The organism is Streptoverticillium olivoreticuli subsp. olivoreticuli, from assembly GCF_003391135.1.
Classification (GTDB): domain Bacteria; phylum Actinomycetota; class Actinomycetes; order Streptomycetales; family Streptomycetaceae; genus Streptomyces; species Streptomyces blastmyceticus.
This window is the reverse complement of record NZ_CP031455.1, coordinates 115,344-173,014: the sequence shown is the minus strand read 5'-3', so window position 1 is coordinate 173,014 and position 57,671 is coordinate 115,344. Positions and strand designations below refer to the sequence as shown.

Sequence of the window (57,671 nt, the reverse complement as noted above, 5' to 3'; positions counted from 1 at the left end):
GATCCCGGGTCTGCTGGGCCGGCTCGGGCCGGGCATGCCGGTGCTTGCCGGCCGGGGGATCACCGGCTTCGGGTTGGGCCTCGCGGCCGCGAACACGGGTGCCGGCCTGTTGTGGCGGGTCCGCAGGAACGTCGTGCTTCCTGTCGTCCGGGATCTCGGTGGTGGTTCCTGCCTGTCCGAGATCGTCGCGTCCGGTGACCGCGGCCCCCGCCGCGGTCCTGCCACGGTCCGGGTGATCGAGTACGCCCTCGACGGCGGTGAGGGGACGGTCTACCGGCTCGTCACCACGCTCCGCGACCCCTGCCGGGCTCCTGCCGCAGAGCTCGCCGCCCTCTACCACCGGCGGTGGGAAATCGAGAACACCCTGGACGAGATCAAAACGCACCAGGGCGGGCATCGGCTTGTCCTGCGCTCGCGGTATCCCGACGGCGTCGAGCAGGAGGTCTACGGGTCGTCTTCTGCGGCTCCTGCATCGCGGCCGGTCCGCATGCCGTACTCGACCGCGCCGCCTCCGTCGACGCGCCCGTAATGCTGCGCGTCGGCGCCGAGGACCACGTCGTCCCCGCCGACCAGGTCCGGGCGACCGGGACAGCCCTGCGTGCGGCCGGTGTCGGCTTCGTCCAGCACGTCTGCGAGAACGCCGGACACGCCTTCGCCGGCGGCCACCGCTCCCGGGCATACCGCCCCGGCCCCGCCGAGACCGCCTGGCAACGCACCTGGGCCTTCCTCGACCGGCACATCCCCACACCGGCCTGAGCTTGCCTGTTTGCGATCTTGAGGGAGTGCTCGGTCGCTCACACGGGGTTGAGGAGCCGCACTCGTGTATGTGTCATGCCGCGGGCTTGTGCAGCCAGTCTGCTTCGGTGGTCCAGAACATGTGGCGCGCGCCGAGGTGGTCGTGGGCGAAGTCCGTGAACCGTTCGCGGGTGTACGGCTTGCCGGTCTGGGGGTCCTTGGCGTTGATGTCGGGTTCCTGGACGGCCATCGCGACGAGGGGAAGGGCATCCTTGTATTCGTGGAGGAACTTGTAGGAGTTCTCCATCTGGTACTTCCGGTCCGGCAGGGTGTCCGGTCCTCCGATGCCGATCTTCTTGTCCCTGGCGAGGTCGAACATCTCCTTCATGCGCTTGTGGTCGTCGTCGTCCGGCAGGAAGTTGATGTACTGGATGAACTGCGTCCTGGTGAAGACCTTCTTGCCGTAGCGCATGTTGTCGATCTCGGCATCGATGTAGGACTTCGGGGTGTACTTGGTCTGATCCGTCTTGGTGTCCACCTCGACCGCGGTCTCCGGAAGGTTCACCCCGGCGAGCTTGCCGTCGAACTTCCCCGCCATCGCCTTCAGCATGGCCTGGAAGTCCGCCCGCACATCCTTGTTCCACTGCGCGGCCATGGCCCCGCGGGTGGTGGGATTGTCAGGGTTCTCATCGGTCGTCGGCGCGACCCCGCCCTCGTCCTTCACGTACTGGGGGACATTGGCGTCCTTCATGGCTATGTCGAAGAACCGGTCCTGGACCTGGACGAACAGCTTCTTGTGACGTTCCTGGAGATACTTCAGGGCATCGTCCAGCCGCGACCACTTGTATTCCCCCTTCTTCCCCTCAAGGGCCTTCCAGGGCACCACCACCTGCACGCCGCCGATGTCCGGACGGTCAATCATGGCCTTGACCTTCGGGTTCTCGCCGGACGTGGCATCCTCGAAATCACCGAGCGACATGTACAGATTGTCCGTCACCTTGCCGTGGGACACGGCGGCGGCCCTGGCGGGTGCGGGAGCCGCGGCGGCGACCCCGGCGCCGGCCGTCAGGGCGACGGCCGTGAGGACAACAGATCCGACTGCACCACGTTGCGTCATCATGAACGAGACGCTAAGGGAACGTTCTTAGCGAAAGATAAGAGCATCCATTACTGCTCGATTCCTCTTTCGGTGTACACGTATCGGCGTCGTAGTTGGCGGGTTGGGGGCGGGGGCCTGCCCCATACCCATGGTCGTGCGCGTGTGTTGAGTTGGGTGGTTGCCAGGCGGGTGGCGTGGTCGATCTCTGCTGGTCCGGCGAATGACTGGCCTGCGAGAGCGGTCTTGCGGAAGATGCGCCACCAGCTTTCCTGGAGGTTGAACCAGTAGGTGCTGACGGGGATGAAGACGTGGTGGATACGGGGGTGGTCCTCCAGCCAGGTCCGGGTGGACAGGCTGTTGTGCGAGGAGAGATTGTCCGTGATCACGTAGGGGTTGCCGGTGGGGTTGCCGGTCTCGAGCCGCTTCCGGAACTGCTGGTAGAAGGTGCTGTTGCGGGAAGGGGCGGTCATGGTGACCTGCTGTCCGTCCCGCACTCTCAGGCCGCCGTAGACCCAGGTCTTCTCCTGCCCGCGGCTGTAGTCGAGTTCGGATTTGATGCGGTGGCCGTCCGGTGACCAGCCCGGTGCCGACGGGAAGGTGCGGGGGATCACCGGCCCGAGCTCGTCGGCGCAGATGACCGTCGCGCCGTCGGGCGGGCAGGCGTAGAGGCCGGTGATCCGCGTCCTTTTCCCTCAAAGTCCGGGTCCCTCGGCCTGGTCCAGGTCAGCCGCCCCTCCGACGCCCTCGCCGCCAAGCGCGTCACCGAATCCGCCTTCTCCTCCCTGTTCCTGGGACTGGCCGGTGTGGCCCTCCTGGTCGGCGGCATCGGTGTGGCCAACACTATGGTTATCTCGGTGCTGGAACGGCGTAGGGAGATTGGTCTGCGCCGTGCGCTGGGTGCTAGCAGAGGCCAGATCCGGGGTCAGTTCATGAGTGAATCTATCGCGTTGTCAGGGCTGGGAGGCATCATGGGCGCTGCTCTGGGCATGGCTGCTACCGCAGCCTTCGCGCTGTCCCAGGACTGGCCGGCGGTGATCCCTTTCACGTCCGTCGCGGCCGGTTTCGGTGGTGCGGTGCTTGTGGGGGTGGCCGCGGGTCTCTACCCGTCCGTACGAGCCTCCTGTCTCACCCCTGTAGAGGCCCTGGCCGGCGGATGAGCGCGCCTGCAGCGCAGTGCGCCCTTTCCGGATGCCGGATACACAGGCAACCTCCTCTCACCCCCGCCGGTGAGACGGCCCGCCACTCCTGTCCCGTCGCCGGCCAGCGCGGCTCCCCGCCGGGAGACGGGGCCGCACTCACGAGACAGCCCCCACAAGCAAGTCCTCATCAGCCATTCCTCCTGGTCCCCCTGTATCAGGGCGACAGGCCGCCACCCGAAAAGGGGTTCCCCACATGCGGTGTACTGCCCGGCTCTGGACAACCGCTGCCGCCGCGATGGCCACAGCAGCGCTGGGCACTGTCCCCGCCGGCGCCGCACCGCCGGACCCGAGCACAGATGCGAGGACGTACGAGGTCGGCTCGGCTGTCTACAACCTGGGCGACTCGGCCTTCACCGCACAGGGACACAATCCTCCGCCCGTTGAGCTCGCCGGCATCGTGCACTACCCCAAACGGCCCGGCGGCAGAGCCCTGCCACTGGTGATGATGCTGCACGGCTCCTGGTACAGCTGCGCAGACAAGGACGCCGAAACCGCGGCCGCCGCAGCCGAGCTCGCCGCGAAGCAGTCCGAAGCCAGGGGCGACACCGCAGAAACGGAGAACCAGCGCGCCAAGGCCACCGCCCACAGACAAGCCCTGGGACGCTGGCCCTGCGCACCGGACGTCCAGCCGATGCGCAGCTACCGCGGGTACGACTACCTCGGGAAGGAACTGGCCAGCCGCGGCTACACAGTCGTGTCGATCAGCGCCGACAGCGTCGATGCCCAGCAGCAGCTGGAAGGCCGTGCTCTGCGTACCAGTCTGCTGAACAAGCATCTGGCAATGTGGGAAGGCCTGGCAGCCTCCGGCAGGGGAGAGCTCGCCGGGAAATTCACCGACCCGCAAACCGGCGAAGCCAAGCCGGTGGACTTCACCAACCGCATCGACATGGCCAGCGTCGGCACTCTGGGACACTCACGCGGCGGCGCCGGCGTACTCGATCACGCCTCGGACAAAAAACGCCCGGCATGGCCATCCGGAGTGCAGGTCAAGGCGGTCTTCGCCATGGAACCAGCCGCCCTGGCCGTCCCCGAACCACTTCCCGTGACCGGCCTTCCCCTCGCGACCCTCCTCGGCACCTGCGACGGCCTCTACCAAGAAGGGAAAACCGCGGCGGCGCTCGGCGACAGCCGCAACCGCTACCCCACCCACCAGTTCTCCGTCCAGGGCGCGAACCACAACTTCTTCAACACACAATGGTCCCCCGACGGCGGCCAGCCCGCCTCGAGCGACGACGCCACCCATGAAGAAGGAGGCCGCTGCCGGACAACCAGCGGCGAAGGCTCAGCAGCCGTCCAGCAGCTCACCCCCACTCAGCAACGCGAGGTGGCCAAGACCTACGTGACCGCCTTCTTCGACCGCCACCTGCGCGGCCAGGACAAAGCCGAAGCCATCCTCAACGGCACGGCCCAGCCGGCCAAGGACATCACCGAAGTAAAGATAAAGACCACCTCGCACGGCAGCAGCCCCGCACCAGAAGACACCGACACCACCACCGGCAACAGGCACCGTGCACAGCCCGGCCCGGCAGCGCTATGGGCAGCCGGCGCAGGAGCTGCTGTACTCATCATCACCGCGATCACGCGCCTGCGCCGAAACACCTGAACCGGCCCACCCACGACGATCACCCCCCAGCACCACGCCCCGACGAAATCCAGGCCCAGCCCCCAACTGCTCACAGCCCCGACTGCCAGCCGCAGGCCTGCAGACCCGCACACATCCACGAACCACCGACCCCCACATGCCGAGACACGTCCGAAGACGACCCGCCCACACAACCGATACACGCGCAGCACCACAAACCACGACCGGATATGAAGAACCCCTCAGCTCCTGCTGGACGCCCCGGCCCCGGCCCGGTTCCCAGCCTGCAGTGCCACACCTCGCCTACGATCACCCATGTGTGCGCATACATCCTCGTAGCGGAAGACGACAAGAAGCAGGCCGGACTGATCCACCGCTACCTGGAACACGAGAAACACACCGTCACCGTCGTCCACGACGGGCGGGCCGCACTCGAAGAGGTCCGCCGCCAAGAGCCCGACCTGCTCATCCTGGACGTAATGATGCCCAAAACCGACGGACTGGACGTGGTACGCATCCTTCGGCGCGAGACAGACCTGCCCGTACTGCTGCTCACCGCGCGCTCCACGGAAGACGACCTGCTCCTCGGCCTGGACCTGGGCGCCGACGACTACATGACCAAGCCCTACAGCCCGCGCGAGCTGATGGCCCGGGTACGCACGCTGCTCCGCCGGACACGGCATGCCGGCCTTCCCGACGGCTCCTTCCACGTGGGCGGCCTCACGGTAGACCCCATCCGCTACGAGGTGCGCCAAGAAGACCGGCTGATCGACTGCACACCAGGCGAATTCCAGATCCTGGCCGCCATGGCCGCCGAACCCAACAGAGTCTTCACCCGCCCCCAACTGCTGGCGGCCATCCACGGCTCCGGCCGCTACATCACCGACCGGACCGTCGACGTCCACATCATGAACCTCCGGAAAAAGATCGAAGCCGACCCGCGACAGCCCGCCCACCTGCTCACCGTCTTCGGAGTCGGCTACAAACTCACCGACAGCCCGGCCAGCACGCAAGGCCCCCACCGTGCCGGGTAGCGTACCCCCGCACAAGACCCTCCTGGCCCGGCTGCTGACCACCTCCGTCATCGTGGCCGTCTGCTCCATCGCCGCGACCACATGGCTGGCAGTACAGACCACCTCCGGCGCGTTCAACCAAGAGCGAGGACAAGCCCTCGCCGAAGACACCCGCATCTACAACACCCTCCTCGGCATCGCCGCCCGCGCCCCGGGCTGGAAAAACGCCGGCCCCACAGTCAGCGACCTGGCCCGTCAGACCGGCCGCCGCATCACGCTCACCACCCAGGACGGCAAGCCGATCGCCTCCTCCAGCACAAGGGCGCTGCCGCCCTCAGCCAAGGCAGCCGCGGTCCTCGACCCGCTGTCCGTCGATACAGCGCTGTCTCCCAAAGCCGCCGCCAGCCGCATCGACCCGCGCGCAGCAGGCCCCTACACCCTCACCGCAGCCGAACACGCGGACCTGCGCAAACTAGCCGAGCGCAGCGCCGCATGCCTGCACCGCAACGCCGTCACCGCAGACGTCAAAGAGACCCCCAGCGGCCGCCCGTACGTCCAGGCGGCCAACGACTCCCAGAACCTCAGCGCCACCCAGTGCGCCATCCCCGAGCTCGGGAAGCCCACCCCCACCGAACGCAGGGCACTCGACCAGCTCGACACTCTGGTCAACGCCTGCCTGAAACGACACCAGATGGGACCGGTCAACCTCAGCCTCGACTACACCTGGACCACCCCCGCACCCCACACCGGCAGCTCCGACCCCACGACAGCCTCGTGTGTCGACTCCGGACGCCGGGAACAACTCACCCCCTACGTCTCAACTCCCGCACTCCTTTACCTCAGCAGCGCGGACGGCGCCCCGTCCGCTGGCTTCCGCCTGTCGCCAGCCGACACCGCCCGGGTCGCAGGAGCAGCAGCACTCGTCCTCACCGTCACCCTGGCCGTCACCGTCTTCGCCGCCACACGCCTGGTACGGCCACTGCGCGCGCTGACCAGCGCCGCCGAACGCATGAAAGCAGGCGACACCACCGCCAGAGTGAACGTCCCCGCGAACAGCGAGATCAGCCAACTAGCATCAGCATTCAACGACATGTCCGAAACCCGTGCCCGCCTCGAAGACCTGCGCAAAGCCATGGTCAGCGACATCGCACACGAACTGCGCACGCCTCTGAGCAACATCCGCGGCTGGCTGGAAGCAGCCCAGGACCACATCGTCCCCACCGACCCCGCACTCCTCTCCTCCCTCCTCGAAGAAGCCGTCCTCCTCCAGCACATCATCGACGACCTCCAGGACCTGGCTGCCGCCGACGCAGGCACCCTGCGACTGCGCCCCGAACCCGTATACCTGGCAGATCTCCTCAGCCAAGTGGCGGCGGCCCACCTCGCGAACGCCCGCAGAGCCAGGGTCACCCTCTCCGTATGCCGCGATGCGGATCCATTCCTGAACGTGGACCCGGTCCGGCTGCGACAGGCAGTAGGCAACCTCGTCTCCAACGCCGTACGCCACACCCCCCCGGGGGGAAGCGTGACCCTGCGCGCAGCCCAGGAGGAAGACGTCACGGTGATCGAGGTGACGGACACCGGCACCGGCATCGACGCCGACGATCTCCCACACGTTTTCGACCGCTTCTGGCGGGCGGAGAAGTCCCGCAACCGCGAGACCGGCGGCAGCGGGCTGGGCCTGACGATCGTCCGCAAGCTCACCGAAGCACACGGCGGCACGGCGACAGTGTCCAGCACCCTCAGCGGCGGGACGACATTCTCACTCCGTTTCCCCACCGACGACGTCACCCCCGGATCCTTCGAGCCATAAGAACGTGTCCTGTGTGCCGGGGGGCCTTGGCCCTGGCACGAAGGGGCCCTCCCGTCAGGCTGTCTGCTCCGAAGCCGTGATCCACCTCTGCGTGGCCGGCCTGATGGCCGGCTGCCTCACTCGCGAAACCGCACCAGCGCCTGCGGACAACAGCTGTGCGGACCCTGGAAAGCCGTGTGCCGTATACGGCGGGCAGACCGGCCCCCAGAACCGGCGGAGACACACTCAATCCATGATGATCACGAACGTGCCGCAGACCAGGATTTCGCGATCGCCGGCAGACGGGTACTCGACCAGGAATCCAGGGCACCGCTGGTTGGCTTGATCCGGTTCCAGTGCTGAAACCTTGATGCAAGGGCTGTTAAGACGGTGTCTTATGTGGTGGGTTGGTCGTTGGTTGGGTTATGGGGAGTGGGCGGTGGGGTTGGATTGTTCCTGCGGGTTTGTGGGAGCTGGTGCGGCCGTTGCTGCCGGCGGACAAGGTCCGTCCGCAGGGTGGCGGCACGGCGAACATCGACCATGAAGCTGTGTTCGCCGCGGTCGTGTACGTCTTGGTCAGCGGCTGTGCCTGGCGTGCTCTGCCGCCCTGTTCCGGGGCCTCGAGAGCGACGGTTCACCGCCGTTCCTGATCTGGTCGAGAGCGGGAGTGTGGGGCTGGCTGCACCAGACAGTCCTCGACCGGCTCGCCGCGAAGGGGCTGCTGGACTTGTCCCGTGTGGTGCTCGACTGCGCTTACGTGCGGGCCAAAAAGGGGGCGAACTTGCAGGTCCGTCGCCCGTGGACCGGGGCAGGCCGGGTTCCAGGATGCACATCCTGTCCGACCGCGGAGGGCTGCCCCTCGTCGTGGGCATCTCCGCCGGCAACACCCACGGCCTCCACGGACTGAAACCCATGGCTGGCGGACTCCGGTCACGGCACGACCCGGAACGGGGACGGCGCTACAAGCCCCGCAAACTCCACGCCGACAAGGCCTACGACACCTCCGAACTGCGTCGATGGCTCCGCGGGAAACGTATCGCCGTCCGCATTGCCCGCAAAGGCATCGACTCCAGCGAACAGCTCGGACGTCATCGCTGGGTGATCGAGCGCACCATGTCCTGGCTCACCGGATACCGCCGACTCTCACCCAGGTATGAACGCCAACCCCGCAACTACCTCGCCTTCCTCGGACACGCCGCCGCACTCCTCTGCTACAAGAGACTCCTCCAACTCACCACATAAGACATGCTGTAAGTACGCGATTTGGCCATTCAGCGGCGTACTCCGCGCCGCCGGCCTGACGGATGGCCCTGACCGGTGTGGTGCAGCGCCAAGTAATAGGTTCGATCGGCGATTCTGAAAAATCCGGCACCAGCCGAATCACGCCGTATCGGTGCCAGTCTCCGGCGACGGACTGGAGGCGGCCTCCTTAAGCCTGCCTGGTGCCACAGCGGACGCTCCTGGACGGACAGGAGACCTCTGCGTTCTTTCAGCTTCCGGACCGTCCAGCACAGAGCTGCGTTCTCCGTCTGCAGCGGTTTCTGAGGCACGGGACCGCCTCGGCAATCACCGACTGCCTGTCCCCGGGCATCATCTCCGCAGACGGGTGATCTGCTTGATCATCGTTCCGGGCCCGAGAGTGGCACACGTGACCGCGTTAGCTGTGAATTCAAGCGAGTAGCCCTTCACGGCCATGAGATATACCGTTCTCCCGGATCATCAAAATTGGAATATCCTGAGTAGCCGGAATTCGCGGTCGAGGCCTGTGGATAACCAGTCCTGCGATCATGCTCCCGAACAGGGCATCAGCCAAGCTGGCAACGCGGAGAAGCCGCCCCCTCTGCAACTAAAGTTGCATGCTCGTATACGCGGAAAGTCCAGGGTGATGGATACGATCGTGTGACGCGCCAGGGCGGATTCAGTCGGCATCATGGATGAGTAACACCACCACCCCTGATTTCACCGAAGGAATTCTTTAATGAAGCGCGCTAACTCACGCCGTGGACACCTTCTCACCGCCATCCTCGGAGGCACAGCCGTCGCCTCGCTTGCTATGACCGGAGTGGCGCAGGCCAACACCGCGAACAACAACGCCGGCGCCCACGCAGCAGCAGACCAGGTCCGTGACATCGAGGCCGATGGCTTCCGAGTGCTGATGCAGAAGCATGGCCTGACCGGCAAGTCGATTGTCAAGGACACCTTCACCGGCAGCATCGTGGCCAAGGACACCAAGACCGGCACGGAGACAGTCCTGGTCGACAGCACCAAGGGCGCCTACCAGGGATCGGACTTCCGCTACCTGGGCGAGCAGTCCACCACTGGCCTCCTGCTGTTCCAGGACGCGACGTCCAGCAAGGTCTTCAAGGTCGATGTCCGCAAGGGCTCCATCACCGAAATCACCAACAAGCGCGTGCCCGTGACGGTGAAGACTGCCGACGGCACCTACGCCACGTATGTGGTGGAAAAGGGCAAGGACGGCAGCACTACCGTCAAGGACAACAAGGGCAAGCCTGTCCACGACCTTAAGCAGCGTGAGACGAAGCCCGAGACTGAGGGCGGCGACCTGTCCTCGATCCTGGACGGCATCGAGCTGCCGGACTTCTCGGAAGAGGCTGAGATGGCCAAGTTCTGGGAGCAGCGTGCTGAGCATGTTGGCCAGGAGGCCATGGAGAAGCAGCGCGCTGAGTGGCTTGCTGAGAAGGCTGCCCAGGCGAAGGACGGGGAGAAGGGCGACCTGTCTTCGATCCTGGACGGCATTGACTTCCCGCGTATGACGGATGCGTCCAACGAGGAAGAGTTCGACAAGCAGCGTGAGGCCTACAACAAGCAGGCTGAGGCTGAGAAGGCTGCCCAGGCGAAGGACGGGGAGAAGGGCGACCTGTCTTCGATCCTGGACGGCATTGACTTCCCGCGTATGACGGATGCGTCCAACGAGGAAGAGTTCGACAAGCAGCGTGAGGCCTACAACAAGCAGGCTGAGGCTGAGAAGGCTGCCCAGGCGAAGGACGGGGAGAAGGGCGACCTGTCTTCGATCCTGGACGGCATTGACTTCCCGCGTATGACGGATGCGTCCAACGAGGAAGAGTTCGACAAGCAGCGTGAGGCCTACAACCAGGGCAAGTAGTCGGACGGCGCTGCTGACTTGCTGTTGAGGCGCGGCCGAGCGGCCTGAGACCGTGACCGGCCCCGGGATATCCCTGGCCGGGGCGGCCTCAGGCGGTCCGCCCCGGCCTTTCGCGTGAGCTGTTGTCCGGTTGGTGGCCGTACCGGCGACCAGCAATTGCCGGGACTCCGTGGGCGATCTGCTGGGGTGCTGACGGCGGGGGAGCGGATGCTGCTTCACCGGAAGGGTGCGCGGCGGCCTCGGGTCCCGGGGTGGGGCGCGAGGCCGCCGCGGCTGAGAAGCTTCCTGTGGGTCCCGGCCCGGACGGTGCACACAGCGCAGCGGCGTGTCCGCAAGGGGCTTTGAACGCTCGATGCTCACCAGACTCTGGGCGTGGCTGGCCGAAAGGCGATGTGAGCTGGCCGGTCGGTTGTGAATGGTGCCGGTCCGGCTGGTGGAGACCGGAGGTCACCAGCGTGCTGATCCCGCATGCAGCTGGCAGCGGTACGCACGCTCAGCTGCTGCGGGTCTCGCTGGAGAGACTGGTGCAGGCCGGCGGTAACTGACCGGGGGAGCCGATCGATCCGGAACTATGCGGACTGTGCAGAGTTTGCTGCTGCGGCCTGCGGAAGGTCTGCGTCCGGTGCATCCTGACCGTGATGGCCCAGTTTCTGGTACTGGCGCCGTACTGCTGCGGCCTGCGTGGTCTGCCAGTCCGCCGACGTGAAGCTCGCCACCCGGAGAGGGACTGCCTGCCGTGACTCTAATGGTGTCTGCGGTGTCCCCAGGATCACTGTCAAGCTCCGTAACAGCAGTGAGCGCATCAGTCGCAGGCGCGTCGCCTGTCTCAGGCGGTCCACCGGGCCTACCGGGCACCCTCTGTGGCGCAGGTACTGCATCACGATCACCGGTCCGGCTGCCGCGAAGGCCTCTGCACCTGATGGGACGGGACTCACCGCGGAGGCGGTGAACACGAAGCGCACCGGACGCTTTGTGATCTCCCGCTGGAAACCGGGAAGTTCTGTATCCGGCAGCCGTGACCGACATCGGTTCGCGCTGTCTGGTCGGCTGGGCTTTTGCCGATCACATCAGGCCGAGCTCGCCGTCGGCGCCCCGGCTGTGGCCGGGCGGGCTCTCGTCAGCCTCGACGACGCCATCATGCACACCGGCCACGGCGCTCAGTACACGAGGTGCGATCCAGCCGATGGGTGAGGTGGACAGCTCTGACGGCAATGCGCTCGTGGAGTCCGTCAACGTGGTTCCTGTGGAAGACGCTTCAGGGCCAGAAAGAGGCTGGTCTCGCGAGCGCGAGGCATGTCCTGGTGTGTTCCGCGTCGGCTGCTCCGCTGCAGTACGTCTGCTGCCACTCCTGCTTGCCCCGGGCATCACAGCCCGATCGCTTTGAGGCGGCACTCGGTACAGCATCAACTGTGCTGGCCTGAGCTGCATATCCCCGTGTCCAGGATTCAGGAGCCAGGTTCTGTTGCTGGTGAAGGCGGGTAGGCCGCGGTGGGCGTCCTCGCAGAGGCCGGGCAAGACTTGGTCCGGGCTGCAGCAGATGAGGGTGCGGTCCAGGACTGTGAACAGCAGTCCCTGTTGCTGGCAGCCTCCCAGGATCGCTGCGGGACCGGGAGCCTCGGATCTGGGAATCTGGGTGCCTCCGTGCAGGTAGCGGTGTCCGGTAGTTCGTGAGGTGCCGGTGTCCCAGGTGCACATGCGTGGGTACAGAAGTACCGCGGAACAGCACCGCTTTGGCGCAATGTGCCTGGAACTGCGAGAACGGTGGTGCGTGCCGGTCGCGCGGGGCAGGCTGGCGAGGATTCCGGGCCTGGGCTCGGGCGCTGAGCACGGTACGACTGAGCAGCACGTGAAGCCTCCTCGGGCGAGGGACTGCTCAAGTCTCCTCCTGCCAGGGGGTTCTTATGCTTTTAGGGGCTATGTAGGCCGGACTTCTCTTCCACGTAATCGGTTGCTGAGAAAACCTTGAATGAGCGGACCTCGAAGCTCGTCGGGAGAGTCTGCGGCCGGGTGGGTGCTGTCGCAGCCCACGGGGCACGTCGGCTTGGTCCTGGACGACGCGGCCGAGGAAGCCGTGAATTCGGCTGTCAAGGCCGCATATGTCCACCGGTATCCTCTCCGCTCCCGGCCTGCATCGGTTCCGCAGAGTTATCGGCTGGTGCAACGGCACTGGTCCCCTCCAGTCGCCCGCCTGCGGAAGAGCTGATGCAGTGTCAAGAGATTGCACATTAAGGCTAGTTGATGAACTTCCATGCTCAGGGGGGGGCTGGCGTTCGGGACTTTGGTCCCGGAGGGTGAGGACCTTGGTCCGGCACAGGGGTGCCGCGCATTTGCGATGATCTTTTTAGCGGCCTCTCGGGTGGCGAGAGCGGAGTGGAGTCAAAGCCGCGTGTATCAACTCTCTTATCAGGAAGGCGTCTTGTGAAGACGATAACGAAGAGCGTGCTGTCCGTTGCGGTGGGCGCTGTTGCGGTCACCGCCCTCGCCGCAGCTCCGGCGAGCGCTGCCGAGCAAAAGTCCCTGTGGGACCTTTCCGTTGCGATGCAGGGCGGGTCGGGTCACAGCGGTGACAATTTCACTGAAGTTGTCCTCATCAACGGCACGGACAAGACCATGCGTCTCGACTGGGAAGACCTGTACGACGGTTATTACTCCAAGAGCCTCAAGCCTCCGAAGGAGATAAAGCCGGGCCAGAGCGCCAACATCGGGACCAAGGGGACTTTCCTGAAGGGGACCGGCGCCAGGGTCCAGTACAAATTTGACGGCGGCGGGCTCGTCAATGTCGGCTGGGAGAACCCGTTCTCCGGCAAGAACAACTACACTGTGCAGTCGATGAGGCACGGTGTGTCGGGTATAGACAAGGGTGGGAACACCTGGGGGGTCCCCGCAAGCTCAGATTTTAAGTCGCATAAGGTCGACTCCAGCAAGTTCGGCGGCGGGAACCGAGCACTGGTGGGATTTGTTGTTGGCGACGGTGCAACCCTGGTCAAGGGGACCTACGACAAGGGCAGTAAGTGCGACGACTATGACAGGGCACTGTCGGGTGTGTCGCTGGGCAGCAACATCTCTGACGCCCGCGGCACATACCAGGACGGCGAGATCGGAATGATCTTTGGGGCGATCATCGGGAAGATCATAGCCAAGTGCTGATGGGTGCACCGCCGATCTCCGCAACCGGGCAGAGCCCGATCCGGAAGCCGTCCTTTTGGCAGTCTGCGGTCTGGGCGAGGCTACCGCGAGGCAGGGGCTTCCCTGCGTTGCCTGGTAGCTGATGATGAGTTTCCCCCTTTCCTTGCTGAGTTTTGGTCAGGCGCAGGAAGGAAAGGGGGGCCTGGGAAACTGGCACTCTGCTTAGGCGGGAGCTCGTATCGGGATCATGGTTTGGGGTTGGTCAGGCGTTTCCGGCAGATGAGGCCGCAGGCCAGGGAGACGGGGTGCCGTGGAGGTCGAGGTGTCGTTCCCAGCGGACGGCGCGGCGCTTGAACTGGTGCGGGAGCGGGAAGGTCTGCTCGGCGGGGTACCGGATTTTGCCCAGGTCCTCGGTGTCCGGGGCGTCTGTGGGGAGATGGCCGGCAGGATGCGGTGCTTGCCCAGTTCCCGGCGGCTGGGGCTGCTGTCATAGCCCCTTGCCGCAAGGGCACTGGGGCGTCTGCGCGTGCGTCCGTGCGTCCGGCCGCGGGCGGGATGCTGTCGGCGAGTGCGTGGGTCTGCCTGATGCCGTTGGCCGCGGTTACGTTTCCCGCGGACCCACAGGCGCAGTTCGATGTTGTCATAGGTCTTGTCGGCGCGGAGTTTGCGGGGCTTGCGGGTCCGTCGCCCGTGGACCGGGCAAAGCCGTGTTCCAAGATGCACATCCTGTCTGACGCGAGCGGACTGCCTTTACACGTCGGAGTCTCCGCGGCCAACGTCCACGACAGCCTCGGGCTGAAGCCGATGGTGACCCATTTCCATATAGGACACGAACTCCACAGCGACCGCTGCAAGCCTGAGCGACTCCATGCCGACAAAGCCTATGACCTCCCTGACCTGTGGCAATGGCTGCACAGCCAGCACGTTGACGTCCGTATCGCCCGCAAAGGCATCGACTCAAGTGAACGGCTGGGCCGTCGAACCCCGGCTTCGTCCAGACGGAACGTCTCGGCCCGTTCACAGTCGGCGCAGTCCCGGCAGCCGTGCGGGGAGCCGCCGTGCCTCTTTGCCATCCTGAGGATGCAGTCGTAGGCCGGCTCGATACCCGCCCTGTAACGGGTGCAGATGTATGGCTGTTCACTCTTGGCCTTGATGAACACTGTCTTCGGTTTGCAGCTGTTCCGTACCATCAGCTGCCGTGCCGCTTCCGGGTCCACCGGTCGTCCTGAGACTGCCTTTGCCCCGCGCTTCGCTGTGCTCATGCGGCGCACGGGTCCGCAAAGACTGTACGGGGGCAGTACAGACAACTGGGTGAGAGCGTCAACCCGGTACATCCGCCGGGGTCATGGCCGCACTCTGTACGTGCTAATCCCCGGGAACCTCAGCCTCTTGCACGCGACAGTGCTGCGTTGTCCACAGGCGGCACGTCTTGGCATGGCCAACCTGAAGACCATTCCACAAGCCTCAGCAGCCAACGTGCCGCAGCGGCCGGCTTGACAGTGCCGTCGGCACCACACCAGCAGGGCGGCGGCCAGTATGAAGGCAGCGGGTGCGCGTCATGGCGACGCCGGGTCCCGCCCGGCGGTCCCGTTGACAGGCCGTCAGCCGGATGGGCGAGTGACGTCATTCTGTGGGGTTACGGGGATGGTCCCAGAGGATGACATCTGATGCCCTGCAACACCCTTGGCCGGTGGGTGGATTCGGGTCATTTGGATGAGCTGGCAGCCGGATGGCTGAGTAAAAATGTGAGGGTACTTTCAGCGTATGTACAGGAGTTGCCGTGTTGCACCAGGTTCCGCCCGTCTGTTCTGCCCACGCCACGGATCTCACCAAGGTCTACGGACACGGCGAGACCCAGGTGGTCGCGCTGGACTCGGTCTCCGTGGAGTTCCGGCAGGCCGAGTTCACCGCGATCATGGGCCCCTCCGGCTCCGGCAAGTCCACGCTGATGCACTGCATGGCCGGCCTCGACACCGTCTCCCGCGGATCCGCCCGCATCGGTGACACCGAGCTGACCAACCTGGGCGACAAGAAGCTCACCCGCCTCCGGCGCGACAAGATCGGCTTCATCTTCCAGGCGTTCAACCTGCTGCCGACCCTGACCGCCCTGGAGAACATCACGCTCCCCATGGACATCGCCGGCCGCAGGCCCGACCAGAAGTGGCTGGACATGGTCGTCGACACCGTCGGCCTCTCCGGGCGCCTGAAGCACCGGCCGAACCAGCTCTCCGGCGGCCAGCAGCAGCGCGTGGCCGTGGCCCGCGCCCTGGCCGGCAAGCCCGAGATCATGTTCGCCGACGAGCCCACCGGAAACCTCGACTCCCGCTCCGGCGCCGAGGTCCTCGGCTTCCTGCGCAACTCCGTCCGCGAGCTGGGCCAGACCGTCGTCATGGTCACCCACGACCCCGTCGCCGCCTCCTACGCCGACCGTGTCGTCTTCCTCGCCGACGGCCGCATCGTCGACGAGCTGCACGGGCCCACCGCCGACGCCGTCCTCGACCGCATGAAGCGCTTCGACGCCAAGGGCCGTACCAGCTGACACCCCCGCCGCCGTACCCGGACTCCAGGACTGACACCTCCATCATGCTCCGTACCACCCTGCGTAACGTCCTTGCGCACAAAGCCCGCTTGCTGATGACGGCGCTTGCCATCATGCTCGGCGTCACCTTCGTCTCCGGCATCCTCGTTTTCAGCGACACCGTCGGCGCGGCCGTCAAGAATGCCTCGGCCAAGAACCTCAAGGACGTGGCCGTCTCCGTGCAGCCGTCCGTCCCTTCCGGCGAGGCGCCCTCACGCAGCGATGAGGGCAAGAACATCACCGCCCTCGACAGCAATCTGGCGGACCGCATCCGCTCGCTGCCAGGCGTTGAGTCTGTACGCTCCAACGTCAACGGCACTGCTACCGTCGTGGGCAAAGACAACCAGCCCATAGGCAACGACTGGCACATCGCGGCCAACTACCAGCCTGGCCGGGACGGCAAGGACAGCCGTTACCCGGTCAAGGAGGGCCGTGGCCCGGCTGCGTCCGACGAGATCGCACTGGAAGCCAAGACCGCCGCGACGGGCGGCCACAAGATCGGCGGCACCGTCCGCTTCGCCACCGACGGCCCGGTCATCACCAAGAAGCTCGTCGGCATCGTCGGCACCGAGGATCCCCGGGTGACAGCGGGCGGCAGCCTCGCCCTCTTCGACACCGCCACCGCGCAGGAACTGTTCCTCAGCCCCGGCCAGTTCGATGAATTCCTCGTGGCAGCCGAGCCCGGCAGCAACGACCAGGCCCTGACCTCCAAGGTCGGGGAGATCCTTCCGAAGGACCGCGCCAAGGCGACCAGTGGCACTCAGCTTGCCGCCGAGCAGTCCCAGATGATCGCCGAGGACAACAAAGCCCTGAGCAAGACTCTGCTGGTCTTCGCCGGTATCGCGCAGTTCGTCAGTGTCTTCATCATCGCCAACACCTTCACCATGCTCATCGCCCAGCGCCGCCGCGAGATCGCGCTGATGCGCACGCTCGGCGCCTCCCGCCGACAGGTCGTTCGCTCGGTACTGGCCGAGGCAGCCCTGCTCGGCCTCGCCTCTTCCGCCGTCGGCTTCCTCCTCGGCCTGGGCATCGCCCGGGGCGTGCTTGCCGTGCTCGGCGCGAACGGCCCGGGTTTCCCGGACGGCCCGCTGGTCATCAGCCCGACGGCGGTACTCTCCGCACTTACGGTCGGTGTGCTGGTAACCGTATTGTCCGCCTGGCTGCCCTCCCGCAAGGCTGCGAAGATCGCACCGATCGAGGCACTCAACAGTGCCGACCAGACGCCTGCGCCAAGCGGCCTGACGGTCCGCAACTCCATCGGCACAGCCATCACCATGCTCGGCGTGGCAATCATGCTGTACGTGTCCACGCTCCGGAACGAAAGCGGCGTATCCACTGCCATGCTGGGCTCGGCAGTGACAGTGACCGGCATGATCATCCTTGCCCCACTGCTCTCCCGGCCACTGGTGACCCTGGCCGGCAAGGTCACCACCCACCTCTTCGGCGTCAGCGGCAAGCTCGCCAAGGAGAACGCGCTGCGCAACCCGCGCCGTACCGCCGCGACCGCCTCCGCGCTGATGGTCGGCCTCACCCTGATCACGGCAGTGACGGTCGCCATGACCGGCTCGCAGCAGCTGATGGAACTCCGGAGCACCCAGGACCTGACCGCCGACTACCAGATCACCAGTTCCTCCTCCGGCGGCCTATCCTCGAAGACCGCCAGGAAAGCTGCCCAGGTGCCTGGGGTCCAGTCCGCCGTCCCCGTCCAGAGCACTGGCTTCGCCATCGGCCATGACCACGCCACCATGAAGGGCATCGACCCGGCAGCACTCCGCCATGTCACCGACCTGCTCCTCCTCGCCGGCTCACTCAACGACGTCGAGGCCGGCAGCTTCGCGATCTCCGATAAGACCGCGAAGCGCTTTGGCTGGAAAATGGGAGACACCGTACCGGTGGACTTCAACACCGGCTCCAAGGAGCGCCTCAAAGTCTCCGCTGTCTACAAGAACAACGACATCGTCTCCGACGCCTTCACCGTCCCCCAGGTCATCAGTGACCATACACGCGGGGAGGACAGGGCCAACAAAATCCTGGTGAAGGCCCAGGACGGCAAAGCCGCCGGGCTGAGCGACAAGATCCGCAGCCACCTGGACAACAACCCGCTACTGAAGATCCAGGACCACAACGAGCTGCGCAAGGAGGCCGCCGGACCGATCACCACGATCCTCTACCTGCTATACGGCCTGCTGGGCATGTCCGTGGCCATCGCGGCGATCGGCGTCGTCAATACCCTGGCCATGTCGGTCTTCGAGCGCACCCGCGAGATCGGGATGCTGCGTGCGATCGGCATGGAACGTACCGGCATCAAACAGATGATCCGCCTGGAATCCCTGGTCATCTCCTTGTTCGGCGCGATGACCGGTATCGGGCTGGGCCTCTTCCTCAGCTGGACGAGCGGACAAATGCTCCACGGCGCGTTCCCCGGCTACGAAATGTCCATCCCATGGCGCAGCGTTGGCCTGTTCCTGCTGCTCTCACTGGCTGTCGGCATCCTGGCAGCGGCCTGGCCAGCCCGCCGTGCGGCCCAGCTGAACACACTGCAGTCCATCGGGGACCAGTAGCGGGCGACGGCACAGGCGGAGCACCGTCCCACTCAGCTTTCCTGGAACGGCGACCGACCGGGATGACTCGAGACGGTGGTGAACCCGGTAGGGACCCCGGCCTGTCGAGCGAGATGTCTGACTTCTCAGCTCTTCAGCCTGGGGCCCCGATGGGCTCGTGGGGGCGACCGTCAGGCAGCGACTCGCGTATCTCGGACCCCCGCAGCATCAGCGTCCTCCTGAAGCCATGCTGATGCTCTAGCCTCGCCGTTTTGGTTAGGCTCCGGCCGGAGTGGTTAATTGTGATCGATTACTGTTCGGCCTGTTGCCTATCTGCGGGCACGCCGGGTACTGACGCGGTGGCCGGGTTCTCCTGGTCCTTCCCGGTTATGAGCGGGCAGGGGCAGCAGTGTCAGCTCTCCGGGCGGGGCAGCATGGCGAGTTGGCCGAAGGCCCTGACGAGTTCGTTTCCCCAGGGCCAGGCCGCGGGGATCTGCAGGTTCGGCGTTGTCCGCCGTGGGTGATGCGGGCGACGATATGTAGCAGCCGGTAGGGCAGTTTCTTCGGTTCGGCGGTGGCCAGTTCGCCGTCCAGCAGCAGGACGCGGGCCCGGGCGAGCAGGCCGGTCCCAACAAGGCCCAGCTCCAGCCAGGCTGCGTTGATCTGGAACCGGTGGGAGGGAAAGCGGCCGAATCCGGTGGTCTTGCCGCAGCGGATGCGCGCTCCTCGACGAGGAAGGCCTGATGGCGCATGCCCGCGTCCAGGCCGACAGGGACAGCTGGGCACCGGGGTGAGGGTGTTCGCGCCGGACGATGATCCGGGTGCCTTCGGAATGGCCGGGCAGGTCGCCCAGGCCGGTCAGCTCGGCGACCTGGGCGCCTTCGCGCAGGGCCCCGTCCTGTTCGAGGGCGGTGTGCCAGAGGCAGTCCGGGAGCTGGCGGATCGCGCGCCGGAGAGGCTCGGTGACGGAGCACCTGACGGAGAATGCGGAGAATATGGTGCGGATCCCGCGTGAGCGCAGAGCGCGGATATGGGCCGGGAAGGCTTTGGCGGATCCGGCGCTGTCGGCACGGATGAGGCTGTCGGGGCCGTGGCGGCGGGCGTCGGGGATCTGGGCGAGCGCGGCGTCCAGCACGGTGATGTGATCGCCGACGGTGTTGGCGGCGGCGTTGCCCGGTCGCAGCGGGCCGGCCAGGGTCTCGCCGGTGCTGTCGAGGAAGCACAGCAGCGGGTGGTAGCCGAACCCGTGCTTGCAGGTGAGTGCCGCCTGCTCTCAGGCGGTGGGGGCGCGAGACGATCACCAGCCAGATCCCTGCCTGCGCGGACACGCACCCAGGCGGGGACGGCGAGAACCCCCGCGAGCGGGCTCTCGCCGACGTCTGATAGCCGGGACCGACCCTGGCGCGGCCGCTGGAGCGACTGCAGGACCTGAGCGCTCAGCACCCGGCTGGCCGGGTGCTGAGCCTTTCCTGCAGACCGGCTGGCCCGCAACCGTGCCCGCCAAGTGCGGCACCGAAGCGGCCTCCAGTAACACCCCGGTGGCCGCCGCAGGCCTCCGACCCTGCTCAGCCCACGATGCCGGCATCACGAGCCAGGATCGTGGCCTGCACGCGGTTGGTGACCTCCAGCTTGGTGAGCACCCGGCTGAAGTGCGTCTTCACCGTCGACTCGCTCATGTGCAGGATCTGGGCAATCTCCAGGTTGGGAAGCCCCCGGGCTGCGGCGCCGAGAACTTCACGTTCCCTGGCCGTCAGAGTCTCCAGCCGGGCCCGTTCCTTAGCGGTGACGCCGTCCGGCCTCGTGCCTCTGAGATCCTCGAGGAGTCCCATGGTCACCTGCGGAGAGAGCATCGCGTTGCCCTCGGCCACCACCCGGACCGCCTGGATCAGCTCCTCCGGCCCCGCCCCCTTGATCAAAAACCCGACGGCCCCGTTGCGCAGCGCCGTGCGTACATAGTCCTCCTCACCGAACGTGGTCAGCACAATGACCTTCGGCGGGTCAGGGAGAGCGGAAATCTCGGCGGTCACCGCGAGACCGTCCATGCGCGGCATCCTGATGTCTGTCAGTACGACGTCGGGACGCATCGACCGGGCCAGCTCGACCCCCGCAACGCCATCCCGCCCCTCAGCGACGACCTGAATGTCCTCGGCAGCCTCCAGAATGCCGCGCAGCCCCTGAAGGATAATCGCGTCGTCGTCGACCAGAACTACCCTGATCATGCCTCTTCTTCCCCTCTGGGCGACTGGCTATGGGTTCTCGGCAGTGCGGAAAGCGTGGGGAGAGAAGCCTCCACACGAAAACCGCCGTCGGACGACGGACCATAATGAAACCTGCCGCCCAGCAGCTCGACCCGCTCGGCAAGACCGACCAGCCCCTGGCCACCACTGGGCACCCCGGAGACAGACTTTCCGGATGAAGGGCCATTGGAGACATGAACATCGAAACGGCCGGGCGCATAGCAGAGTCCCACACTGGTCGAAGAATCCGGTGCATATTTGAGTGCGTTCGTCAATGATTCCCGGACAATGCGATAGATGGTCTGCTCGAGCTGCGGCGGCAGAGGGCGTGGTGCCCCGCTGCAGGTCTCCTCGACCTGCAGGCCCACCTTCCGCGTCTCAGCAATGAGAGGCGGAATGGCGTCGATACCCGGAGGCGGGGCTAGCTGGGCCACCCCTGGCTGACCGCGCCGCAGCACTCTGAGGATGTCATGCAACTCCTCCAGGACCCTGGTGGCAGTGGTCCGGATGAGATCGGCCTGTCCGGCAATCCACTCCTGATCCCGTTTGCCGACGTTCATCTGCAACGAACCCGCATGCAGCACGATGTGAGTCACCCGGTGCGCAACCACATCATGCATTTCCCCGGTGATGCGGTTACGCTCTTCGCTGCGCCCGCGTTCCTCAGCCAGCATCTGCTCGCGCTCCATCCGGTTCGCCCGGTCGGAGAGCGCCTGTATCAATTCGTGCCGAGTTCTGATGTGCGCACCCACGACGACCGGCATGATGACGAAGACCGCCGCATAACTGAGGAACTGCAGGGTCAGGGTGTGCGTGCCGGCGGGTGAGAAGGCGTTCAGTGCCACTACTGACACTCCGACCACCCAGGTCCAGGGCGTGCGGGAGTACCGGCCGAGCGTGTACATGGCCAGGACCAGTGCCGGTACATCAACGACGAGGCAGTCGATCAACCCGACAATCGCAGCCACGGTGACGGGGAAACGGCGGCGTACCAGCAGGAGCGCACCAAGGGCGACGGATGTCAGCACAGCCGGGATGGTCGGGAACCGGAAAACCGCCCGATCGCCTACCCCGCTGAATACCTCACTGACTCCCACCAGGGCGGCCAGCGCAGCCAGCGCGATATCCGAGGCGGACGGCCGCGGACCGGAGAGCAAGGCGATCCTGCTCAGCCTCGCCAGCGACACACTCCGCCGAGCCGGATACAGCAACACTGCCAAAGGCCTGTTCGCCATGAACTACACCCCGCACAGCCTCCCGCTCGACCTTCCCGGCAGCGCTTGACCAGCAGCAACCGCTGGACTGCCCTTGAACCACCCTGCTCACCGGACCGCCCCTGCCGTGTACCAGCCTGCGCAGCCCAGAATGAAACCTCACCTTGAGAAGCTCGAAGAGCTGGCTTGGGCATGCTGCTGCAGTTCCTTCGGAGCCGGTCTCCGGCCCCGGGCTCCGACATCGCGTACGGTCTCCCTGCCGAGCAGCACAACGCCAGATCCCTTCACGCCCCGGCAGAGCAAGCCTTGCCGACACGATGCTCATGCCGGACTCCTGGCCAGTCTTCTGCCCGAGCGTATTGGAATGGAGCAAGACGGCAAGCATGGCCTCACACACAGGACATGACCCAACCGCCGGGCACGCACAGTGCACCCACACGTACACGATTCATGTTTCCACGCTTCAGGTGCCGCGCCAGTCGGCACTGCCACTTGGACGGCGCCCAGGACCGTGCAGGCCGCGGTCAGCAACACTGACACCAGAGAATGACGCTGCGGGCATGTCTGGAAGAGCCAACATCCGTACACGCCCCCTACACCCGGCTTTCCTCCGTTACAGGTCGTCGGGCAGAAGCCGGAATGCCTGGTGGCCGGTCAAGGGGCGCACCATGCGAAAGTGCCGGTCCGTGGTGAACATGAGGTCGGTTCCGTACACAGCAGCCAGGGCCACGTTCATGGCGTCGGCCAGACCGATACCTCCGCCTCCGTCAGCGTCCGCGTATCCCTGTGCCACGGCGATCGCTGCGCTCAGGTGAGGCCCGACCGGCGGTACTTCGAACCGCCGGGTGGCGGTGTTCGTCTCGATGAACCGTGCGGCCGCGATCGCCGTGTATGAGCCCTTTCTTGCTCGTGATGAGGCAGCCCAGCTCGGCCAGGACCAGCGGGGAGATGACAAGATGGCTGATCGCGGCCAAGGCTCTCCTGTGGGCCTCGTGTCCGGTGATCTTCTGGTCCAGCAGCCGGTACAGGGCGTTGGTGTCGGCGATGACGACCCGGCTCACAAACCCATTCCCCGGAGTGTGTCCTCGATCTCGTCGTTGGTGAGATCGGGAAGATCAAGCCGGGGCAGGTCGATGTCACCCATGGGGTCGGTCGGGTAGGGCGGGACCTCGTGCGCCTCAATGGGGACGAAGCGGGCGACAGGACGCCCATTCTTGATGACCGGTGATCGTGCCACCGCGTTCAGCGGCGGCGAGGACCTGGGAAGGAGCCATGACCCAAGGCCGGGTAGTTAACGTTTCCGCAGGTCATGCAAGGGGAGTTGGTGTCCATGCTGTGGCGGCGTAGAGGCCGGGGCCGAGTTTGTGGATGAGGCCGCTGTCGGCCCATCTGGAGAGCTGCCGGTACATGGTCTCCATGGTGATGTCGCCGAAATGGGAGGCGATGTCGCGGGGGCGCCAGAGGCGGGTGGGGTCTTCTTCGAGCAGTGTCAGGATCCGGTGACGGCGGCGCTCGGCGGGGACGGCATTTCGGTCGTCGCGGGAGACTGCGGGGAGCTGGGGGTGCGGTTCGGAGGGCCGGATGACGCTGATGGTGAGGTGAGTGATGGTGCGGCTGGTGTCGGGCCTGCCGTCGTCGTGCCGCGTGCTGTAACGGGACATCGGCGACTTGACCTTGCGCGTGCTGACCCGCTGCCGCCGGGGTGGGAGGAGGCGGGCCAGGATCCGGTGCCCGATCAGTCCGGTGCGAGTGGCGGCGGAGTAGTCGGTGGTGACGATGCCAGCAGCCTGGACGACCTGGTCACGAGCGGTCTGAACGGCGACGGTGAAGCAGCAGCGATCCGGGTCGGTGCCGGGCAGGGACTCCGCGGCCTCGACCATCACGGTTCGCAGGGCCTGGTAGAGCGTGAGGAGGGCCCACATCTCCTGCTCGACGCCGACCGGGTCGCCCGAGCGCAGGACGCGCCCGCTCGTGATCGTGTGGCGGAGCGCGTAGTACGCAGATTCGTGCTCCCATCGCTGGTGATAAAGGCCCGCCAGCGTGGACGCCGGGTAGCGGCGGGCGTCGGTCAGGGTCGTGACCAGCCGGTAGGACCCGGTGAAAACGGTGCCGTCCGCGCAGGTCACCGTGATGTTCACGTCGATGACACGCACCTTCTCGGCACCGATCATCGACAGGTACGAGCCGTCGGCAAGAGGCGTCAGGACCGGAGTACGGCGGTTGGCGCGGAGCCGGCCCAGCACCTGGGCACCGGTCGAGGTCACGGCGGCGAGGAAGCTGTTGCCGTCGAAGCCCTTGTCCCACAGGACCAGCATGTCGGGCCGCAGCAGATGCAGCAGCCGGGAGGCATAACCGGTCTCGCCGCCGGCAGGCGGTCCGAACACCGCGCCGAGCAAGGCCCGCGTCCCTGTCTCGACCAGCGTCATCAACTCCACCGTCGGATAGCCGTGATGAGACGTCCGACCCAGCCAGACCCGGTTCCGCTCGGAGTCTGCGACCTTCTGTGAACTACAGCCGTCGAACGACACCGTCCGGTACGGGCCGAACCGCACCCCGGGTGTCGCTGGTCGGGCCAGCGGTCCCGCCAGCACCTCGAACAACGCCCTCACCGGCGCGGTTCCCAGCCTGCGGCGCAGATCGCGCAGGGCCTTCGGTGTCGGAGCGACAACCGGCATCCCGGCCAGCCCGGCGGTCAGCTTGTCCCAGACCAGTCGGTAGCCGACCTCGGGAAAGAGGCACATCGCGAGCAGGAAGTAGACCCCGACCCGGGAAGGGAGGTCACGCAGCCGCCGCTGCACTGTCCGTGTCTCCGACAGGACCGCGTCGACCAACTCGAACGGCACGACGGCCGTCAGTTCGCCCAGGTGACCGGGCGCGAACCTCCCCGCGGCCACAGTGACCGTACGGGTGATGGCCATCACCGGAGCAGGCAGGACATGATGAGACGGCAACGGAGCTCCTCGGGAACAAGCTGTCTTGGTCGACTGCCTGTACCAACGAGCTCCGTTGTTCTGCGTCGGAAACACTTCAACGGGCTTGCATGACCTGCGGAAACGTTAACTACCCGGCCTTGAGCCATGACCCCGGATCTTGGACACCTGAGGCATATAGATCTTGAGAGTCTGAGAACGGACATGCCGTGGTCATGAAGCACTATCCGGCCGAGTCCAAGCAGGACGCGGTCGCCCTTTTCCAATCCCGTCCCGGGGCGACGATCAAGCAGGTCGCCGCCGATTTGGGGATCAATCCGGAGACGCTGCGGAACTGGACCCGGGAGGCTGGCGCGGGTCGGCCCGGAGGCCGGGGCGAGACGGCCCCGACGCCGCAGTCCCCGCTGGAGGCCGAGCTCGCCGCCGCACGCAAGCGGATCCGGGAGCCAGCGGATCGTCGTGGCTAATGCTTGGGGTATAGGTGGCGCAGTTTGGTGCGTGCATCGTGGGTGGTGAACTGCCAATTCACCTGGCGTTGGTCGGTGTTGGTGGCGTTCTGCCAGGCTGTGAGTTCGGTGTTGAGTGTGTTGAGGTCGTCGATGCGGCGGTCGAGGCATTGCCGGGTGAGTGCGGAGAGTTCGATCTCGGCGATGTTGAGCCATGAGCCGTGTTTGGGTGTGTGGTGGATCTCGAGGCGTTGGGCCAGGGTGAAGGCTTCCTGCGGTTCGAATGCCTCATACAGTGAGGCGATGTTGTGGGTGTTGAGGTTGTCCATCACCAGCACCACGGTCTGTGCGTCGGGGTAGTCCACGTTCAGCAGCTGCCTGACCTGGCCGGCCCAGTCCATGCGGGTCCGTCGGGAGAGTGCCTGGGTGCGGCGCCACCCGCGCAGGGGTTCGGTCCAGACGAAGATGGAGCAGGTGCCGCAGCGGATGTATTCATTGTCCTGGCAGGTGTCGTTCCCGGGGCGGGCGGGGAGTGGTTCGCGGACGTGGCCGAGGAGTTGGCAGGGCTTCTCGTCCATGCACACCACCGGTCGTGCCGGGTCGTAGGAGCGGGCGTAGACGGCAGGGACGTCTTCCATCCGTGCTGCGAACTGTGCGTTCGCCCGTGGCGGGATGGTCCAGCACTTTTTCAGGTGAGGGCGCAGTTCCGTTTTTTAGGATCCGCCCGATGGTGGAGTGGTCCAGGTCGGGGATGTCCTCGACCATCGCGACGTGCTTCTCCAGCAGTCGCAGTGACCATCGCGTATAGCCTTGGGGCGGCTGTGAGCACGCCATCGCGATCAGCCGGGCTTCGACCTCGCCGGTCACCGGCGAGGGCACCGGCGGCAGGTCGCGCTTCTTCCGCGCGATCGTGGCGTGAACATCCCCGCCGGCCTCGGCGAAACGCCTGGCGACCAGCCGCAGTGTCTCACCGGAAACACCGAGCCGGGCCGCGATCGCCCCCTTGGAGTCCACCTCACCCACCGAGGTGTCCAGCGCGAGCAGCACCCGCGCACGCATGATCATCGAAGCCGCGCGGACACCCGTCCTGGTCAGCCGGATCAATTCCTCACGATCTTGCGTAGCCAACCTGACTGGCCGCTTCTTCTGCGAACCCATGACAACAGTCCTGTATGGCAAGTGGGTTGGAACTCGCCAGACGCCAGTCTGTCAGACACGGCACAACTACCGGTAAGCAGCGACGATCCACTAGCAGTGCCCGCGTCCCGCACTCGACCAGCGCGACCAGATGGGCCTGGTGTCAGCGTATGCACGTTCGCCTTACGGGACCCAGTCCATCCACCCCCAGACCACGGCACACCGGCCCCCGAAATCCCGAAGCGTTCCCCGCTCCCTGGGCGGACCAGATTCAACGGCGGGAGGAAAGCAGTCACCAACAGCACGCTGGCGAAGAACCAGTAGAGCAGTGACGCGAGCAAGCAGAAGAACAAGGAACTGGGCAGCTCCGTGCGCGGCACGAGGCCGTCAGCAGCACAGGAGAACACAGGGCACCTCCGCAGGCGCAGCAGCTCGGCTACTCGCCGACCAGAGGTCTGCCCCGTATGTCACACCCCAGCCAACACACCGTCACCGCCACACCGCAGGCTGTACACCTGAGAGGCTTATGACAACGAGGGCACGGAAGGCCTGGTAGCAAATTCAACGTATACGTCCATACCACACTTGAGTGGTCCAGATTCTCTCGAGCCTCACTCTCCCACCAGGCCTGGGGGAGTGCCAGACCCGACTCTTCCCGGCATAGATACCCACGTGATAGACGGCCCGGCCGGAGTGAAAAAAGACTAGATCGCCCGCCTGGCGTGCGGCGGCGGGAATATGGAGAGCGCGGCCATACTGGCCGGCCGCCGTACGGGGGAGCCGCTTGCCCACCCTCCTGAACGCATAGCGCACCAGCCCCGAGCAGTCGAAATGATACGGACCATCAGCCCCGTACCTGTACAGAGCCCCCTTCTTCGAGGCAGCAACATGCAAGGCCCTGAGACCCATGGGCGTGGCGTGGGCTTCGGGCGGAGCAGCCCCGAACACGATGCCGACCACAAGCACCAGCACCAAGGTTCGAAAGGCCACGCCCCAGCAGGAGCGCTTGGAATTTCGGGGGCGCGATACCGTATGCCGCGGCGACTCAGTCAGCCGACTCATTCTCCCACTTTGCGGGAGGCTCTGAGGCACTTTCTGACGTGCCGGTGCCCGTTGGCCCTTCCCACAGCGGCGCACTTCACCACCCGCCAACGAGGCGCTGCGCCCATGGCGTTGGCAGCGGCCTCTCCCCGTAGATGGTGCCGCCCACCTGCAGACCGCCGCAGCTTCCCGACGGAGCGTGCCGTCGACTCTCCGGAGAACGTTCATGGACTTGGCTCCTTCTCTCAGGTTTGCCGATCCGATCTTCTCTAGGTTTGGGCGTGTAGCTGCTGGACGGGTAATACCAGGCGGAGGTGCCGATGCTGCTTGCTGTGCGCAGCCGAACAATGCGCAGGGCCGCGTAGCAGGCAACCAAGCTCGGGCTGCGCCGGTACCCCGGCTCTTCGCCAGGCTGTGGCGCTCGGGATGCCCGGTGCCTGTGGCTGCCTGATGTGTCCAGTCCTGGTATTGGCCACCGTCATGACGGGGGCTGGAGGTATGCGGCCCGTGCGCTCACGTGGGGAGGCGGGCTTGCGGGGATGTCCGGCGTGGTGTCAGTGGAGGGCGGACCGCTGTTGCCAGGCAGCCCACGACTGGTTCCAGTCCCCGTACCCGTTGCCAGGTGTCACGGTCTGTTTGCCACCGGACACCTCAAATACGTCTCCCGTTTGTGCTTGGTCGTAGAACCAGGCGGCATCGACGGACCTCATCCCGAGACAGCCGTGACTGGTGTTGGCTGTTCCGATGGTGGACTCGGCCCACTCGGCCTGATGGGCATAGGTGCCTGAAAACGTCAGCCGCATCGCATACTGCACAGTCAGGTCGTAGGCGTCGTCCATGCCGACGCTCTGGGAGTTCATACGTACCGTGCCTTCCTTCGAGATCAGCGTGAGTATGCCGCTCCAGGTAGCGTGCTCGGCAGTCCCACCGGTCACCGGGAGTATCCTGACCGGCCTGCCGTCACGGATGAGCGTCAGGGTGTGGGCGGCGAGATCTACCCGGGCGATCTGGCTCCGTCCGATGACGAAGTGGGTGGAGGACGGGCGGGGTGAGCAGTCATCCTCGGCAGGCGGGGCATTGTGAAGGTCAGTGGTCAGGATGACCTCGGTCCCGGGTCTCCAGTAGTTCTTGGGCCGCCAGTCGATACGGTCCCGTCCGGTGACTTCTTCAACCCATCCCCAAGACCCCTCAGTTCTCGGGTGGGTGATCACTTTGAGCCGTCGCTCAATGTCGGCTTTGTTCTTGACTGGGCGGTCGAAGACGAGGGAGATGGGCTGACCGACGCCGACGGCGGAGCCGGGTGCGGGCACGAGATCAAAAGAGGCGATGTCCTCATCGAAGCCCCTGATGCTGTCCGGGTCAAACGTGGTGAAGGTAATGCGCTGGTTGATTTCCTTGCCGGCATCGGTTCCCACTCTGGCGGTCACCTGGTAGGAGGTGTTCGTCGCGAGTCTCTGTCCCGGGATGAACCATCCGTCTCCTGCCCGCCCCGGCACACGCTGGCCTTCGGGACCTGTAAGAGCGATCGATTTGAGAGATCCATGCTCGACCTGCACGGTAATCGGCTCATCTGGAGCCACTCCTCGAGCTCCGTTCGCTGGGTGGAAAACGATACGCGGACTGGGGTGCGCACTCCTGGAACCCGAAAGCTGCCCCTGCGCCCCGGTACTGCACGCGACCAGCAGAGTGGCACAAACCGCGATCAGCATTGTGGAACAGGCGCCTCCGCGCAGAGCAGGAGGAAGAGTACGAGGGGAGATCATGAGGTGTTCCTGACCTGTGACTTGGAGAGTTGGGGGGAAACTCCAGACGATTTTCTACGGAGGGGCCAGCCCCGAGGAGCCGGTCCCTGTAATGATTGCAAGCATGCGGCCGCGAACTGAGCCCGTACTGCCCTGTGCTCGCGAAGTGAGTGAGAAGCAGCTGGGTCGAGAAGAAGCCGGGCCTGCGCACCCGGGCGACATCTGTCCGGCGGCAGATGTCTGCTGAGACTCCGTTCGGCTTCCCCGCATTCCCCAGCCCTGCCTCTGGAAGGATCTTGAGTCTGAGTATCAAACACACTCGGACGACAGAAGTTCATCCCCGCAACGGGAAAACTGCCTGGCCTTGTGTATCTGGATTCCCGCAGGCTGACAGTAGCTCCACAGGGAACATCCGGCGAGGGCGCGGTGTGCTGCATAAGGGAAGTCAGTATCCGGAAATATTCGATGATCACTGAATTCCCCTTGCTCTGCAGACGGGCTCAGATGAATCCACCCTGCATGCCCATCAGCGTTCTGGCAACTGGACCGCGATACGTGTGCCATCGAATGGAGGTATCACCCGGTCCCGTCTGGAGGTGTGAGATGGAGCGGTCCCGGAGGCGCTGGACCTCGCGATGCGAGGTCATGCAGAATCCGCAGCCTCCCAGTTGCTGGTGTGATGAGTGAAATCACGGACCCAACGGCGAAGGGTTCTGTCACGCCGGCACGCCCCTCAGAGCAAGGACGGAAAGAAGTCGCCGTCTGGTGCACCCGAACTCGGCGGCTCGCGTCTTTGGCCGGTCTGTGTCTCTCGCGCACAGCCGTGCCACCGCGTCGGCTGGCGGCAACCTCGCCCGTCGGAGGGTTGGGAGGATGTCGCTGCCGAGGTCGATCATTACCAGTCATGTTGAGACCGTGGACTTCAGGTAATCGATCTTGCTCTGAGAGTGCACCAGCCCTGCCTCCCCGCCTCGAGAACGGGTGCAACCTAACCAGCCGTCACCTCCGTTGACGAAGCTCCGAAGACATGTCACTATTGCTCATCACCATGGGGTTTTGAGCGCCTTTGTTCCCCTTTGGGTGAAGTTCATGGACTGGCAGGCTCAGTGGACCTCCTCCGTCCTGTCACGCGAGGGCGAAAGAGCAGGTCAGGTGGGTTACATGGCAAAGCCCCTCATCGTTGGCCGTGGTGATTTTACTGATCACGACCAATGACGGGGGCTTCGGTGGTTGCGCGTTCTGCCATGCCCGGCGTCCAGCATGAGCTGGCTGGGTGTACCTTCCGGTCGGCCTACGTTCGAAGGCATATGAATGGGGCATCAGGTGGCAGCAGCTGGGCTGTTTCAGGCAGGCTCTTCCCGCGCTGGCGTATCTGCGGAAGAACGAGACATTCGCGTATGCGAGCACCGGTTCCGGGGTCTCCGAGGCGGCAGCCTGGCAGATATATACGAGACCGTCGCGATTCTGGGCACATGGGTCCCGGATCTGCACGAGACCATGGTGGGCCCGGGCGAAGGCGACTTCGCCGTCATCGACGCCACCCTGATCACGACGGACTGCATCAAGGTGGATGAGCTGTACCTCTCCCGGAAAACACAAGCGGCACGGGATGAACGTGCAGGTCATCGCATGGCTGGACAGAACACCCCTGCGGTTGTCCTGCGCTCTGCCCGGGCGTCGGGTCAACGCTCTGACTCCCTACGACGATCACCGCGAACTGTCTGCCTGCTACCAGCAGTGCAACCGTGACCACGCACGCCCCACACCCCGGCGAGCTTCGTGCGCTGCTGAGTGACCTTGACCAGCAGCTGCCGGACATCGGGGGTTCCGGACATAACGGTGGACCGCGCAGTATTCCAGGTTCAGGTCGCGGCTGACCCGTGTATCGACCGTTATAGGTGCGGAGTTGCCCTGCTGCACGGCAGCCAGCTTGAGCATGGTGGCGACGATACGGCGCGGCCGACTGCGGGAGTGGGGCATGCCGTGCAGCATCGGCGGCATCACCTCGTCATCCGGCCCCGTCCCGGAGGTCACCTCAGGTGCCCGGAGGCATGAGTAGTGGCTGGTATCTGGCGTGTGGGCCGGTCAGCCTGATGATCTGCTCGGCGAACGTCACCGCTGGGCAGTCAGCCGCCCTGTACTCGAATCGGCGCACCAGCACCTCGATCATGACCGCGGACACCGCGGACAGGCGTATCCGCCAGCCTTCGTATATAGCGGCCCTGCATCCGGCGGCATGCTGTCCTGCACCATCGGCGACGCAACACAGCGGACCCGGGTGTCGAGCGTAGTGGCCCACCGCTCGGCCATCTCCACAACCACATCCCGTAGATGCGGCAGCACTCACCCCCAATGCCCTGAACTGCATATCTGGTTGATGCCCAGCTCGGCCCAGCACCATCGCAAGTTAGCGCCAGATCCCGTTCACGTGTACGTCGGCGTGGGGTCTCAGCAACGACCTGGCTGGCACCCGTGAGATGTTGCCTGCGGTTCACTCACACCGGTCGCGCCCGGCCAGGACACCTCAACAAGATCCAGTTACGGGGTCGGGGTATGGGACCACCCTGCCCCGCCCCCGTAACCCGCTACCGCACGGGAGTATTGCCACAGAGAGGAGGGTGCGTGCATGTTGCACCGTCGTAGGCGTCGGATTGAAGATTTGCGGTTGCAGTTGAGTAAAAGAGGAGAAAGTATCAAAAACCTTCCTGCAGGCTCCGCCGCACACCAACTTCTGGTGGAGGAGTGTGACCTCATTGCGGAGAGGATGCGCAAGCTGCGAGGGCATGATGATTTCAACAGCCTCTTCAGCGTTGTCGGAATCTTTACAGGAATGTTCTTGGTGCTTTTTTCGTCAGGGGTGCTGGAAGTCGTCGGCTGGATATTTTTTATCGTCATGTTGCGTGGTTCTCATGCTGATTGAACGGCAGCTTGTTGATCTTTCATCTGTGACGCCCTGCAGCAGGATGATTTGTTCGGATCCGAGAGTGCAGGGAAGAGGGGCATATGAAATTTTGGGCATGCCATTTATATGGAAACAGGTAAGCCTGGAAGTTGACTGAGGAGTGAGGGAGGGACTGCTCGCTTGCCGGCGAACAACGATGTACCGGACCTGTGGGCAGTGAGCACGTGAAATCACCGTCGAAAGGTCTGTTCTCCCGAGCCAGGGCTGGAGGCGGATCTGCCCACGAGCATGTCGATCTTGATTGGAAAGCAGGAAGAAGAATGAGCGACCGCGTCGGTCTGGTGAGGCTTGCGTCTCTTGGATTCGGAATCAGCTGCCTGGGCAATACCGCTTATGAGGCGATAGAATCTTTCGAACAAGGAACTCTGGACCCTAACTCGGGGCCCTGGCTTCCCACTGTCTATGCAGCGTTCGGTGGTGTGATCGGCATACTGTGCCTAGCGGCACTACTGACATCCCGCGCTCTCGTTGGGCTACTATTAGCTGCCGGATATTTCATGGCATCGGCTGCAGCGGTTGAATTTCAGGTCGAGTACTCGCCTGAGCAGAGAGTGGCAAACCTGTTTCTTTACATCGGAACGTCCTTGGCTGCCGGGGCCTGTTGGCTGGCATTCCGGAAAGGTCAATCATGAGTAATGTCTACTTAGAAATCGCTTCCCCTCTTATTGGCGTATTGACTGTCTTGCTGCTCCGCTTGGTCAATAAATACCTTCCAGAAGATCCCGTTCTGGGCGCAGTGCGTTCCTCCTCGGAAGGCGGGCCGCCGGAGTCAGGAGAGAAGCCCTCGTCCTGCGGCCACTAAGCCTTGATCCACCGCCGGACGCCTTGTGGATAACGTCTTGGAAAACAAGAAAGTGCCTTGTGACCTGCAATGATGGGAGTTCTTCAGGCTTCCAGCACGCATAATCAGCAAGGCACTTCCGAGATGCAAGTTTCCCACACGCCAGCGGCGGTCTCCGCCGTGTTCGATGACCCGAATCTGATCGCGCATGCCGGGCTGGTCCCGGTGATGCGACTGGCCGGGCGGTGCGGTCTGCCCCGGCTGGTGACGGAGAAGGTGAGGCTGACCGGGGCGAAGAACGGCGCGGGTGCGGCGGCGGACGCCAAGGTCACCAGCATCGTGGCCGGCATGGCCGCAGGGGCCGACAGCATCGACGACCTGGGCGCGCTGCGCCACGGCGCGATGCCGACCGTGTTCCGAGGGATCCGTGCCCCGTCCACCCTGGGCACCTTCCTCCGCTCCTTCACCCATGGCCATGCCCTCCAACTCCACGCTGTCCACCGCAGGTTCCTCGCGGAACTGGCCGCGCACACCCCGCTGCTGCCCGGCTCCGACGAGAAGGCATTCATCGATGTCGATTCCACCCACAAACGCGTCTACGGCCGGGCCAAGCAGGGTGCCGAGTACGGCCGGTTCAAAGGCATCCGCACCCTGCACCCCCTGCTCGCCACGATCTGCACCCCCGCCTCCCGGCCGGTGATCGCCACCGTGCGGATGCGCCGCGGCAAAGCCGCCGACTCCCGCGGCGCCCCGAAACTCGTCAGCGAGGCCCTGGCCACCGCCGTCGAGGCCGGCTGCACCGGCATGCGCATCCTGCGCGCGGACTCGCAGTTCTACAACGCCGGTGTCATCGCCGCCTGCCGCCGGGCCGGCGCCCACTTCTCGGTCACCACCGGCATGAACCCCTCCATCAAACGGGCCATCCACAGCATCCCCGACACCGCCTGGCAGCAGATCACCTACCCGACCGCAGTGCCCGACCCGGAGACCGGCGACCTCATCCCGGACGCCGAAGTCGCCGAGATACCCGTCTACGCCGCCTTCGTCAGCCGCAGGAAAGCCTCGCGGGTCACGGCCCGGCTGATCGTGCGCCGGGTCCGTGACCTCGCCAAACCCGCCACCGTGGGCGAGCAGGGCGAGTTGTTCCCCGTCTGGCGCTACCACCCGTTCTTCACCGACAATCCCGCCCGGACCCTCCAGGCCGAGCAAGAACACCGCCACCACGCCGTCGTCGAACAGGTCATCGCCGACAGCAAAGCCTCCGCCCTGGCCCACCTGCCCTCGGGACACTTCCATGCCAACTCCGCCTGGCTGACCCTGTGGGCGATGACCTGCAACCTGCTGCGGGCGGCCGGCGCACTGGCCTCCGCCTTCCACGCCAAGGCCACCACCGCCACTCTCCGCACCCACCTGGTCCAGGTTCCGGCCCGGATCGCCCGCTCCGCACGACGCATCACCCTGCACCTGCCGCACAACTGGCCCTGGCAGCATGCCTGGACACACCTCTTCGACACCGTCCACGGCCCACCCGGCTGACACGACCAGCCCCTACCCGACCCGCCCACCGCCAGGGCCCAACCGGAACCGAACCCGTGGAAAAGCTGGGCAGACCAGCGACTACAACCTGCCCATGCCCAACCACCGACCTCAAACCGGCTCGAAACCGGTCACAAGATCACTCCCCAAACCACGTCGGTGGATCAGGGCTTAGGCAACGAGGGTTTGCCATCCCTGCGTGCTTCACCGACCTCAGACTGCACACTCTCGCCCTTGACGCAGCCACTCAGCCGATCAGCTGTCAGCTGATCCTGGGTGCGGAGACACTGCTTGGCACGCTGCCCGCCGCGGTCGAACTCCGTGCGCATTTGGCCGCCGCCCATGGTGAGGCAGGCGCTTCCGGTGGCTTCACGGCCGACATGACACTTGTCCTGCCCCCGGACGAGGAGACTGACGGCGGTGTCATGCGACTGGTGACCGACCTGTCCCGCAGCGATCTCGGCACCCAGCTGACCGCACGCTGGACCGATACCCCCGGCCTTGGTCTCGACGCCGTGGCAGGCATGTTCGGGATCGACCTCGTCAACATGCCCCGTGCCCTGGTGCCCACTTTCACGGAGCTGGACCTGTCCTACACCAGCAGTACCTCCCACCTGCTGCTTGCGGCCAGAACCCCGCATAACAAGGTCGCCTTCGCATTATTGCCCCAGCCGTCCGTCCCTGCAGCGGCAGCCGTCAGCATGAGGAGTACCCCGTGACCAGCATGCCTCTCGCCACCGCGGACAAGCCGAACCAGGGCGACGCCACCCGTGACAAGCAGGGCCTCGTCCGCGCCCGAGTATTCCCATACTTACGCACACGCCCCCTGCCGCCGATGCTGTACCGATTCGACCGACGTGATCCTGACATCATCTTCCCCGAAGGGTTCACGACCACATGGACTGATCCGGAGACCGGAACCGCCACGACAGGCACAACCTATGACCTGGCTGGACACGTCCGAGGCACTCACCGAGGACGTACCGGATTCATCAGCACCAGCAGCTCAATCGTCGGTGCGCTGGAAATGCTCAAGATCATGCAGCGCAACGAAACACACGGCTGGAAAACGGAACAGGCCAAGGTCTACTCCCAGGAAATGTGGCTGTACCGCCTGGTTCCCAGCCGCTACTTCATCAGCGTTGAGGAAAACCTTCTGGAGGGCCGCCGCAAGCTGTACTGCACGGCCAAAGAACATGCCTTTGCCGCCAGCCAATGCGAATGGGTCGCACCATTCAAGATCCCATCCGGAAGTCTCGTCAGCGCATGGCGCACACAGCTCATTCTCGATCTCGATGAACAGCCCTTCCCGGTGAACGTCAAAGACGACGGGCAACTGGATCTTCCCGAGGAGCGTCTGGTCCGGCTGAGCATCAAGACCTGGCATCTCGGATTCCCCGTACTGCGGAATATCATGGAGAATCCGGAAGGGGAGTATGACCCATTCGCTGATCTCGGTTCTCGCTATGACGGCCTCATCGGCTATAAGGCCAAGAAAGCTCCTGGCTCCTCGAGATACAGCACGCCGAAAGACTGGCGAAAGAAAGAAGAATACTGGGGCAACGAGGGGAACGCGGTGGAGCCCTCGTACCCCTTCGAGCGTCCCTGAAAGGACTCTCGAAACGTCGGCACGCACTGCTGATCACGGTCCCGGGTACGCAGGGCTGATTCAAAGAGAGCGTGACGTGAAGGATACGCAGCATCCGCGACCCGCCAGGGTGGGGCTGGTTTCGGGGTGTCGGGAGGTTACGGCCTGGCGGTACGTCGACGAGACGCTCGAGGTTCTCACCGCATGGGCACCTGGTCTCCGCGAAGCCCTGGCCGGGCTGGGTGAGGGCGACTCTGTCATCGTTGACGGCACCCTGACCCCCCGACCGCATCGCCGCGGACAAGCTGTACTACAGCCAGAAACACACGAAGCACGGGATGAACGCGCAGGTCATTACCCGCCCGGACGGAACACCCCTGTGGTTCTCCCGAGCGCTGCCCGGCCGCACCCACGACCTGACCGCGGCCCGGGCCCACCGCATCGCCCAGGCCTGCCTCACGCGCCACATCCCCGTCCTGGCCGGCCGCGCCTACCCAAGCGCCGACGCCACCATCCGCACCCCCTGCTACGGACACCGCGAACTCCCCGACCACTACCAACGGTTCAACCGTGCCCATGCCCGCCTCCGGGCACCGGGCGAACATGCCTCCGCCCGACTCAAGACATGGCGCATCCTCCGCAGGACCAGATACTCGGCCAACCGCATCAGCCACACCGTCCAAACCGTCCACACGCTGACCAGTGACTATTCAGGATGAAGGAGGTTCACTCCGTCTCATCCGGCACCGCATCAGCGTGCTCTTCGCGACACTCCGTGACTGTGCCTTCTGTGAACCCCGAACCGCCTGCCTCGCTTGACGAGGCACTCATCGTCCGGGGGGCGATGAGTGCAATAACTGCCCCAACGGCGAGGGGTTCCACCATGTCACCCAACCTGACCTGCATGCTTCACCCCTACAGGGCAGGATGAAAAGGGTCACCGTTCAACTCTCTGGCTTTCCAGCAAACCCACAACTCACGGTTCTGTATGTCCGACACGCCTGGACGCTTCAACCGCGCGATGCAGCACGTACTTCACCACGTGGGTATTGCGCTGATCGGTTGAGTGCACCATGTCCTATTCCGCAACCGTATTTCGGGCGCTGTCTCGAAGCCCTTGGCAGGGGCACAAAGCGAATGGCGTGGATCAGTCGAAGTCGCTCTGCGGGATCCTCTTGTATGATCCGTTCATGACCCGTTCTATGCTCGGGCAAGCCAGCGTTGCTCGTCCTCTTCGTCTGCGAGGAGCCGGGCATGATAAATGCGTTCTGTAACGCCGAGCTCCTGGGCGATGATGCGATTAGGCAATCCAGAGTCACGTGCGACCGCGAGTTCTACTACTGTGACCAACTTACGGGCTGCCCAGATTTCTGCATCCCGTTCCTGAGCCAGAGTGGAAACTGCTGCTGCGCCGCCCCCATGTGCACAACGATGATGCCCGAGCATGATGTGTGCGACTTCGTGTGCCAGAGCACATCGTTTCTGAACTGGCCCAAGACCCATTGCGCAGTAGACCTTGTTGCTTTCGGCGTCCCAGACTGCAAGCATGTCTCGGAGTTGCATATAGTGGATAGGGATTCCGAGATTACGTAGCTCCCATTCTGGATCGTATGCGCTCATGTGATCGCACGCCTTCTCGCGGTGGACGGGAAGTCTTGCCTGCTCATGCATAATTAAAAGGGGCTGGCTGGGATGACGGGTATTGACACGCGCTGATCCGTGTTCGTTATTCACTCGACAGGCTTACAAGTGCTGAAAATCAGTTCCGCACGTACGGTGCGATCATTCTATGGTCATTCCGTCCGTCTGTATTTTAAGGAAGGTGAAAGTCGGAGTCTCCCCCTGCCTCCGATCCTTCGTTGAGGTCCTTCGTGGCGGGGTGTAATGTTAGGGGATTTCGATCTTGGTGTGCGCGCAATTGAAATATTAACGACCCCCGGGGCCCGTTAATGATGCGATAATCCACCACGCTGCAGGTGTCGGCTCTGGCGTGGCTAACTATTGCCATAACGGTGGCAGCGGGCTTCCTGGTCTCGTATGCCACGCATTCCTTGGGAAGGATGCGAATCCCTATGCCATAGGTAATGGTGGGCTGGCCGCGCAGGTGGGGGCAGTGTGCTTGGTACGGTCATTGTTGAATCGGGGCGCCTCGCTTCCCAGGCGGCGAGGCGGCGGATGGAAAGATTCAATTTTACGGCATTGAAATAGAAAATCAAGGAGCCCGAGACGGTCCTCACCCGGAAGTCCGGTATGACGCGGCCGTACGTTACACCACAGTTATCTTCCGTAATCATGGCTGGTGAGCCGATTCTGTAATCGGCCACAACGAATAAACGGATCGGGAGATCGCCCCATCCCTCGATGTGAATAAGTTACGGCGCTATTTTTCCGCCCGCCTGGGTGACCCGGCTAAAACTATAATTCCTACCAGGCCGGATCGTGGGGGAGGCGGAAAGCTGTGGATCTTGTCCGACGCGGGATGGCCCGGACGATACCTGTATCGTGCGCAGTGCCCTTTCAGAAGAGATCGGAGAGCTGATTTTTCTGCTGATGGTGACAAATTCGGCACGAAGGTGCGGGAAGTGTATTCTCGCCGCCAGGGAACCCTGGGATATTCTGATGATGATGCTGGCGGTATCCTCGGGTCCTCGTCTCTTCGTCGGCTTGCTAAAAAGTATGCGCCAGAAATTCGTGACCGAATTTCTGGCGTTCCCGGAAAATGAGTCAAAATCGGATCGATTTCTCCGGATGGGGGTGTGGGAGTCAGGGAATTCTTCTTGCGTAAACTACATCAAGGAATCCCTGTGCACTATGGGGCTTCCTGACCTGCACGGCTTCCGAGAGGTATTTCGCCCGGTCATAGCGGTGTGCGGCCACGTTCTCCGCTGCAGTATCCGCAGCCGTGGAACAGACGGGGCTGGTTGGCCCTGCCCACCAGCAGACGGCCCTCGTGCACGTCCTCCGCCGGGAATCTGGCATGCTCGGCTGAGGCAGGGAGCAGCCCCGCCGTCAGTACCACCCGCCCTGGGGCGGACGGCGCCAGCAGGGCCGCGAAGTACGTGATCCCGTTGGCCTTGTCCAGCGCGCACAACTGGGCAATCGTCTGCGCCCGGCGCTGGCAGAGGGCCATGGGCAAGGGGCATCCGAGGCGGGTCGGCAAGGCCGCCTGGGGTGGACGGCGAACAGGGCACGACGGATGACGGGGCGCTGGGCACCCGGCCGCATGCTCGAAAACCCGGCCTTATCGGGGCCCGGGGCGGGTAAGTTGCCGGGCGGTGCACTCATGGGATCCTGGCCGACAGCGGCACAGGAAACAGGAGGCTGCCAGGACCGTACAGGCTGCAGCCAGTACTGCCAGCACCAGACAATGACGCCAGCTGCATCAGCCGGCGTAGATCATCAGGGCCCCCATCCAGTCCACGGGCTCTGGAAGCTCCCGGGTGCTGACGGGCCAGCGGCCTGATCAGGCGACGGAGGCACATCGAAGCTTCGGTTCGGCAACGTAACCTGGACGCCCACCTGCCCCAGCCGGAGCTTCGTCGCGGCGCGATGGCACAGCCGGGTATCGCCGCAACACCGTGGCCCGCATGCACGTGAGCACCAGAACTCTGAGTCAGCCTTGGCGGCGGGTCCGCTTCGTGTTGCGTTTCTGCTCTTCTTTGTGCAGGCGGATAATCTCCATGTCTGCTGGGGAGATCCGCCCGCTGCCGTCCGGAGTGTGGGCTACCAGGTCGTATTCCTCGGCGCGCAGAAGGCGTCTGGGTGATGCGAGAGCGGGCTGTGCAGGTCGTGCATGTTCTGCTGCGGCGAGCAGGGCGTCAATGATGTTCAGGACTGCTTCGCGTTCACGCCGTGTCAGGCGGCTGGCACGGGGGGGCATTACAAAGGGCTCCGCGGGACGCTCACGGTAGACGCCAGCGGCTTTCTCGAGGTTTGTGCGGGGGAGATCGAGGGCGAGCGAGAGGCCATCGAGGGTTTCCTCCTCAAGGGTCCCGGTGTGTTCGCCACGGGCGATGCGGCCAATGGTGCCATGGCTGACGTGGCCCTGGCCGCGCGCGGCCGCTGCCCGGTAGCTGAGAGGACGTCTTGGGGTACCGAGTTCGACAAGGCGGGCCACGACGATTTTCTGGAGGTCGTCAGTCATGCCGGTTCTCCTGGTGTCGGTGCACGGTATGGGCGGGCTCTCTTCAGGATAGGAGTCCGCCCGGCCTTGTGGCACTTGCATAGTGGAGCGCGTGTCGTGGGCCGTTCGTGGGTAATGGATCGCGTTCCAGTTGCCGGTCTGCTGGGCGAGGTGCACGATGAAAGCGCGAAGACCCCCGCGACTCCTTGCGAGGCTGCGATGCACACGAATCCTCACGGCCTTCACCGTGCGTCAATGGAAGACAGCATGCCGAGAACCTCAGAGTTCTCCCAGGCGCGATCACAGCACGTACTAGCGGCCTGCTGCCGCCGGCCCCGCCAGGGACATGCTGCTGGATGCCGGATCAGGATCCGGGTACCACTACATCCTGAGATGGTCTTGAGGAAACCCGACCGGGGTCCTGCAGGCAGAATGCGTCGCTATGGCCCCGGCACATGACCAGGGAAAACAAACCTGTTGTTCATGCAACGCCTGGAGGGCCGGCCCCACGCGGGTACCAGCTATAGGTGCTGCAGGCACAAACTCCCTCTTCTCCGCCGAAGGGCACAAGGACTTCGCGCATTGCTGGCCTCAGGAGTCATGCGGCCGGAGATCTCAGCACGGCCCTGCCTCACGGCACTTGGCTGCTGGTTGCCTGGTCGGTGACACCGGAAAGGAAGGACAACTGTGATGGAGCTGATGGGCGTAGGGGTACTGCTCGGCGCTCTCGGGATAGTGCTGGCGGGATACATATCTCGCTCGCGCAGGAGCCATCGACGACAGCAGGCGACGTGTCACTGTCTGGGCGGTGACTGCATAGACACGCTGCTGGACATATCCCCTCCCCGCCAGGAACGGCCGGGGAAAGAATCATGATCGCCTACGTGTTCGTGTCCCTCGGCCTAGTGGGCATCATGTCGCTCTGCCTGCTGCTCCATACTTGCGACCGGTGTCCCCCGTCCCCGATGCGGTGGCTTGGAGCAGGCGGGATCCGAAGAGGGCTGTTCGGACGCTGCAGATCCCTGCCCCTGCAGTGCCGTGAAAGCCTGAGCGTGAGAATCCCCTGGGCGAAGAGAGCTCGCCCCCCGCACACAGACGCAGCCGGACAGGTCTGTGCGGTCCGTTCGCTTGCAAAACGTCTCTGCGCCGGAACTCCTGGAATCACCCGGGACGGAAAACCCGACAGCAGGTCAACGCACGTGGTGGCTCTGTCAATTCCTGCCGCCAGGTCACTGGATCGACCTGCCCTGGAGTGGGGAAGAGACACAGAAGGCGTACCAGATTTCCCCGGCCATGCGGTATTCGGGCAGGGAAAATCCAACGGCTGGATACTGCTGCTGCGCCTCCGACTGGTCATCAAAGGATGGGCCGACGAGCAGAAATCATTCTTGGACCACGACTACGACTGGCAGGCCACCCGCCAGTGGGACAACCAACTGCACGCCGCCGTGGTCCGCATCCAACTGGCCCAGGGGCTACCCGAACGGCAGGCGGACGGTATACCAACCCTCGAACTATGGAGGCAGCTGTGGACCTGACCACCTGGGAACACAACGACCAGGAAGCGCAATGGCGGCAGTTCGCCCTCTGCGCTCCAGCCGACATCAGCACATTCTTCTGCTACCCGAGATCCAAAACCGAACAGCGGGCCCTGGACCTCTGCAGCCGCTGCTCGGTGCGTACTGAATGCCTGGCGCTGGCCCTGGACCAACGCATCCCGCATGGGGTCTTCGGCGGGACAACACCCCGCCGGCGCCGGACCATACTCGAACGCAGCCCCGCTGTCCGCTCCTGGCATGAAGTCCTGACCAGGGCCCGGGAGGCGCATGCCCGCCAGTACCGCAAGCTGCTGGAAAGCCACCAGACAGAGCGATCACGGAAACACGCAACCCGCCCGCGCCCGACGCCCGCACCCAAGTCACACGCAGACCGGGCACTGTAAGCGCCCCGGAAGACATCTGGTGCATGCGGCCAGAGCGGGGCAAGTGGCGGAACGGCAGACGCGGCGGACTTAAAATCCGCTACCCCTTCCAGGGTGTGTGGGTTCGACTCCCACCTTGCCTACGTGATGAACCGATTCCTCGACCTCGCGGCCAAACAAGCTGCCCGATCCGGATGCCGGTACCTGGTCGGTGCCGTGGTAACGAAGAGCGGCAGAGTCCTGATCTCCTCCTGCAACCGCTACCGCAACTCCCCAGGCATCGACTTCCAGCACGCCACGTTTCACGCCGAAGAGATGGCGCTGCGCCGCGCGCGGCATGTACGCGGCGCGGTGATCCATGTCGCACGCATCAACGCAGCGGGAGAGCCCCGGATGGCCCGCCCTTGCCAGCGCTGCGCCACTGCGTTGGTGGCCCGGGGCATCATCCGCGCCCACTACACCACCCCGGACGGGCCCGCGGTGGTCAACCTGACCTGAATGCCGGCAACTACACAAGCTGCCACCCCGCAGGAACAGCCACCCGGCGGCTCTCCGCCCCTAGAGGAGCCATGATGTGCACCTTCTTCCCGCACCCGTTCTCCTTGCCCGTGCATCGGGACTTCCCCCTGGGCCCCGGACACCCTGATCACTGCGCCCTGACAGCCCAGAAGGACGGGAACGGACCCGTGGTGACGAAGCACCGTTCGCCGGAATCCAGAACGGTCCCAGTCCGGCACCGAGGTGACGATCAAACAGACCGTCCCCGATCTGGTGGTGACCGGGATACCGTGCGGAAAGAATCCGCGCCACTGGGGCGGACAGGCACCGGTCCGGCAGGGAGAGCCTGTCACTGCGGAGACTTCGCCGGGCTGCCGGACTCCGTGGCCGAGGCAGGACGCCTCGCCTGCCAGCGGACCGCCCGAGTCACCCGTACCAAGCACAGGGCGATCGCAGCTGCCGCACACACCGCAGGGCTGGCCGAGCGCCCACCGATCACCACGGAGAAGCTGAACGTGCCCTATCAAACCCGTCCTGGGCACAAAGGGCTTGGCCCGCAGCCCGCCCGACATCACTTCGACGACCGTACCCGGCACTGCAACCCCCGGCACGGACAACGCAGAACGACACTGATGAAGACAGAACCCACCGTTGCTGGCCAGAACGAAAGCAATCCTCTGAGACCTGATCTCGAACAGCTCCCGGCAAAATCACCGGCTACTCCCAGACTGTTCCATCATCCGGATGCGAATGCTAGCCGTCCTCGACTCAGCCACCCTGGCACCCATTGCCTCTCGGAGTGTTAGCTCAGCTGGTCAGAGCAGGGGACTCATAATCCTCCGGTCGCGGGTTCAACTCCCGCACACTCCACAGGCCCCCCTCATACCCCTACACCCACCGCAGAGAGGACCCCTCGCATGGCTCTCCTATCTCCCACCGCAGGCCTGGTCATGCCATACAGACCGTTGGGCAAAAGCGGCCTGAAAGTCTCTGCCATCACCCTGCGCCTAGGACCTGATCCTGAGGGCCGCGAAAACAGAACGGCCCGATACGACACCGTCCGCCATGCACTCCAGCGCGGTATCACCCACTACACGCTGGCGCCACAGCTGTCTCCCAGCCCCAGCGATACAACTTGCCTACTGCCGCAGCCGCTGCAGTACCGACTGCGCCGGCACCGCGACGAGATCGTTCTGTCCGCTCATCCACCCTACGGCTTCCCCTGGCCGGAGCACCTGGGACTCAACTCCCGCAAGCACCTTACGGGCGCACTCGATACCCTGCTCACTGGCCTGGGCACAGGCTACCTGGACCTCTTCTGCGCGTACCGCTACGACCCCCGCATCCCACTGACAGAAACCGCCTCTGCCCTGGCCGACGCCGTGTACCAGGGTAAAGCTCTCCATGTGGGCGTCGCGGCCTGGGCGCCTGCCCCCACCCGGACCCTGGCAGCGCTCCTGCACACCTACGGCGTGCCGCTGACCGTGCACCAATCTGCGTTTTCCCTCACCCGCCCTCAGGCCAGTGACGGGCTCCTCGACATCCTCTCCGAGACGGGCACCGGATGCATCGCCCACCTGCCGCACCACAGCGGGCCGCCGTTACCCCATCGAGTACCTTCTTCCCCCCCCGTGCCGTGCTCCCTCGACTCAGACCATCCCGCTGACCTGCCTGCTCCTTCTCAGCGCGCATTGCGCCAGGTAGCCTCGGCGCGAGGGCAGACTCTCTCCCAACTCGCTGTGACCTGGGCACTCCAACAACCCACAGTCGCCAGCACAGCCGTCACCGCCTGCCACCCCTCCTGCCTCGAACATCATCTCCAAGCCTTGGATCACCTCAGCTTCAGCCTCAGCGAACACTCCGTCATCAATAACCACACTGCCCTGCAAGCTGACCTCAACTACTGTCCACCTGTCACCGTCCCGGACGTCCTAGAAGACTGCTGATACCGGCTCTGCGCTGGCGGACAGTCCGGCGCAGGCACACTCAACTCTTCGGACAGGCCCAACGCGACGGCTGGGCACGGTTAGCAGCGAGAAGCCTTACGACTTGGACGACGGGCAGACCACAGTGACAGAGGCAGGCGGCGCATCGACTGCACAACATGGATGGGACCCGGTGCGGACCGGGTGTGGAAAACTGCCCGCTACGAGCTATGGCAACTCAGAGGTCCAGCAAAAGCTCCGTGCCCTATCTGCCCCGTTCTTCCACGACACGACCGGAAGATCCAAACCAAACCCTGCAGACGTGACTTCCACCGTGTGCTAGCGGTTCGTTCACCGACTACCGCCGCGATGCAGCCCGCATCCCAGAACAACGCTGCAGCAGCCCACCCCTGTGCCTTCTCTGCCGGCCCGCTCTGCGACCCTACCGCCTCCAACGCTCCTCTTTTCGCTGACTTCTTCTTGCCTCGCTGCTCCCACATACCCACCGCCCCACTCGGCAAGGGGCACCCTCTCGCCGTCCTGCCTGCAACCTCCTTCTTATTCCTTGGACAGACCGTGGAAGAGAACTGCCTCCTTTGCGCCTCTCCCCTCACCAGCACCATTCACCCCGGAGGGCGTTGCTGCCCGGCATGCCTGTCCAACCTCCGCGAGGCCCTCGACAACCTTCCCCACCTCTATGTACGCCTCCATCTCGAATCCCCTTCTTCCCCCTGCAAGAGTGCCGAAGTCCCGGCCACTCGTCTTCCCTGGAAATATCGCACAGCCCCTTCGCCCCTGCGACTGCCCCTCCTTACCCATGCCACTACCTGCGTTCACGCTGTCCACACCTGGGCCGCTCATACCTTGCCCGGAAGCCTTCCTCTGCACCCCCTGCGTCCCGGACCCCTCCTGCAGCACCTCTGCCAGGCTTTATCAGCCGAGCTCCCGACGACTGTCCGCACTCTCGACGACGCCACCGACGCCAGCGTGACATGGGTTGCCTATCAGCGTGCCCGCTTCCTCCTTGGTTATGACGAGCCCGCCCGCCCCCTCCCCACCCCCTGTCCTAACTGCGACCTCCGTTCCCTCATCCGCCTTTCTGACGGCGCAGTTACCTGCCGGTCCTGTGCCGCCCACTGGCCGCATCACCCACATCACGGATCAGCCAAGCCTCCGTGAACCCCTACCTTCCTTCACCGTGGCTCGAACAGTCGCTTTGTTGGAAAATGTAGTCCACAACGCCCATGCGATCTTCAGGGAAAAGCGGGTGATGAGGCGGGAGACGGTAGTTCTCTGTACAGCAAGAGGTCCGATTGGTCACTTCATTGATGGTTCCTGAGTTGTTCGGCAGGTCTCCGGTCAGGGGCCAGGTGAAATTTCAATGGGAGGTTTGCGAATATTAATTCTGGTCCGTTGCCGTCATGGGTTGCCAGAGGAGTTACTGATAATGAAGGGGAGATTTTATCAATCACTTATCGCGGCAGGGTCAACGGTTCTCCTGAAGGTCGGCAGAGAAATAACCTGCTGGTTCTGGGGCTTGACGCCCCAGGGCAGCGCGAGGCGAGCACACACTGCTCTTCAGCGGGCCCTAAAGGTCATCCCGCCATCTTGGACTGGTCTGCGCCCGTGAGACGTTGCCGAACTATGCCACTGTTTCTGGAATCCTGATCTCCTTCCGGCAGCATCAAACCGGGACGGAGTGCGCGCTAACCCCGTACCGAGTTAACGGACAGTCTTTAAGCTGTTTGGTGCGGGGCGCGAACTTAACGAGCTGGTCAGTTTCGAGAGGTTTTCATTCGCTTCTTTAGGTTTAACCGAAGTCGGTACGGTCAAGTTGTGTGACGTTCACAGTTCATTCGGCACCAGCAACTCTGAGGCGTAATCTCGAGCTGCTGCCCAAACAGCTATCAATACGACTTGCAGGCGAGGAGTTCCCATGCCTCAGTTTCCATCGTTCAGCCGTCGCCAACTCAAGAAGGCCGCCACGCTAGACAGTCCACGGCATCGCTTGCTGACCACTGCCGAAGCGGCCGAGGCCGCAGGAGTGACCGCCGCATGCATCCGCCAATGGGCCCACCGCGGCTACCTCGCCCCAGTTGCCCGGCGCGGTAAGCATAATCTCTACCTTGAAGACCATGTTCTGCGCGTTGAGCACAGTCGTCGTGTGCGGTTGAATTCCTCCGAAACTTCGGATATGTCAGCCAGGTTATCAAAATAGACCACAGACTGAGAAGATTCCTATTGCAGACCCTCAAGGGAGCAGGAATGAGTAATCGAACCATGCCGGTCTTGGAGCGAAAAGTAACCTCTGCGGCAGCCGGTGCAGGAGCCGCTGCTACTGTAGTCTCGTTTGTCCTGTGGGTTTTGGAGACGTATATCTTTCACAGGCAAGTTCCTGAACCCGTCCAGAGTATGGTCTATCTATTCATCCCTTCAGCATTCGCACTTGCTGCAGGATTCTTAGCGCAGCATACTCACCGGCCAGAATCATCTTCGCCCAGTGAGGGTGTTGTGAGAGGGCAAGAGGACGTGCCGAGTCAACCTCAATCTTCCTCAATGACGCCTGGGAGTCACGAAAACTGAGAAAACCCCCGTAAGGATTATGAATCCTCAGGGCGGCGGCTGACCGGGTGACGCGTGACGGTGCCATAAAAAGCGAGGCTCCCGGGCTGTTGAGTGAGATGTTCATATCTCATCTCTTCGGCCGGGGAGCTTTGCAATGCAGCCGGACATCTTGTGACGATGCCCGTGTGGCGTCGTTGACCGGTCGTGATGCTGGATTTGACGGGTGAGTAGATAGCCGGGTGGGCTGCTGAACTGTCTGCATTGAATAGTGCCCCGCGGTGTCTGTAGTAGTGGTGCGGGCGGTGGCGCCTGTCGGCGTACTGCCTTGGCTGGCTCTGGATAGATTTTCGTGGGCGGAGATCAATCCAGGAATGCGGCCCGGTTGGTGCAGCGGCGTCTCAAGTGTGCGATCAGGACGACGCGTTGCCGCAGTAGCGGGACGCCAGCGCGGCCACTCATGATCCGCTTCTGGAGCTTCACATCTGTGACACGGCCTTCGTTCATCCCGGAGCTGTAGGGAGTGGTGACGCCCTGGACCGCCGCGTCCTGGTCCTCGCGGATGCCCTTTGCCGGACCCGCCAGGGTCGGATGTCCGCAGGTGGCGAGCTTCCCGAGCTAGCCGGGCAGTCCGGTGGCGTCGCGCTGGTCGACCATGGTGGCGAACTGGCGGATCAGTTCGTGGACGTGTGCCAGTTCCGGGCAGTAGCTGAACAGCAGCTGGAGCTGCTCCTGGGCCTCCAGGTGCCGCCGTTCGGGTGGGGTGATGATTCCGTTCACCGGGCGACCTGGAGGGGGGGATGGTGCACGTGTCTGCGGAGCTGGCATGCCGTTCGTCCTGCGTCAGGGTGCGACGGTGGTTTTGATGCGTTGGTAGTGCCCGCGATAGCCCTTGGCGGTCAGTTGCTGGTGCAGGGTCTTGGCGTTGTGCTCGCCCTCATCCCAGCGTTGCCGCAGGCAGTCGAGGTAGGGCGCGAGGGCTGTGGGCGGGCGGAACCGGGTGCGACGGACTACTTCCTGCCAGCTCTCGGCGCGGGCGTACTTGTGCACGGTGCGCCGGTTCAGTCCGAGCTCACGGGCGATCGCGTGGATGCTGCGGCCCGTGCCGGCGCGCTCGTGGACGGCCTCGAACAGGCGTTTTGCGTGCCGCCCGGCTCGCGTCGTCTCCAGCGTCACTCCGGCGTCCGCGGAGGGCTGTGGCTCCTCGTGGTGCTCAGCCGGCGGCGGGACGGCGGTTGCCAGACAGGCGCGGTGCGCGACCGCGACGTCCTGGACCCGTCGCGAGAGCCCCAGCCAGAGGTGGAAGAGGTCGCTGACCTGCACTGCTTCCGGAGCACCGTCGGTGATCCCCTGCCGGTAGGTCAGCGAGCCGTCCCGGCACACGATCTCCACCCCGGGCGGGGTGCTCTCGTAGCCATGCGGCCAGTGCGGCGGCATCGTGCCTCTCTCACAAGGTGATCGGCAGGCGGGTGTCATCGTCGACGAGCAGGGTGCCGTACACCTCTGCGTACAGTGCGAAATCGTCCACACCCAGCACCCCGCGGCGTCACGGTGATCGGCAAAGGCACTCTCATCAGCTGGAACAGCACGCTGGTCTGCGGCAACGGCGCGCTCAGCAACCCCAGGAGCCGAGCACCGCCCCGCCCGGCAAGCAGGACACCGACCGTCTCCACCAGGTCCTGCAACAGCTGGGTACGGCGCTGGTAGCGCGCCGTGAGTCCGTCGACCTGCTCGGCAAACGTGACCTTCATGCAGGCCGGGTTCTCGCAGTACAGGCGGCGCACGCTCAGCTCGATGCGCATCGGCTGGCCACCGATCGCCCTGTCGGTGAGATGGCGTACGTAGCGGCTGTGCACCCAGTCGTTGGTGATGGCGCAGCCCGTACACCGAGCAGGGCTCTTGTCACGCGTACGAGCATGGACGATCACGGCAGGGCCTGTCGCGTCGACGGAGACAACCATCACGTCTGTTAAATGCGGCAGCAGGGAGGGAAGTTCGATGCCACACAAGAAGAGGATGCCCGGTGCCGGGGAGTTCGCGCCATACGTTTCCGGGCTGATCTCCGCCCACGAAAATCTTGCCAGGGTCACTCGGACGAGTACGGGGACAAGTACCGTCAGGTGACGTGCCCCCAGGGCCACCACAGCATCGGCTGGCGACCGCACCAGCACAGGCCCGACTACGTGCAGTCCCTCGTCACCTTCGACCGGCAGCACTGCGCACCCTGCCCAGTGCGCGCAAAGTGCACCCACGCCGCCAACTCTCCCCGCAAGCTCGCCCTGGGCCCGCGCGACGAGCACGAGGCGATCCGGCGCGTCCGCCAACTCCAGGAAACGCCCGAGTGGCAGCAGCATTACAACCGCCGCGCGGGCATCGAGGGCACGATCGGACAGGGTCTCCGCCACTGCGGCCTGCGCCGGACCCGCTACATCGGCCTGGAGAAAACCCGGTTCCAGCACGTGCTCACCGCCGCTGCCCTCAACCTCGTCCGTACCGACGCCTGGCTGACCGAAACACCCTTCGCCACAACACGCGCCTCACGCTTCACGCGCCTTCGCCCCGCATAGAGCACCGCCGAATTCGCCGACGGTGTCCCACAGGGGACATGACTGGTCAAAGTGACCCTACTGCGCACGAAACTCGATGACTGCAAGACATATCTCTACCAGCGGTACAGCGAGGGCTGCCGCAATACTTCCCAGCTCTTCCGTGAGGTCCGTGACCAGGGATTCAAAGGAGACCGCAGCACGGTCAACGCCTACATCCGACAGCTCAAGCTCGGCACTGTCCCGCCTCCATTGTCGTGGACACCGCCCAAGCCTCGGCGGGCTCTGAGGTGGATCTTGACCGACCCGGTGCTGCTGCGGCCGGGCGAGCTGCAGGGGCTGAAGGAGATCCGAGCCGCTTGCTCCGAACTGGACGCCGTCGTCCGGCACGTCCGCGACTTTGGCTGCCCTCATGCACGAGCGGCGAGGCGACGGACTTCCGGGCTGGATCGAGTAAGTTCGTCGTGACGACCTGCCTCACCTGCACCATTTCGCCGATGGCCTGGAACGCGACCGGGATGCGGTCATCGCTGGGCTCTCCAGCCACTGGAGTTCCGGCCAGGCTGAAGGTAAGTCACCCTCAAGCGTGCCGGCTACGGCCGCGCCAACCCCGAGCTCCTCCGCATCGGGATCCTTATGAGAACCTGACCGGCACCGTCACAAGATCAGCGCCAGATCAATGAGATACGCCAACAGCACTGGCACAGGGGCCCCTGACACCGTCCTGAGGCAAGGGGGCACATGAAGCGCCACACCGATGTCCCTGGGCGGAACCTGCGCAAGCCCTCCGCTATCGAGTACTTGAAGACGCTGCGGCCATCGTCGGCGTGCCTCTCTCCAGCGGCCCGCCTGCCATGCCGACTCCCGGCATATTCACCTCAACGCACGCCCAGTACACTCCCGTACTCATACCAGCGGCGCCATGCGTCACGAACGAGCGCGAGCTGCGCTGCCGTATTCCGTTGTGACCCGCATGGCGTGTCGCTCTTCATCAGACCGCCGAACCCGGACCACGTCCCGTCGACATCTGTCGGCCTTCCTGCGCGGGGCCGGCACCCCTGCCCCTCTGCTACCTCCGTGACGGTCTCCAGGCCGTCGGCAGAGAGGCAGGCCCCCGCCCCGTCGTGGGTAGCGCGAGCTAGAGGCGGCCGGGCGGGGCTCCAGCGCCCGCGTTGATGAGCCCTTTCAGATAAATCACGTCGGCGTGATAGCCCGCCCGACGGCGCTGGCACCAGCCCGATCGCCTGGGCCTCCGGCGAAAGCCGTGTCGTCGCGGCCCGCTACGTCCGCAAAGACCGGCTTGCCGATGCCCTGCAGGCCCAGGCCTTCTCCGCCCTGAGTGCTTTCCCGGCGCCCGCAGGTATGACGACAAGCAGCAGGTTGGGGAGGTCGGCTACAGCTCCCCCCCCTTTGGCAGGTCAGCAATCAACTCGTCGGCATCTCACGGATGCCTCGAAACCTGCGCCCGCTACGACGAAGTAACTGAATGGCCGCCCACCCTTCCCCGCGCCAAGGGTGTGTCCGGCTAGACCCTTTTGTTCTGCGGGACAGGATGGAATAATTTCACTGAGTAGACAAATGGGTATCGCTTACGTACAGGCCAAGGGTGTCAGGCCATCAAAAATCACGTTCTTCGTCGATTGGATATTCGACTCAGGCTTTTCATCTGCCTGCAGTCGGGCAGATGGGCCGTTTATTCTTGCGGCTGCCGCGCGAGTCCAGGGTTTCCGAAGTGCGCCAGGTGAAGTAAGTGGGCTAATCCCGGGCCGGCTCGGAGGGCTGCTGATGATCAGGGTCGGAAGAATCGAAGAACTCCAACTCGCCGAGCCTTGCCTCGATGTAAGCCCGCATTCGAACGTGGTAGAGAGATGCGAATGAATTCAGCTCTTCGATGCGTCGTTCGATTTCGGTGATGGCTTCATTATGTGCTGCCAGCCCTGTTGCGTACTCCTCCTCCGCCTGCCGGCGGGTGCCCTCAACGTCCCGCTGGGCTGCTTGCCGCATCCCTTCCGCCCTGGCCTTGGCCTTGCGCATGACTTTTTCTGCCTCGGAGTTAGCCTGCTCCACTACTTCGCGGGCTTCTTCTCGAGCGCTGCTCAGGAGACGATCGGCGGTCTCTTGGGCGGCACCGAGCAGGCGGGAGGCAGTAATTTCTTCACCCGAGACCTTCATCGATTCTTCTCCGGCCTCCAGCCCGCCCTCGAGTTCGGCTACCCTGAGCATTAGAAGAGATATGTCATTTTCTATGATATCGAGAAATCCGTCGACGTCATTCATGTCGTACCCTTCGCGCAGTCGCACGGTTTCGAACTTCTTGGCGCGAATATCCTTGGGTGTCAGCATTACCCTCGTGTATTCCCTTGAACGGTCTGGCGGGCTCTGATGGTCTGGCGATTGTCGTGAATGTGTAATGACGAACCGATCTTCCGTGTCGCGAGAGATGTGTAACCCTGGGGTGCGTCCATGGCTTGCCTTGGAGAGGGCCCGTGGCAGCGGCTACTGAGCCTGCGCTCGTAACTGTCGTCGGATCGTTCAGGTAGGGCGGCGGGCTGGCCTGGTTTTCGGTTGGGCGCCGCTTGCAGGAGTTTGCCGCATTGTTGAATCCCGCAGAGTCTGTGTCGCCGGACACATGGAAACGGTCGGGATCAGTGAAGGCTGTGCGTACATGCGATGGAAACTGGGTGATGGAGCGGCAGACTTAGCAATAGAGCTGGTACCGCCAGTCGGACAGCAGTCCGATAAGTGCGAATACGGTGCCGGCCCGGAGCGCTTTCGGAGTGCAACTTCGAACCGTGGCGAATGCTTGTGCAACATGACTGTTCAGCTTCTATGGACTTCTGGTGCCTCTGATGTGGGAGTTCCTTTTCCGGAGAGAGGGCCCACTGGATGCCCGGCAGGCGCTCCGTTCCATTCTTGGGGGTGATGGCTGGTTCCCGGATGACCTGGGGGCTGATTCTGCCCCCGCCTTACGTTGGGTGGCAGTACGACGAAAGTGGCACTGCACCCCCAGCTCTCCCAGGGAAAATGCCTGGCCCAGGCCGGACCGGCGCCGGAAGACCGCCCTGCCGCCAGACCTGTCGACGGCCGTTGCCGGGGGCGTGGATGGCCTGGAACCAGCCATTCACAGCCAGGCTGACACGCAGCTGCTCCGCAGCCCGGCGCAATATTTTCCACCAGTGAGCTACCCTTTGCGGTTCCTTGTTTTTCCGACGGTACGGTGTGAAGGGAGTCGTAGATGCCGTTCTCCCTTTCCATCGGGTCCGGCTGGAAATTCACCCATGCGGAATACCTGCCCGCACTCGGCGCGGGCGTGTATAACCTCGCCGAGGTCCTGGCCGAACCACATGCGGGCTTCCTGACCGAACACCTCGCCGTCAACGCCATCGCATCAGTGGCTATCGGCCTGCTGATGGCATTCAGACTGCGCCGACCACGCGCGACAGCCACACTGGCGGTGATCGGCGACTGGTTCGTCTATGCACCCGCCGCAGTGCTGCTGGCACTATTCACCCTGGCCCAGCGAGGCAGAGTACGCACGGCCTGGACGGTGGGCACCCTGCTGACAGTAGTGAACGCATTCACCCCCTGGATCAGGGGCTTCCCGCCCTACGACGTGCTACACATTGCCTCCTACAGCAGCGGGGCTATGGCCTTCGTCGTCGCCCCGGTCATCGTGGGCGCCTACCTACGCACCAGGCACGTACGGATCGTCTCGCTCTCGGAATACACAGACCGTCTCGAGCGGGAGCAGCAGTTGCTGGCCGAGGCGGCCCAGGCTGAGGAGCGCACCCGTATCGCCCGGGAGATGCACGATGTGGTCGCGCACCGGATCACCCACGTCGTCGTACATGCCGGCGCCCTCGAGCTCGGGGCGGACAAAGGTGCGGAGTGGGTGACCAAGCGGGCCGAGCTGATCCGCACATCAGGCACCCAGGCCCTGGATGAACTGCGCGGCATTCTCGGTTTTCTACAGCCGTCCGGACACGACTATGAGTCCGCACCACTGGAACCGCCGGAGGTCCGGGCCCTGGAGCGGCTCGTGGACGGCACCCGAGCCACCGGCACCCAGGTGAACCTGTCGAGGGAGGAGTCGGCCACCACAGTGCCCACCGCCCTACGCGCCACTGCCTACCGGGTAGTCCAGGAAGCTCTGACCAACGCCGTCAAGCACGCCCCTGGGGCGCCCATCACCGTCGAAGTGTGCTACCCCCCGGGCACCTTGCTGATCCGGGTCACCAACGGCCCCACCGCCACGCCGGCGCGCGCCATCCCTGGGGGAGGCAACGGCCTTGCCGGACTGCGCCGCCGCGTCCGCGAACACGGCGGAACCTTCACCACGGGACCCACCACCGAGGGCGGGTTCCATGTCGAGGCCCAACTTCCCCTGGGCCACGGGGCGTCCAGCCCGTTCCCCGCACAAGGAGAGAAATGATCAAAGTTCTGCTGGCCGACGACGACGTCATCGTCCGGGAAGGACTCAGCACGATCCTGGACATCGCCGACGAGATCCACCTGGTAGGCCAGGTCTCCGACGGCGCACAAGCCGTCGAAGCCGCACGTTCCCTCCAGCCGGACGTCATCCTGATGGACATCCGCATGCCCCGCGTCGACGGCCTGACCGCAACCACAGCGATCTGCTCCGAAATCCCCAATCCCCCCAAAGTCATCATGCTCACCACATTCGGCCAGGACGACTACGTACGCTGCGCCCTGCAGGCAGGCGCAGCCGGCTTTCTGCTCAAGGACTGCGGCCCCGAAGTGCTCCTCCAGGCCATCCGGGTCGTCCACGCTGGCGAGGCCATGCTCGCCCCCGCTGTCACCCAGCGCCTGATCCGCTCCTACACCGCCCTCCCGCACCTGAGCGCCGAACAACAACAGGCCCTGCACACTCTCAGCCCCCGCGAACGCCAGGTTCTCGAGGGCATCAGACAGGGCAAGTCCAACGCCGACATCGCCACCGAACTCTTCATGAGCGAAGGCACCGTGAAATCCCACGTCTCCAGCATTTTCAACAAACTCGGCGCCGCTAACCGCGTCCAGGCTGCCCTGCTCGCCTACACCGCCCGGCTCACCGAGTAGCCCGAACACCAAGGGCCGCCCACATGCAAGTGGCTGGTGGAGAAGCTGCAGCGAGTAAGGACCTTGATCCCTCCCGCAGAGGCTTCGCTACCAAGATTCACCTGAGTGCGGGCGGCCGCTGCCGCGTGTATTGCCGATTCTGGCACCGGGTTGGCGCGCCAGCTGCACCAAGCGCAACGCCTTGACACGCTCTCAAGCTGATGCACCATCAGCTGCTGGGGCAAGCTGACTGCGTACGAATGTGGTGATGTGGGCGGATGAGGCTGATTCGTTGGAGTGGAAACCCCAACGCCTTTGATCCAGAGGAACGGACGGTTCGTCAAGAAGGCTTGAGCCACGCAACGGAACCCCGGCAAATCAGTGTTCGACCGAGACCGTTGATCTGGGAGTCTCCGTCGCAGGATGAGTCCGTGCATCCCTCGTGAAGGCTGTGCGGCCGAGGGCGTGTTCGCACCGGGGCACCTCGGCGAGCTGAAGCCGACCCAAGATTTCGCGCTGATCGACTGCCGTGCCCGAGGAGATCGGGACCGTCCAGCGGCGGGCGCGGCTGCTGCCCTCGCGGGTCGTGGTGCACTTCGTGCTCGCTCTGGCGCGGTTCGAGACGGGTGCGGCTCTTTCTGAGTGAGGAACGGGGAAGCGAAGCGAGTACCTGTTTCAGCAGCGGGCCGGGCGCGCGTTAACGTGTGGGGAGATCCGAGGAGGGGCTGTGGCATTGGGGAGGAAGGGCTCGCGCCGCATTGTCGTGGACGGGGAGACCTATCGGTGGCGGCTGCGCCGCAGGCCCACTTACAGCCAGGGACTGTGCTGGACGCCCTGCACCTACGCCGTCGGACACGCCGACCGCCCGGGAACGACGCTGGTGGTCACCACCGGCCAGCCGCACTTCAGTAACTGGATCGGCAGAACGGGCGCCCCGATTCTTCCCTCAGAAGTAGCGGACCACATTCGCACCGCGCTCGCGCGAGGCTGGGCCCCGGATCGCCCGGGCTCTCCCTTCGAGCTGGACCTCTCCCACGGGTTCGCCTCCGGGTACGGCTCTTTCTGAAAGAAGTGACTGTCAGGCCGTGAGGGCGTATCTGCCCTGGTCACAGGCTGGGTAGAGGCGTTGATGCTCCCGGGCGAGATGATGCTTCCAGTAGGCGTCGAGGTCGCCGTTGGCCGCGACAGCACGGAGCTTGAGGACGGCTTCGGCGCCGTCGAGGCCCCAACGGGCACCGCTGATGTCGAGGCGGTCGGCGATGAGATGGCGGGCGGCTCCCTCGATGATCCCCGTGGCGATCGGCCAGCCGGCGGCGAGGGCCTGGTCGTAGTGGAGGAACTCGTTGTTGTTCCGCAGGTAGCGGACACATGCGTCCACGCCGCGGTGTTGCTCACTGCTCAGCTCGGTGTGGTCGGCCTGGTCCTGGATGGCGTCGGCGACCTCGATGGCATGACCTGCGAGAACAGCGAGGGCATGAGTGGCGACCCAGTTCTCGGTGGCTTTGTCGCCGGTGCGGTGGAAGCACCAGGACGCCGCCCAGATCTTTTCCAGGACGTGGATGATGTCGATGACGATGTGGACGTCGACATGGCGGAGGCGGGCTTCGGCCTGGACCAGATCGAGCTGGTGGCGGGCGCCGTCGACCAGGACCACCCATCTGCGACGATGGCGGGGGTCGCGGGCTTCAGCGTGATCGAAGACCTTCCGGACTACATGTTCCGCATCGTGGCGGACCGAACCGCACAGCCACTTGCCCCGGGCGATGGGGCCCGGCTGCGGGATGTAGTGGGCGGACCGTCCGCCGGGCGGGGTGATCACGTCGTGCGGGCAGCGCGGTGCGGAGTCGGCATCGTAGACCGCGCCAAGCGTGGCCATCCGCTTCCGGGCGCTCTTCTCTCCGATGGCCAGACGGGTGCGGAACGTTCGTTCCCGATGCGCGGCGGCCTGCCGGGTGGCTTCCCGCAGCGCCTCGGGCCGCATGACGATCCCTTTGCCGTCGACGGAAACCACCAACACCTTGGAAGCGGTGCACGGTTGAACGATCCGCGCATCATAGAAGGTGTCGATGTCCGGGGCGGCCTCGACGAGTAGGCGGGCGAGCTGCCGCTTGCCCAAGACCGGACCACACCGACGGCAGATCGCCTCCCCGGCGGCGTCGTAGGACACACGGATCGCGGTCTGGACCGCGAGGCGAGCCAGGCCGCGCGAGTGCCGGCCCCTCGACAGTGAGAGAGCCGCGTCCGGCCGGGTGCACGTTGGCCACCTCCAGACGCCGCCACGCGCAGCGGGACACCGTCACCGTTCCGAACACCGTGGCCAGCAGCCGCCCATGGCCCCTCTCCAGACGCGGCCGGAGCAGATCATCGGCGCCGACCACGTACGGCCGTCGCCTTTCCACGGCCTCTTGCTCGTGTTGCCCCCTCAGGTCCAGATGCTCCTGGAGCAGCTGTCGCAGCAGGTCACGGCCCCGGACTTCGAGGAGTTCCTCCAGCTCGTGATGCGCCAGCCCGCCCGCCTCCGGCGAGGCCAGATCCGTCACGAGCACCCTGAACAAATTCGGCGCCGCCTCAAAGCAGTCAGAACTCGACGGCACCGCTGACCGTCGTCAAGCAGTACATCGAGAACCAGCAACGCC

General features: G+C 64.5%; 39 protein-coding genes, 2 tRNA genes and 8 pseudogenes (1 of these 49 only partly in view). 30 read left to right on the top strand and 19 right to left on the bottom strand.

Going from position 1 to position 57,671, the window contains the following annotated elements; genetic code table 11:
- Together DXZ73_RS39000 and DXZ73_RS00670 are read left to right on the top strand one after the other, a co-directional pair.
- Window positions 1–529: the 3' portion of a transposase gene (locus DXZ73_RS39000; RefSeq protein ID WP_240351032.1), read on the top strand. The gene continues 77 nt to the left of window position 1, outside the view; only the last 529 of its 606 coding nucleotides appear in the window; the start codon falls outside the window, past its left edge; it ends in the stop codon at window positions 527–529.
- Window positions 472–756, top strand: coding sequence for a dienelactone hydrolase family protein (locus DXZ73_RS00670; RefSeq protein WP_240351673.1), 285 nt, complete (start codon window positions 472–474; stop codon window positions 754–756). Before DXZ73_RS39000 ends, DXZ73_RS00670 begins: the two co-directional genes overlap by 58 nt.
- Before the next feature lie 73 nt (window positions 757–829).
- Here the strand turns inward: DXZ73_RS00670 and DXZ73_RS00665 are convergent, their stop codons facing one another.
- Window positions 830–1,855, bottom strand: coding sequence for a hypothetical protein (locus DXZ73_RS00665; RefSeq protein ID WP_240351030.1), 1,026 nt, complete (start codon window positions 1,853–1,855; stop codon window positions 830–832).
- A gap of 47 nt (window positions 1,856–1,902) precedes the next feature.
- The gene (locus DXZ73_RS00660) at window positions 1,903–2,445 is read right to left on the bottom strand and encodes a transposase (protein WP_240351029.1); all 543 of its coding nucleotides are present in this window, start codon (window positions 2,443–2,445) and stop codon (window positions 1,903–1,905) included.
- 99 nt (window positions 2,446–2,544) lie between these two features.
- Here DXZ73_RS00660 and DXZ73_RS00650 point away from each other — a divergent pair.
- The 10 genes and pseudogenes from DXZ73_RS00650 to DXZ73_RS00595 all read left to right on the top strand — a co-directional run.
- Window positions 2,545–2,991 (top strand): annotated as a pseudogene (locus DXZ73_RS00650) (ABC transporter permease); the annotation flags it as partial.
- Window positions 2,992–3,268: 277 nt separating this feature from the next.
- Complete coding sequence (locus tag DXZ73_RS00645; protein ID WP_116209121.1) at window positions 3,269–4,636, top strand: alpha/beta hydrolase; 1,368 nt, start codon at window positions 3,269–3,271, stop codon at window positions 4,634–4,636.
- A gap of 296 nt (window positions 4,637–4,932) precedes the next feature.
- On the top strand, window positions 4,933–5,649 hold the full coding sequence (locus DXZ73_RS00640; protein WP_240351027.1) for a response regulator transcription factor: 717 nt from the start codon (window positions 4,933–4,935) through the stop codon (window positions 5,647–5,649).
- Window positions 5,639–7,441 carry a sensor histidine kinase gene (locus DXZ73_RS00635; protein ID WP_116209119.1) on the top strand — a complete coding sequence of 601 codons (1,803 nt, stop codon included), beginning with the start codon at window positions 5,639–5,641 and terminating at the stop codon, window positions 7,439–7,441. The genes DXZ73_RS00640 and DXZ73_RS00635 overlap by 11 nt, the downstream gene beginning before the upstream one ends.
- A gap of 404 nt (window positions 7,442–7,845) precedes the next feature.
- Window positions 7,846–8,662, top strand: a pseudogene (locus tag DXZ73_RS00630) (IS5 family transposase).
- 820 nt (window positions 8,663–9,482) lie between these two features.
- On the top strand, window positions 9,483–10,544 hold the full coding sequence (locus DXZ73_RS00625; RefSeq protein WP_162889920.1) for a hypothetical protein: 1,062 nt from the start codon (window positions 9,483–9,485) through the stop codon (window positions 10,542–10,544).
- A gap of 2,418 nt (window positions 10,545–12,962) precedes the next feature.
- Complete coding sequence (locus DXZ73_RS00615; protein WP_116209117.1) at window positions 12,963–13,691, top strand: hypothetical protein; 729 nt, start codon at window positions 12,963–12,965, stop codon at window positions 13,689–13,691.
- A 657-nt stretch (window positions 13,692–14,348) separates the two neighbouring features.
- Window positions 14,349–14,651 (top strand): annotated as a pseudogene (locus tag DXZ73_RS00605) (transposase); the annotation flags it as partial.
- 799 nt (window positions 14,652–15,450) lie between these two features.
- Window positions 15,451–16,209, top strand: a complete 759-nt coding sequence (locus DXZ73_RS00600; protein ID WP_116209115.1) for an ABC transporter ATP-binding protein — start codon at window positions 15,451–15,453, stop codon at window positions 16,207–16,209.
- Window positions 16,210–16,253: 44 nt separating this feature from the next.
- Window positions 16,254–18,809, top strand: a complete 2,556-nt coding sequence (locus DXZ73_RS00595) for an ABC transporter permease (RefSeq protein WP_116209114.1) — start codon at window positions 16,254–16,256, stop codon at window positions 18,807–18,809.
- A 391-nt stretch (window positions 18,810–19,200) separates the two neighbouring features.
- On the opposite strand, the pseudogene DXZ73_RS40415 reads toward DXZ73_RS00595, so the two are convergent.
- The 6 genes and pseudogenes from DXZ73_RS40415 to DXZ73_RS00565 all read right to left on the bottom strand — a co-directional run.
- Window positions 19,201–20,028 (bottom strand): annotated as a pseudogene (locus tag DXZ73_RS40415) (transposase); the annotation flags it as partial.
- Window positions 20,029–20,353: 325 nt separating this feature from the next.
- Window positions 20,354–21,007, bottom strand: a complete 654-nt coding sequence (locus tag DXZ73_RS00585; RefSeq protein WP_116209112.1) for a response regulator — start codon at window positions 21,005–21,007, stop codon at window positions 20,354–20,356.
- Window positions 21,004–22,260 (bottom strand): sensor histidine kinase, encoded by a 1,257-nt coding sequence (locus tag DXZ73_RS00580; protein WP_116209111.1) that lies wholly within the window; start codon window positions 22,258–22,260, stop codon window positions 21,004–21,006. The genes DXZ73_RS00585 and DXZ73_RS00580 overlap by 4 nt, the downstream gene beginning before the upstream one ends.
- Window positions 22,261–23,006: 746 nt before the next feature.
- Window positions 23,007–23,300 (bottom strand): PIN domain-containing protein, encoded by a 294-nt coding sequence (locus DXZ73_RS00575; protein ID WP_425315802.1) that lies wholly within the window; start codon window positions 23,298–23,300, stop codon window positions 23,007–23,009.
- On the bottom strand, window positions 23,297–23,476 hold the full coding sequence (locus tag DXZ73_RS00570; RefSeq protein ID WP_240351025.1) for a hypothetical protein: 180 nt from the start codon (window positions 23,474–23,476) through the stop codon (window positions 23,297–23,299). The genes DXZ73_RS00575 and DXZ73_RS00570 overlap by 4 nt, the downstream gene beginning before the upstream one ends.
- A 70-nt stretch (window positions 23,477–23,546) precedes the next feature.
- Window positions 23,547–25,190: an IS4 family transposase gene (locus DXZ73_RS00565; RefSeq protein WP_162889919.1), complete on the bottom strand. Its 1,644-nt coding sequence runs from the start codon at window positions 25,188–25,190 to the stop codon at window positions 23,547–23,549.
- 194 nt (window positions 25,191–25,384) lie between these two features.
- Here DXZ73_RS00565 and DXZ73_RS00560 point away from each other — a divergent pair, with 194 nt between their 5' ends.
- The gene (locus tag DXZ73_RS00560) at window positions 25,385–25,636 is read left to right on the top strand and encodes a transposase (protein WP_162889918.1); all 252 of its coding nucleotides are present in this window, start codon (window positions 25,385–25,387) and stop codon (window positions 25,634–25,636) included.
- Here the strand turns inward: DXZ73_RS00560 and DXZ73_RS38650 are convergent.
- From DXZ73_RS38650 to DXZ73_RS00545, 4 genes and pseudogenes are all read right to left on the bottom strand, one after another.
- Entirely contained in the window at window positions 25,633–26,289 is a 657-nt protein-coding gene (locus tag DXZ73_RS38650) for an IS630 family transposase (protein WP_240351672.1), read from the bottom strand. The two genes, DXZ73_RS00560 and DXZ73_RS38650, sit on opposite strands and share 4 nt — an antisense overlap.
- A gap of 100 nt (window positions 26,290–26,389) precedes the next feature.
- A pseudogene (locus DXZ73_RS40410) lies at window positions 26,390–26,674 on the bottom strand (helix-turn-helix domain-containing protein); the annotation flags it as partial.
- A 639-nt stretch (window positions 26,675–27,313) separates the two neighbouring features.
- Entirely contained in the window at window positions 27,314–27,814 is a 501-nt protein-coding gene (locus DXZ73_RS00550) for a C40 family peptidase (RefSeq protein WP_116209107.1), read from the bottom strand.
- A 533-nt stretch (window positions 27,815–28,347) separates the two neighbouring features.
- Complete coding sequence (locus DXZ73_RS00545) at window positions 28,348–29,502, bottom strand: L,D-transpeptidase (protein WP_275898556.1); 1,155 nt, start codon at window positions 29,500–29,502, stop codon at window positions 28,348–28,350.
- A 2,659-nt stretch (window positions 29,503–32,161) separates the two neighbouring features.
- Between DXZ73_RS00545 and DXZ73_RS37770 the strand changes: the two genes are divergently transcribed.
- The 5 genes and pseudogenes from DXZ73_RS37770 to DXZ73_RS00525 all read left to right on the top strand — a co-directional run.
- Window positions 32,162–32,455 (top strand): hypothetical protein, encoded by a 294-nt coding sequence (locus DXZ73_RS37770; RefSeq protein ID WP_162889916.1) that lies wholly within the window; start codon window positions 32,162–32,164, stop codon window positions 32,453–32,455.
- Window positions 32,456–33,422: 967 nt separating this feature from the next.
- Window positions 33,423–34,814, top strand: coding sequence for an IS1380 family transposase (locus DXZ73_RS00540; protein WP_116209103.1), 1,392 nt, complete (start codon window positions 33,423–33,425; stop codon window positions 34,812–34,814).
- A 380-nt stretch (window positions 34,815–35,194) separates the two neighbouring features.
- Window positions 35,195–35,533, top strand: a complete 339-nt coding sequence (locus DXZ73_RS00535) for a hypothetical protein (protein ID WP_116209102.1) — start codon at window positions 35,195–35,197, stop codon at window positions 35,531–35,533.
- Window positions 35,530–36,423 carry a hypothetical protein gene (locus tag DXZ73_RS00530; RefSeq protein ID WP_116209100.1) on the top strand — a complete coding sequence of 298 codons (894 nt, stop codon included), beginning with the start codon at window positions 35,530–35,532 and terminating at the stop codon, window positions 36,421–36,423. Before DXZ73_RS00535 ends, DXZ73_RS00530 begins: the two co-directional genes overlap by 4 nt.
- 105 nt (window positions 36,424–36,528) lie before the next feature.
- Window positions 36,529–37,121, top strand: a pseudogene (locus DXZ73_RS00525) (transposase family protein); the annotation flags it as partial.
- A gap of 481 nt (window positions 37,122–37,602) precedes the next feature.
- On the opposite strand, the gene DXZ73_RS00520 reads toward DXZ73_RS00525, so the two are convergent.
- A complete protein-coding gene (locus DXZ73_RS00520; protein ID WP_162889915.1) occupies window positions 37,603–38,022 on the bottom strand; it encodes an ImmA/IrrE family metallo-endopeptidase in 420 nt (139 codons plus the stop codon).
- A 1,993-nt stretch (window positions 38,023–40,015) separates the two neighbouring features.
- Window positions 40,016–40,546: a hypothetical protein gene (locus DXZ73_RS37765; RefSeq protein ID WP_162889914.1), complete on the bottom strand. Its 531-nt coding sequence runs from the start codon at window positions 40,544–40,546 to the stop codon at window positions 40,016–40,018.
- Window positions 40,547–41,913: 1,367 nt separating this feature from the next.
- On the opposite strand from DXZ73_RS37765, the gene DXZ73_RS37760 reads away from it, so the two are divergent.
- The 7 genes from DXZ73_RS37760 to DXZ73_RS00485 all read left to right on the top strand — a co-directional run bounded on the left by DXZ73_RS37760 (window position 41,914) and on the right by DXZ73_RS00485 (window position 47,087).
- On the top strand, window positions 41,914–42,063 hold the full coding sequence (locus DXZ73_RS37760; protein WP_162889913.1) for a hypothetical protein: 150 nt from the start codon (window positions 41,914–41,916) through the stop codon (window positions 42,061–42,063).
- Window positions 42,054–42,467 (top strand): WhiB family transcriptional regulator, encoded by a 414-nt coding sequence (locus DXZ73_RS00510; protein ID WP_205519065.1) that lies wholly within the window; start codon window positions 42,054–42,056, stop codon window positions 42,465–42,467. Before DXZ73_RS37760 ends, DXZ73_RS00510 begins: the two co-directional genes overlap by 10 nt.
- Window positions 42,468–42,504: 37 nt before the next feature.
- Window positions 42,505–42,589 (top strand) — tRNA-Leu (locus DXZ73_RS00505).
- A 4-nt stretch (window positions 42,590–42,593) separates the two neighbouring features.
- Window positions 42,594–42,944, top strand: coding sequence for a hypothetical protein (locus DXZ73_RS00500; protein ID WP_116209092.1), 351 nt, complete (start codon window positions 42,594–42,596; stop codon window positions 42,942–42,944).
- A gap of 796 nt (window positions 42,945–43,740) precedes the next feature.
- Window positions 43,741–43,814 (top strand) — tRNA-Ile (locus DXZ73_RS00495).
- A 47-nt stretch (window positions 43,815–43,861) separates the two neighbouring features.
- Entirely contained in the window at window positions 43,862–44,890 is a 1,029-nt protein-coding gene (locus DXZ73_RS40405; RefSeq protein ID WP_116209090.1) for an aldo/keto reductase, read from the top strand.
- A gap of 1,915 nt (window positions 44,891–46,805) precedes the next feature.
- Complete coding sequence (locus DXZ73_RS00485; protein ID WP_116209089.1) at window positions 46,806–47,087, top strand: MerR family transcriptional regulator; 282 nt, start codon at window positions 46,806–46,808, stop codon at window positions 47,085–47,087.
- A 962-nt stretch (window positions 47,088–48,049) separates the two neighbouring features.
- Here DXZ73_RS00485 and DXZ73_RS38995 read toward each other — a convergent pair.
- The 3 genes from DXZ73_RS38995 to DXZ73_RS38985 all read right to left on the bottom strand — a co-directional run bounded on the left by DXZ73_RS38995 (window position 48,050) and on the right by DXZ73_RS38985 (window position 49,521).
- Window positions 48,050–48,211, bottom strand: a complete 162-nt coding sequence (locus DXZ73_RS38995; RefSeq protein WP_240351023.1) for a hypothetical protein — start codon at window positions 48,209–48,211, stop codon at window positions 48,050–48,052.
- A gap of 63 nt (window positions 48,212–48,274) precedes the next feature.
- Complete coding sequence (locus DXZ73_RS38990) at window positions 48,275–48,868, bottom strand: terminase gpP N-terminus-related DNA-binding protein (protein ID WP_240351022.1); 594 nt, start codon at window positions 48,866–48,868, stop codon at window positions 48,275–48,277.
- Window positions 48,869–48,903: 35 nt separating this feature from the next.
- Window positions 48,904–49,521, bottom strand: coding sequence for a transposase family protein (locus DXZ73_RS38985; RefSeq protein ID WP_162889910.1), 618 nt, complete (start codon window positions 49,519–49,521; stop codon window positions 48,904–48,906).
- Window positions 49,522–49,551: 30 nt separating this feature from the next.
- On the opposite strand from DXZ73_RS38985, the gene DXZ73_RS00475 reads away from it, so the two are divergent.
- Window positions 49,552–49,998, top strand: coding sequence for a transposase (locus DXZ73_RS00475; RefSeq protein ID WP_162889909.1), 447 nt, complete (start codon window positions 49,552–49,554; stop codon window positions 49,996–49,998).
- 1,734 nt (window positions 49,999–51,732) lie between these two features.
- Here DXZ73_RS00475 and DXZ73_RS00470 read toward each other — a convergent pair.
- Entirely contained in the window at window positions 51,733–52,320 is a 588-nt protein-coding gene (locus tag DXZ73_RS00470) for a DivIVA domain-containing protein (protein ID WP_116209085.1), read from the bottom strand.
- Window positions 52,321–53,212: 892 nt separating this feature from the next.
- Between DXZ73_RS00470 and DXZ73_RS00465 the strand changes: the two genes are divergently transcribed.
- From DXZ73_RS00465 to DXZ73_RS00450, 4 genes and pseudogenes are all read left to right on the top strand, one after another.
- Window positions 53,213–54,409 carry a sensor histidine kinase gene (locus DXZ73_RS00465; protein ID WP_116209084.1) on the top strand — a complete coding sequence of 399 codons (1,197 nt, stop codon included), beginning with the start codon at window positions 53,213–53,215 and terminating at the stop codon, window positions 54,407–54,409.
- Window positions 54,406–55,056 carry a response regulator gene (locus tag DXZ73_RS00460; RefSeq protein WP_116209082.1) on the top strand — a complete coding sequence of 217 codons (651 nt, stop codon included), beginning with the start codon at window positions 54,406–54,408 and terminating at the stop codon, window positions 55,054–55,056. Before DXZ73_RS00465 ends, DXZ73_RS00460 begins: the two co-directional genes overlap by 4 nt.
- Window positions 55,057–55,458: 402 nt before the next feature.
- A pseudogene (locus DXZ73_RS40400) lies at window positions 55,459–55,654 on the top strand (transposase domain-containing protein); the annotation flags it as partial.
- 108 nt (window positions 55,655–55,762) lie between these two features.
- Window positions 55,763–56,101, top strand: a complete 339-nt coding sequence (locus DXZ73_RS00450; protein WP_116209079.1) for a hypothetical protein — start codon at window positions 55,763–55,765, stop codon at window positions 56,099–56,101.
- Window positions 56,102–56,113: 12 nt separating this feature from the next.
- On the opposite strand, the pseudogene DXZ73_RS00445 reads toward DXZ73_RS00450, so the two are convergent.
- Window positions 56,114–57,629: pseudogene (locus tag DXZ73_RS00445) on the bottom strand (ISKra4 family transposase).
- Window positions 57,630–57,671: the final 42 nt, after the last annotated feature.

Coding starts and splice junctions, on each gene's coding strand:
- DXZ73_RS00535 (WP_116209102.1), top strand. CDS start 35,195: ATGACACTTGTCCTGCCCCCGGACGAGGAGACTGACGGCGGTGTCATG.
- DXZ73_RS00520 (WP_162889915.1), bottom strand. CDS start 38,022: ATGAGCGCATACGATCCAGAATGGGAGCTACGTAATCTCGGAATCCCT.
- DXZ73_RS00500 (WP_116209092.1), top strand. CDS start 42,594: ATGAACCGATTCCTCGACCTCGCGGCCAAACAAGCTGCCCGATCCGGA.
- DXZ73_RS38990 (WP_240351022.1), bottom strand. CDS start 48,868: ATGCCGCCGCACTGGCCGCATGGCTACGAGAGCACCCCGCCCGGGGTG.
- DXZ73_RS00460 (WP_116209082.1), top strand. CDS start 54,406: ATGATCAAAGTTCTGCTGGCCGACGACGACGTCATCGTCCGGGAAGGA.
- DXZ73_RS00580 (WP_116209111.1), bottom strand. CDS start 22,260: ATGGCGAACAGGCCTTTGGCAGTGTTGCTGTATCCGGCTCGGCGGAGT.
- DXZ73_RS00550 (WP_116209107.1), bottom strand. CDS start 27,814: ATGAGTCGGCTGACTGAGTCGCCGCGGCATACGGTATCGCGCCCCCGA.
- DXZ73_RS00470 (WP_116209085.1), bottom strand. CDS start 52,320: ATGCTGACACCCAAGGATATTCGCGCCAAGAAGTTCGAAACCGTGCGA.
- DXZ73_RS00560 (WP_162889918.1), top strand. CDS start 25,385: ATGAAGCACTATCCGGCCGAGTCCAAGCAGGACGCGGTCGCCCTTTTC.
- DXZ73_RS00540 (WP_116209103.1), top strand. CDS start 33,423: ATGCAAGTTTCCCACACGCCAGCGGCGGTCTCCGCCGTGTTCGATGAC.
- DXZ73_RS37770 (WP_162889916.1), top strand. CDS start 32,162: ATGTTGCACCGTCGTAGGCGTCGGATTGAAGATTTGCGGTTGCAGTTG.
- DXZ73_RS00485 (WP_116209089.1), top strand. CDS start 46,806: ATGCCTCAGTTTCCATCGTTCAGCCGTCGCCAACTCAAGAAGGCCGCC.
- DXZ73_RS00465 (WP_116209084.1), top strand. CDS start 53,213: ATGCCGTTCTCCCTTTCCATCGGGTCCGGCTGGAAATTCACCCATGCG.
- DXZ73_RS37765 (WP_162889914.1), bottom strand. CDS start 40,546: ATGACTGACGACCTCCAGAAAATCGTCGTGGCCCGCCTTGTCGAACTC.
- DXZ73_RS00665 (WP_240351030.1), bottom strand. CDS start 1,855: ATGATGACGCAACGTGGTGCAGTCGGATCTGTTGTCCTCACGGCCGTC.
- DXZ73_RS40405 (WP_116209090.1), top strand. CDS start 43,862: ATGGCTCTCCTATCTCCCACCGCAGGCCTGGTCATGCCATACAGACCG.
- DXZ73_RS00595 (WP_116209114.1), top strand. CDS start 16,254: ATGCTCCGTACCACCCTGCGTAACGTCCTTGCGCACAAAGCCCGCTTG.
- DXZ73_RS00645 (WP_116209121.1), top strand. CDS start 3,269: ATGGCCACAGCAGCGCTGGGCACTGTCCCCGCCGGCGCCGCACCGCCG.
- DXZ73_RS00545 (WP_275898556.1), bottom strand. CDS start 29,502: ATGCTGATCGCGGTTTGTGCCACTCTGCTGGTCGCGTGCAGTACCGGG.
- DXZ73_RS00585 (WP_116209112.1), bottom strand. CDS start 21,007: ATGATCAGGGTAGTTCTGGTCGACGACGACGCGATTATCCTTCAGGGG.